At 71.4% G+C, this 57252-nt stretch carries 57 protein-coding genes (2 of these 57 running past the window's edge); 51 read left to right on the top strand and 6 right to left on the bottom strand.

Annotation, left to right across the window (positions count from 1 at the left end; genetic code table 11):
• A protein-coding gene (locus AOM09_RS08750; RefSeq protein ID WP_062386930.1) for an MMPL family transporter crosses the window boundary here: on the bottom strand, positions 1-527 show its 5' end (the start). It extends 1681 nt beyond the left edge of the window; only the first 527 of its 2208 coding nucleotides appear in the window; the start codon lies at positions 525-527; the stop codon falls past the left edge of the window.
• Positions 528-700: 173 nt separating this feature from the next.
• Between AOM09_RS08750 and AOM09_RS08745 the strand changes: the two genes are divergently transcribed.
• Positions 701-1762, top strand: coding sequence for an SH3 domain-containing protein (locus AOM09_RS08745; RefSeq protein WP_062386927.1), 1062 nt, complete (start codon positions 701-703; stop codon positions 1760-1762).
• 22 nt (positions 1763-1784) lie between these two features.
• Complete coding sequence (locus AOM09_RS08740; protein ID WP_062386924.1) at positions 1785-3113, top strand: replication-associated recombination protein A; 1329 nt, start codon at positions 1785-1787, stop codon at positions 3111-3113.
• Here AOM09_RS08740 and AOM09_RS08735 read toward each other — a convergent pair.
• On the bottom strand, positions 3107-3400 hold the full coding sequence (locus tag AOM09_RS08735) for a DUF4287 domain-containing protein (protein WP_062386922.1): 294 nt from the start codon (positions 3398-3400) through the stop codon (positions 3107-3109). The two genes, AOM09_RS08740 and AOM09_RS08735, sit on opposite strands and share 7 nt — an antisense overlap.
• Positions 3401-3562: 162 nt before the next feature.
• Here AOM09_RS08735 and rpsD point away from each other — a divergent pair, with 162 nt between their 5' ends.
• The 19 genes from rpsD (at position 3563) to aroB (ending at position 25452) form a co-directional block, all read left to right on the top strand.
• Entirely contained in the window at positions 3563-4189 is a 627-nt protein-coding gene (rpsD, locus tag AOM09_RS08730; RefSeq protein ID WP_042212070.1) for a 30S ribosomal protein S4, read from the top strand.
• 148 nt (positions 4190-4337) lie between these two features.
• Positions 4338-7010: an alanine--tRNA ligase gene (gene alaS / locus AOM09_RS08725; protein ID WP_062386916.1), complete on the top strand. Its 2673-nt coding sequence runs from the start codon at positions 4338-4340 to the stop codon at positions 7008-7010.
• A complete protein-coding gene (gene ruvX / locus AOM09_RS08720; protein WP_062386913.1) occupies positions 7003-7470 on the top strand; it encodes a Holliday junction resolvase RuvX in 468 nt (155 codons plus the stop codon). The genes alaS and ruvX overlap by 8 nt, the downstream gene beginning before the upstream one ends.
• Positions 7463-8593 carry an endolytic transglycosylase MltG gene (mltG, locus tag AOM09_RS08715; RefSeq protein WP_062386911.1) on the top strand — a complete coding sequence of 377 codons (1131 nt, stop codon included), beginning with the start codon at positions 7463-7465 and terminating at the stop codon, positions 8591-8593. Before ruvX ends, mltG begins: the two co-directional genes overlap by 8 nt.
• A complete protein-coding gene (locus AOM09_RS08710; protein WP_062386909.1) occupies positions 8590-9429 on the top strand; it encodes a shikimate dehydrogenase in 840 nt (279 codons plus the stop codon). The genes mltG and AOM09_RS08710 overlap by 4 nt, the downstream gene beginning before the upstream one ends.
• A gap of 68 nt (positions 9430-9497) precedes the next feature.
• The gene (locus AOM09_RS08705; protein WP_062386906.1) at positions 9498-11156 is read left to right on the top strand and encodes a GspE/PulE family protein; all 1659 of its coding nucleotides are present in this window, start codon (positions 9498-9500) and stop codon (positions 11154-11156) included.
• Positions 11157-11278: 122 nt separating this feature from the next.
• On the top strand, positions 11279-12850 hold the full coding sequence (locus AOM09_RS08700; protein WP_082098986.1) for a type IV pilus twitching motility protein PilT: 1572 nt from the start codon (positions 11279-11281) through the stop codon (positions 12848-12850).
• A complete protein-coding gene (locus AOM09_RS08695) occupies positions 12850-14079 on the top strand; it encodes a type II secretion system F family protein (RefSeq protein WP_062386903.1) in 1230 nt (409 codons plus the stop codon). Before AOM09_RS08700 ends, AOM09_RS08695 begins: the two co-directional genes overlap by 1 nt.
• A 106-nt stretch (positions 14080-14185) precedes the next feature.
• Positions 14186-14575: a type II secretion system protein gene (locus AOM09_RS15550; protein WP_082098975.1), complete on the top strand. Its 390-nt coding sequence runs from the start codon at positions 14186-14188 to the stop codon at positions 14573-14575.
• Between the two features lie 107 nt (positions 14576-14682).
• Positions 14683-16890, top strand: a complete 2208-nt coding sequence (locus AOM09_RS08685) for a type II secretion system protein (RefSeq protein ID WP_062386901.1) — start codon at positions 14683-14685, stop codon at positions 16888-16890.
• A 7-nt stretch (positions 16891-16897) separates the two neighbouring features.
• Complete coding sequence (locus AOM09_RS08680; RefSeq protein ID WP_062386898.1) at positions 16898-17563, top strand: PulJ/GspJ family protein; 666 nt, start codon at positions 16898-16900, stop codon at positions 17561-17563.
• Entirely contained in the window at positions 17560-19143 is a 1584-nt protein-coding gene (locus AOM09_RS08675) for a hypothetical protein (protein WP_062386895.1), read from the top strand. The genes AOM09_RS08680 and AOM09_RS08675 overlap by 4 nt, the downstream gene beginning before the upstream one ends.
• Entirely contained in the window at positions 19128-19919 is a 792-nt protein-coding gene (locus tag AOM09_RS08670; protein WP_228375096.1) for a prepilin peptidase, read from the top strand. The genes AOM09_RS08675 and AOM09_RS08670 overlap by 16 nt, the downstream gene beginning before the upstream one ends.
• Before the next feature lie 94 nt (positions 19920-20013).
• Entirely contained in the window at positions 20014-21060 is a 1047-nt protein-coding gene (pilM, locus tag AOM09_RS08665) for a type IV pilus assembly protein PilM (protein ID WP_062386892.1), read from the top strand.
• Complete coding sequence (locus AOM09_RS08660; protein WP_062386889.1) at positions 21057-21746, top strand: PilN family protein; 690 nt, start codon at positions 21057-21059, stop codon at positions 21744-21746. The genes pilM and AOM09_RS08660 overlap by 4 nt, the downstream gene beginning before the upstream one ends.
• Complete coding sequence (locus tag AOM09_RS08655; RefSeq protein ID WP_062386886.1) at positions 21746-22549, top strand: hypothetical protein; 804 nt, start codon at positions 21746-21748, stop codon at positions 22547-22549. The genes AOM09_RS08660 and AOM09_RS08655 overlap by 1 nt, the downstream gene beginning before the upstream one ends.
• Before the next feature lie 106 nt (positions 22550-22655).
• Positions 22656-23840 carry a chorismate synthase gene (gene aroC / locus AOM09_RS08650; RefSeq protein WP_062387044.1) on the top strand — a complete coding sequence of 395 codons (1185 nt, stop codon included), beginning with the start codon at positions 22656-22658 and terminating at the stop codon, positions 23838-23840.
• Positions 23840-24364 (top strand): shikimate kinase, encoded by a 525-nt coding sequence (locus AOM09_RS08645; protein WP_062386882.1) that lies wholly within the window; start codon positions 23840-23842, stop codon positions 24362-24364. Before aroC ends, AOM09_RS08645 begins: the two co-directional genes overlap by 1 nt.
• Positions 24361-25452: a 3-dehydroquinate synthase gene (gene aroB, locus AOM09_RS08640; protein ID WP_062386880.1), complete on the top strand. Its 1092-nt coding sequence runs from the start codon at positions 24361-24363 to the stop codon at positions 25450-25452. The genes AOM09_RS08645 and aroB overlap by 4 nt, the downstream gene beginning before the upstream one ends.
• 24 nt (positions 25453-25476) lie before the next feature.
• Here aroB and AOM09_RS08635 read toward each other — a convergent pair whose 3' ends face one another.
• The gene (locus AOM09_RS08635) at positions 25477-27348 is read right to left on the bottom strand and encodes a hypothetical protein (protein ID WP_156162307.1); all 1872 of its coding nucleotides are present in this window, start codon (positions 27346-27348) and stop codon (positions 25477-25479) included.
• 96 nt (positions 27349-27444) lie between these two features.
• On the opposite strand from AOM09_RS08635, the gene aroQ reads away from it, so the two are divergent.
• The 18 genes from aroQ to AOM09_RS08545 all read left to right on the top strand — a co-directional run bounded on the left by aroQ (position 27445) and on the right by AOM09_RS08545 (position 46534).
• On the top strand, positions 27445-27885 hold the full coding sequence (gene aroQ / locus AOM09_RS08630; RefSeq protein ID WP_062386875.1) for a type II 3-dehydroquinate dehydratase: 441 nt from the start codon (positions 27445-27447) through the stop codon (positions 27883-27885).
• Between the two features lie 45 nt (positions 27886-27930).
• Positions 27931-28494 (top strand): elongation factor P, encoded by a 564-nt coding sequence (efp, locus tag AOM09_RS08625; RefSeq protein WP_062386872.1) that lies wholly within the window; start codon positions 27931-27933, stop codon positions 28492-28494.
• The gene (nusB, locus tag AOM09_RS08620) at positions 28494-28913 is read left to right on the top strand and encodes a transcription antitermination factor NusB (RefSeq protein ID WP_062386870.1); all 420 of its coding nucleotides are present in this window, start codon (positions 28494-28496) and stop codon (positions 28911-28913) included. Before efp ends, nusB begins: the two co-directional genes overlap by 1 nt.
• A gap of 425 nt (positions 28914-29338) precedes the next feature.
• Entirely contained in the window at positions 29339-30412 is a 1074-nt protein-coding gene (locus tag AOM09_RS08615) for an HNH endonuclease signature motif containing protein (protein WP_062386867.1), read from the top strand.
• Between the two features lie 98 nt (positions 30413-30510).
• On the top strand, positions 30511-31038 hold the full coding sequence (pyrR, locus tag AOM09_RS08610) for a bifunctional pyr operon transcriptional regulator/uracil phosphoribosyltransferase PyrR (RefSeq protein ID WP_062386864.1): 528 nt from the start codon (positions 30511-30513) through the stop codon (positions 31036-31038).
• Positions 31039-31040: 2 nt separating this feature from the next.
• Positions 31041-32000, top strand: coding sequence for an aspartate carbamoyltransferase catalytic subunit (locus AOM09_RS08605; RefSeq protein WP_062386862.1), 960 nt, complete (start codon positions 31041-31043; stop codon positions 31998-32000).
• An 8-nt stretch (positions 32001-32008) separates the two neighbouring features.
• Positions 32009-33304: a dihydroorotase gene (locus AOM09_RS08600; protein WP_062387039.1), complete on the top strand. Its 1296-nt coding sequence runs from the start codon at positions 32009-32011 to the stop codon at positions 33302-33304.
• A complete protein-coding gene (gene carA, locus AOM09_RS08595) occupies positions 33301-34419 on the top strand; it encodes a glutamine-hydrolyzing carbamoyl-phosphate synthase small subunit (protein ID WP_228375094.1) in 1119 nt (372 codons plus the stop codon). Before AOM09_RS08600 ends, carA begins: the two co-directional genes overlap by 4 nt.
• Positions 34412-37708, top strand: a complete 3297-nt coding sequence (gene carB / locus AOM09_RS08590; RefSeq protein ID WP_062386859.1) for a carbamoyl-phosphate synthase large subunit — start codon at positions 34412-34414, stop codon at positions 37706-37708. Before carA ends, carB begins: the two co-directional genes overlap by 8 nt.
• Before the next feature lie 95 nt (positions 37709-37803).
• Positions 37804-38643 (top strand): orotidine-5'-phosphate decarboxylase, encoded by an 840-nt coding sequence (gene pyrF / locus AOM09_RS08585; protein WP_062386857.1) that lies wholly within the window; start codon positions 37804-37806, stop codon positions 38641-38643.
• A 27-nt stretch (positions 38644-38670) separates the two neighbouring features.
• On the top strand, positions 38671-38985 hold the full coding sequence (mihF, locus tag AOM09_RS08580; protein ID WP_042212116.1) for an integration host factor, actinobacterial type: 315 nt from the start codon (positions 38671-38673) through the stop codon (positions 38983-38985).
• A complete protein-coding gene (gene gmk / locus AOM09_RS08575) occupies positions 38982-39536 on the top strand; it encodes a guanylate kinase (RefSeq protein ID WP_062386855.1) in 555 nt (184 codons plus the stop codon). Before mihF ends, gmk begins: the two co-directional genes overlap by 4 nt.
• Positions 39537-39575: 39 nt before the next feature.
• Positions 39576-39848, top strand: a complete 273-nt coding sequence (gene rpoZ, locus AOM09_RS08570) for a DNA-directed RNA polymerase subunit omega (RefSeq protein WP_062386852.1) — start codon at positions 39576-39578, stop codon at positions 39846-39848.
• A gap of 8 nt (positions 39849-39856) precedes the next feature.
• Positions 39857-41080, top strand: a complete 1224-nt coding sequence (gene coaBC / locus AOM09_RS08565) for a bifunctional phosphopantothenoylcysteine decarboxylase/phosphopantothenate--cysteine ligase CoaBC (protein ID WP_062386849.1) — start codon at positions 39857-39859, stop codon at positions 41078-41080.
• A gap of 10 nt (positions 41081-41090) precedes the next feature.
• On the top strand, positions 41091-42260 hold the full coding sequence (gene metK, locus AOM09_RS08560; protein WP_156162306.1) for a methionine adenosyltransferase: 1170 nt from the start codon (positions 41091-41093) through the stop codon (positions 42258-42260).
• 29 nt (positions 42261-42289) lie between these two features.
• Complete coding sequence (locus AOM09_RS08555) at positions 42290-44233, top strand: primosomal protein N' family DNA-binding protein (protein ID WP_156162305.1); 1944 nt, start codon at positions 42290-42292, stop codon at positions 44231-44233.
• 22 nt (positions 44234-44255) lie between these two features.
• Positions 44256-45191 carry a methionyl-tRNA formyltransferase gene (fmt, locus tag AOM09_RS08550; RefSeq protein WP_062386840.1) on the top strand — a complete coding sequence of 312 codons (936 nt, stop codon included), beginning with the start codon at positions 44256-44258 and terminating at the stop codon, positions 45189-45191.
• On the top strand, positions 45188-46534 hold the full coding sequence (locus AOM09_RS08545; RefSeq protein WP_062386837.1) for an RsmB/NOP family class I SAM-dependent RNA methyltransferase: 1347 nt from the start codon (positions 45188-45190) through the stop codon (positions 46532-46534). Before fmt ends, AOM09_RS08545 begins: the two co-directional genes overlap by 4 nt.
• Here AOM09_RS08545 and AOM09_RS08540 read toward each other — a convergent pair whose 3' ends face one another.
• The 3 genes from AOM09_RS08540 to AOM09_RS08530 are packed head-to-tail and all read right to left on the bottom strand — an operon-like array spanning position 46535 to position 47802.
• Positions 46535-46963 carry a hypothetical protein gene (locus AOM09_RS08540; protein ID WP_062386833.1) on the bottom strand — a complete coding sequence of 143 codons (429 nt, stop codon included), beginning with the start codon at positions 46961-46963 and terminating at the stop codon, positions 46535-46537.
• Positions 46956-47372 (bottom strand): VOC family protein, encoded by a 417-nt coding sequence (locus AOM09_RS08535; protein ID WP_062387032.1) that lies wholly within the window; start codon positions 47370-47372, stop codon positions 46956-46958. The genes AOM09_RS08540 and AOM09_RS08535 overlap by 8 nt, the downstream gene beginning before the upstream one ends.
• Before the next feature lie 10 nt (positions 47373-47382).
• Entirely contained in the window at positions 47383-47802 is a 420-nt protein-coding gene (locus AOM09_RS08530) for a helix-turn-helix transcriptional regulator (protein ID WP_062386830.1), read from the bottom strand.
• A 73-nt stretch (positions 47803-47875) separates the two neighbouring features.
• On the opposite strand from AOM09_RS08530, the gene AOM09_RS08525 reads away from it, so the two are divergent.
• The 12 genes in view from AOM09_RS08525 to tatA are tightly spaced (at most 36 nt apart) and all read left to right on the top strand, a layout consistent with a single transcriptional unit that may run on beyond the window.
• Positions 47876-48853 (top strand): acetylxylan esterase, encoded by a 978-nt coding sequence (locus AOM09_RS08525; RefSeq protein WP_062386827.1) that lies wholly within the window; start codon positions 47876-47878, stop codon positions 48851-48853.
• Between the two features lies 1 nt (position 48854).
• Positions 48855-50117 (top strand): AGE family epimerase/isomerase, encoded by a 1263-nt coding sequence (locus AOM09_RS08520; protein WP_062386825.1) that lies wholly within the window; start codon positions 48855-48857, stop codon positions 50115-50117.
• Between the two features lie 9 nt (positions 50118-50126).
• Positions 50127-50792, top strand: a complete 666-nt coding sequence (rpe, locus tag AOM09_RS08515) for a ribulose-phosphate 3-epimerase (protein WP_062386820.1) — start codon at positions 50127-50129, stop codon at positions 50790-50792.
• 4 nt (positions 50793-50796) lie between these two features.
• Positions 50797-51789 carry a bifunctional diaminohydroxyphosphoribosylaminopyrimidine deaminase/5-amino-6-(5-phosphoribosylamino)uracil reductase RibD gene (ribD, locus tag AOM09_RS08510; RefSeq protein ID WP_062386818.1) on the top strand — a complete coding sequence of 331 codons (993 nt, stop codon included), beginning with the start codon at positions 50797-50799 and terminating at the stop codon, positions 51787-51789.
• Positions 51790-52380: a riboflavin synthase gene (locus AOM09_RS08505; protein ID WP_062386816.1), complete on the top strand. Its 591-nt coding sequence runs from the start codon at positions 51790-51792 to the stop codon at positions 52378-52380.
• Positions 52377-53618: a GTP cyclohydrolase II gene (gene ribA, locus AOM09_RS08500; protein WP_174452918.1), complete on the top strand. Its 1242-nt coding sequence runs from the start codon at positions 52377-52379 to the stop codon at positions 53616-53618. The genes AOM09_RS08505 and ribA overlap by 4 nt, the downstream gene beginning before the upstream one ends.
• On the top strand, positions 53615-54079 hold the full coding sequence (gene ribH, locus AOM09_RS08495; RefSeq protein WP_062386813.1) for a 6,7-dimethyl-8-ribityllumazine synthase: 465 nt from the start codon (positions 53615-53617) through the stop codon (positions 54077-54079). The genes ribA and ribH overlap by 4 nt, the downstream gene beginning before the upstream one ends.
• 36 nt (positions 54080-54115) lie before the next feature.
• Positions 54116-54379, top strand: coding sequence for a phosphoribosyl-ATP diphosphatase (locus AOM09_RS08490; protein ID WP_062386811.1), 264 nt, complete (start codon positions 54116-54118; stop codon positions 54377-54379).
• An 8-nt stretch (positions 54380-54387) separates the two neighbouring features.
• Positions 54388-55230 (top strand): ATP phosphoribosyltransferase, encoded by an 843-nt coding sequence (hisG, locus tag AOM09_RS08485; RefSeq protein ID WP_062386808.1) that lies wholly within the window; start codon positions 54388-54390, stop codon positions 55228-55230.
• On the top strand, positions 55230-56207 hold the full coding sequence (locus tag AOM09_RS08480; protein WP_062386806.1) for a helix-turn-helix transcriptional regulator: 978 nt from the start codon (positions 55230-55232) through the stop codon (positions 56205-56207). The genes hisG and AOM09_RS08480 overlap by 1 nt, the downstream gene beginning before the upstream one ends.
• The gene (locus AOM09_RS08475; protein ID WP_062386804.1) at positions 56200-57108 is read left to right on the top strand and encodes a helix-turn-helix transcriptional regulator; all 909 of its coding nucleotides are present in this window, start codon (positions 56200-56202) and stop codon (positions 57106-57108) included. Before AOM09_RS08480 ends, AOM09_RS08475 begins: the two co-directional genes overlap by 8 nt.
• 36 nt (positions 57109-57144) lie before the next feature.
• Positions 57145-57252 carry the 5' portion of a twin-arginine translocase TatA/TatE family subunit gene (tatA, locus tag AOM09_RS08470; RefSeq protein WP_062386802.1) on the top strand. The gene runs 99 nt beyond the window's last position, so 108 of the gene's 207 nt are visible here — the first part of the coding sequence; it begins with the start codon at positions 57145-57147; its stop codon lies off the right edge, out of view.

Below are 57252 nucleotides of genomic sequence, written 5' to 3'. Positions count from 1 at the left end.
ACGTGCGCCTCCGCTTGGCTGGTGCGCAGCCCGGCGATCGCATCCTCGACGATGCGCGCGACCTCCTCGTGCGTCGCGAGCGGGTCCTCGTCGCCGAAGGACTCGAAGCGCGTCTCGATGAGGAATCCGGTCCCGGTCGCGTCGACGAGAGCGGCGGCGAGATCCTCGTCGGTACCGGCGCCGAAGGGCGTGACCACCGCCGTCACGTGGGGCAGCGCGGCGATGTCCTCCGCGGCCTCGTCGGCCGCGCGGGCGACGTCCGGCGACGCCACGTCGACCCCCTGGACGTAGGACGTGACCGAGGCCCCCGCCGAGTCGTCGCCGGTCCGGTCGAAGGCCTGGTAGACCTGCCAGGAGTCCGAACCCTGGACCAGCGGCGGGCCCGTGGTGACGCGCGCGAACAGGCCCTCGCCGCCGACGCCGACGGTGGCCAGCGCGTAGAAGGCGAGCGTCCCGAGGACGGCGAGCAGCACCACCATGCGTGGGGCCCGGGCGATGAGGCCCCCCACCCGTGCGAACGGACCCATGCGCTCAGGCTACGGGCGCCGACGACGCTTCGGCCTTTCGAAAACGTTTGTTACTCTGCTCGCGTTCGCGGCAGGCGCGGCGCGGCGAGGGGTCGCGCCGATCACGTCTCGCGGACCGACCGAGACCGAGTCGACCACCTTCTGAGGGCCAACCCGACGATCGGAGATCCCCGATGACCATCACCACCACCCGCGCCCGATCGGCGCGCGCCATCGCCGCCGTGCTCGCCACGGCCGCCGCGGTGGCCGTGACCGTGCCCGCCGGCGCCGCCACGACCGCCACCACCGCATCGTCCACCGCCGCCGCGGTGTCGACGGTGCAGACCGCCGTGCCCACGGCCCTCCAGCCGTCCGACGTCCGCGGCGGCACCAAGCTCTGGGTGACCGGCAAGCGCCTCAAGCTGCGCGAGCGTGCGACCAACGACAGCGCGATCGCCGTCGTGGGCTACACGGGAGCGCGCGCCGTCGCCACCGGCAAGAAGAAGGGCGGCTGGGTCCAGGTGAAGATGGCGGGCATCACCGCCTGGGCGCCCGCGCGCTTCTTCGCGACGTCGAAGCCGAGCGTCGACACCATCGTCGTGGGGACCACCGGCAAGAACCTTGGCGTCCGCAAGGGCGACTCCAACTCCACGGCCGTCGTGACGTACGCCAAGCGCGGCACCACCGGCACGTTCACGGGCGTCGAGGCGCATGGCTGGTGGCAGGTCAAGATCAACGGCGTCTACGGCTGGACCCCGGAGCGGTTCCTCAACGTGGGCGGCTACTACGATCGCGAGAAGCTCCTCAAGCTCGAGCACTCGCAGGTGGGTTACCGCGAGCCGTCCTGGCGCACCAACAAGTTCAACGCGTGGATCGACGGCCACTACGCCTGGTGCCACGTGTTCGTCGAGTGGTCGTTCGCGCATGCCGGCTACGCCTCGGGCGTGCCCTACCGCAAGCACTTCGACAAGTACGTCGAGGACCTGCGCCGCGCGGGCGTGCTCGACACCACGCCCACGGCCTCCGACCTCAAGCGCGGCGACGTGGTGCTCGTCGACTGGTACCCGTACGACGGCCCGACCCACACCGGCACCATCGATCACGTCGACGGCAACACCGTGTGGCTGGTCGAAGGCAACACCGTCTCCGGCACGGGCTCGCTCACGCGCGGCGTCTGGTACCGCCAGCGTGCGCTGGCCGACATCTACGCGGTCTACGACCCGACGGACTACGCCCGGGCGACCATGCAGTGGTAAGCGACCGCCTACGCTGACCTGCATGGATCTGTTCGACGCGGCGCGCACCGATGCCTCGGGGGTGCCCGAGACGCTCGGCAACGCCCCGCTCGCCGTCCGCATGCGGCCGCGGGCCCTCGAGGAGGTGGTGGGCCAGTCCCACCTCCTCACCGAGGGCTCGCCGCTGCGTCGGCTCATCGGCGAGGACGCCGCGGCCACCTCGGTGGTGCTGTGGGGACCGCCCGGCACGGGCAAGACCACGCTCGCGTACCTGGTCGCGGGCAACCGCCGCTTCGTCGAGCTCTCGGCGGTCACGGCCGGCGTCAAGGACGTGCGGGCTGTGGTCGACGACTCGAAGCGGCGCATCGCGACGGGGGAGCGGGAGACCGTCCTCTTCATCGACGAGATCCACCGTTTCACGCGCAGCCAGCAGGACGCCCTGCTGCCCGCGGTCGAGAACCGCTGGGTGACTCTGATCGGCGCGACCACCGAGAACCCGTCGTTCTCCGTGGTCGGCCCGCTGCTGTCGCGGTCGCTGCTGCTGGTGCTCCAGCCGCTCGCGTCGGCCGACATCGCCGCGCTCCTGGCGAGGGCGGTGGACGATGCGCGGGGGCTCGGCGGGCGCGTGACGCTCGAGGCGCAAGCCCGGGACCACATCCTGCGGGTCGCGGGGGCGGACGCCCGCAAGGCGCTCACGCTGCTCGAGTCGATCGCCGACTCGGCCGGCCCGGGCGGGGTCATCACCGCCGAGCTCGCCGAGGCGACCATGGACGCCGCGCTGGTCGCGTACGACAAGTCGGGGGACCAGCACTACGACGTCATCAGCGCGTTCATCAAGTCGGTCCGCGGCTCGGATGTGGACGCCGCGCTTCACTATCTGGCGCGCATGGTGGTGGCGGGGGAGGACCCTCGCTTCATCGCGCGCCGGTTGGTGATCCTCGCGGCCGAGGACATCGGCATGGCGGATCCGCAGGGACTCGTGATCGCCCAGGCCGCCGCAGAGGCGGTGAGCTTCATCGGGATGCCCGAGGGGCGCATCGTCCTGGCGGAGGCCACCACGTATCTCGCGAGCGCGCCCAAGTCGAACCGCTCGTACCGCGCGATCGACGCCGCGATCGCGGACGTCCGCGCGGGTAAGGCGGGCGTGGTGCCCGAGCACCTGCGCGACGCGCACTACGCGGGGGCCGAGCGCATCGGCCACGGCCAGGACTACATCTACGCCCACGACGCGCCGCACGGGGTCGCCGCGCAGGAGTACCTCCCGGAGACCCTGCGAGGCGCGCGCTACTACTCGCCGACCGAGCACGGCTACGAGCGCACGCTCACGGAGCGCCTGCGGACCATCCGCGGGATGCTCGGCAGGGATCAGTAGCCCTCGGGCTTGGAGTCCTTGCCGTCGAGCCACAGGTGGTCCTTCGGGTCGGCATGAGTGCCGCCGGAGCCCACGTGCTTGTCGGAGATCTGGGGCCCCTTGGTGATGACGTGCACCATGGCCATCCCGTGCCCCCGACCGAGGCCGTAGTCCGCCTGGAGCCACTCGAGGATGGGCGTCGCCTTGGTGCCGGGGCCGAACCCTCGCTCGGTGGCGAGGTCGATCAGCTGGCGCGGGGTGAGGCCGGTCTTGGTCTCGACAGCGTCGAGGTACGCCTGGAAGGACATGGGACGATTGTAGGGACGCGTGTCGCGTTCTGCCGGGAACGGCTCCGCCCTGGTATAGTTGTTCAGCCCTCGCGGACGGTTGGCTGCTGTCGCCGCGAACTCAGCACACATCGATCATTTCCTGATGCGCATCCGCGCGCGTCTGGAGCTGTGAAGGAAATCATGACCTCTGTTCAGAAGGCACGTCGCCAGGTCCGCCTGTCGCGCAGCCTCGGGATCGCCCTGACCCCGAAGGCCGTCAAGCACTTCGAGAAGCGCCCGTACCCCCCGGGCGAGCACGGCCGCACCGCCCGCCGCAAGGAGAGCGACTACGCCGTGCGTCTGCGCGAGAAGCAGCGTCTTCGCGCGCAGTACGGCCTTCGCGAGAAGCAGATGACCTCGACCTACGCCGAGGCCAAGAAGGAGACCGGTCTGACCGGTGAGAACTTCGTCGAGCTTCTCGAGATGCGTCTCGACGCCCTGGTGCTCCGTGCCGGCTTCGCCCGCACGATCCTCCAGGCCCGTCAGTCGGTCCTGCACCGCCACATCCTCGTGGACGGCAAGATCGTCGACCGTCCCTCGTTCCGCGTGAAGCCGGGCCAGACCATCCAGGTCAAGCCCAAGGCCGTCACCATGGAGCCCTACATGGCCGCCGCCGCCGGTGCTCACCGCGACGTGCTGCCCCAGGTGCCCGAGTACCTCAACGTCACGCTTGAGAAGCTCACCGCGACGCTGGTCCGCCGCCCGAAGCGCGCCGAGGTCCCCGTGACCTGCGACGTGCAGCTGGTCGTCGAGTACTACGCTCGCTAAAGCGCACCGGTGAGGCCCTCGCGGGCCCGCCAGCAGCGGCCGCGGTGCGCCGCCCCTCGCGGGTGGTGCACCGCGGCCTTTCTGCACGATGCAGGGGAGGCCGGGCCGTCGAGGTCCCGGTCCATCAGGAGAAGGACTAGAACCACGCATGCAGACCTCTGAGATCGCCACCCGGTGGGTCGACTACTTCGCGAAGAACGACCACCACATCGCGCCGAGCGCGTCGCTCGTGTCGCCCGATCCGTCGCTGCTGTTCACGGTCGCCGGCATGGTGCCGTTCATCCCGTACATCATCGGGACCGACACCTCGCCGCACCCCCGCATCGCCTCGGTCCAGAAGTGCATCCGCACCAAGGACATCGAGGAGGTCGGCAAGACCACCCGCCACGGCACGTTCTTCCAGATGCTCGGCAACTTCTCCTTCGGCGACTACTTCAAGGAAGGCGCCATCAACTACGCCTACGAGTTCCTCACGGGACCCGAGGCGGAGGGCAACCTCGGCTTCGACGCCGAGCGCTTCTGGGTGACCATCTGGAACGAGGACGAGGAGGCGTTCAGCCACCTCACCAACATCGGCGTGGCGCCCGAGCGCATCGTCAAGCTCACGCGCGAGGAGAACTTCTGGGACACGGGCCAGCCCGGCCCCGCGGGCCCCTGCGCGGAGTGGCACTACGACCGCGGCCCCGAGTTCGGCCCCGAGGCCGTCGGCGGCACCGTCGACCCGGGCGGCGACCGCTACCTCGAGGTGTGGAACCTCGTGTTCGACCAGTTCCTGCGCGGCGAAGGCGCCGGCAAGGACTACCCGCTCATCCGCGAGCTCGACCAGAAGGCCATCGACACCGGCGCCGGCCTCGAGCGTCTCGCGTACCTCAAGCAGGGCGTCGCGAACATGTACGAGATCGACGAGGTGTACCCCGTCATCGCGAGGGCCCAGGCGCTCTCCGGCAAGACGTACGGCGCGGACGAGGCCGATGACGTGCGCATGCGCGTGGTCGCCGACCACGTGCGCTCGGCGCTCATGCTCATCGGCGACGGCGTCACGCCGGGCAACGAGGGCCGCGGCTTCGTGCTGCGCCGCCTCATCCGCCGCTCGGTGCGCGCCATGAAGCTCATGGGCGTGGACGAGCGCACGATGCCCGAGCTGCTGCCCGCGTCGATCGACGCGATGAGCGCGACCTACCCGGAGCTCGCGGCGAACCGCGCGAAGATCGAGGCGATCGCCTACAACGAGGAGGACGCGTTCCGTCGCACCCTCGTGGCGGGCACGACCATCTTCGACACGGCCGTGGCCGAGGTGAAGAGGAGCGGCTCGAAGGCGCTGTCCGGCGCCGACGCGTTCACGCTGCACGACACGTACGGCTTCCCGATCGACATCACGCTCGAGATGGCGTCCGAGCAGGGCATCCAGGTCGACGAGGCGAAGTTCCGCGAGCTCATGAAGGAGCAGAAGGACCGCGCCCGCGCCGATGCGAAGGCCAAGAAGGGCGGCCACGCCGACGTGGGCGTCTACTTGGGGCTCAAGGAGGCCGAGGGACTCACCGAGTTCCGTGCCTACCAGGAGCTCACCACCGCGACCGAGATCACCGCGCTGCTCAAGGACGGCGTCACCGTCCCCGTCGCGTCGGAGGGCGAGACCGTCGAGGTGGTGCTCCCGCAGACCCCGTTCTACGCGGAGTCCGGCGGCCAGGAGGCCGATTCGGGCGTGATCCGCTCGGCGCACGGCACGCTCGAGGTCATCGACGTCCAGCGCCCGGTCAAGGGGCTCGTGGTCCACACCTGCACCGTGGTCGAGGGTCAGGTCGCCCAGGGCGACCAGGTCTCCGCCGAGGTCGACCCGGAGTGGCGCCGCGGCGCCCGCCAGGCACACTCGGGCACCCACATCCTGCACGCCGCGCTGCGAGAGGTGCTCGGCCCGGACGCGCTCCAGTCGGGCTCGTACAACAAGCCCGGCTACCTCCGCCTCGACTTCTCGTGGCCCTCGGCGCTGTCCGTCGAGACGCGCTCCGAGATCGAGGAGGTCACCAACCGGGCCATCCGCGCGGACCACGCCGTCACGGCGCAGCACATGTCGCTGCCCGAGGCCAAGGAGTGGGGCGCGGTCGCGCTGTTCGGCGAGACGTACGACGAGACGGTGCGGGTCATCGAGATCGGCGGCCCCTGGTCACGCGAGCTCTGCGGCGGCACGCACGTCGACCACTCGAGCCAGGTGGGCCTGGTCGCGCTGTCGACCGAGTCCTCCGTGGGCTCGGGCTCGCGCCGCATCGAGGCCTTCGTGGGCATCGAGGCGTTCCAGAAGCTCGCCGCCGAGCGCGCGCTGGTCTCCGAGCTGACCTCGACGCTCAAGGTGCAGCCGGGCGAGCTCAAGGGACGTGTCGAGAAGGTGCTCGAGCGCCTCGCGGAGGCCGAGAAGCAGCTCGCGGGCTACCGCCAGCAGGCGATGCAGCAGGTCGCGGCCGGGCTCGTGGACAAGGCCGTCGACGTCGCGGGCATCCGCGTGGTCACGCACGTGTCCGAGAACGCCGCCGACGCGGACGACCTTCGCAGCGTGGTCACCGACGTGCGCGCCCGCCTGGGCGAGTCCGCCCCGTCGGTGGTCGCCATCGCGGCGGACGTCAACGGCCGCCCGCAGATCGTGATCGCCACCAACCAGGGCGCGCGCGACGCGGGTCTCAAGGCGGGCGACCTGGTCAAGGCCGCATCGTCCATCCTGGGCGGCGGAGGCGGCGGCAAGCCGGACCTCGCGCAGGGCGGCGGCCAGGACGTGGAGCAGATCCCGGCGGCCCTCGCGGCCGTCGCCTCGACCGTGGCGGCGCGTGCGTAAGGGCGCGCGCCTCGGGGTCGACGTCGGCACCGTCCGCATCGGCGTGGCGGCGTCCGACCCCGACGGCCTCATGGCGTTCCCCGTCGACACCGTGCAGCGGGGCGTCGGGGACGTGCAGGCCGTGGCTGGGCTAGCCGAGGAGCGCGGTGCGATCACCGTGTTCGTCGGCCTGCCGCGCAAGCTCTCCGGCCAGGAGGGCACCAGCGCCGAGGACGCACGCGCGTTCGCGGCGGGGCTCGCGGAACTGACCTCCGCGAGCGTTCGTTTGATCGACGAGCGATTCTCGACGGCCACCGCGGCGCAGGCCATGCGCAGCGCGGGCCGGAACGCCAAGAAGCAGCGCCAGGTCATCGACCAGGCCGCCGCCGTGGTGATCCTCGAGAACGCCTTGGATGTTGACAGGAACGGTAATCTCGAGTCGGTGACGATCGAGGTTCCGCGCAAGGGGAATGATGACTGACCTTTTCGAGGCCGAGGCGACGACGACGACGTCGCTGGACCTGCGACGGCTGCAGCGCAGCAAGCGCCGCGCCGCCCGGCGGCGGTTCACGCTCATCGCGACCGCGGTGGGCCTCGTGGTGCTCGCGCTCGGCGCGTCGACCGCGATGAACTTCCTGCAGGGCTTCGAGTCCACCACCAACGAGGTGCAGGACTACGACGGCCCCGGCCAGGGCAACGTCCAGGTGGTCATCGAGGAGGGCGCCGTGGGCGCCGACATCGCCGCGACGCTGCACGATGCGGGCGTGGTGGCCTCCGAGCAGGCCTTCATCGCGGCGTGGTACGACAACCCGGACTCGAACTCGATCAAGCCGGGCTACTACTTCATGCACAAGGAGATGAAGGCCTCGTACGCGCTCGAGGCGCTGCTCGACCCCGCGAACCGCGACGTCAAGTCCATCACCATCCCCGAGGGCAAGTCGCTCGAGTACTACAAGCAGTCGATCGCCAACCTCACGGGCGCGTCCGTGGAGGACGTGCAGGCCGCCATGGACAACACTGACGCGCTCGGCCTGCCCGAGGAGGCGAACGGCAGCCTCGAGGGCTGGCTGTTCCCGTCGACGTACCAGTTCGACCCGGGCGTCACCCCGCAGGAGATCCTCACGCGCATGGTCGAGCAGACCATCACGGTGCTCGACAGCTACGACGTGGCGCCCGAGGACCGCCAGCAGGTGCTCACGGTGGCGTCGCTCATCGAGCGCGAGGCCAAGCTCGACGAGGACCGTCCCAAGATCGCCTCGGTCATCTACAACCGCCTCGCGATCGACATGAAGCTCGAGCTCGACTCGACGGTCAAGTACGTGACGCAGTCCGAGGGCGCGTTCGCCTCGAAGGACGAGCTCGCGGTCGACAGCCCGTACAACACGTACGCCAACACGGGCCTGCCCCCGACCCCGATCGCGGGTCCGGGCGAGGCGTCGATCGCGGCGGCGGTCAACCCGGCCGACACGGAGTACCTGTTCTTCGTCACGGTCAACCTGGAGACGGGCGAGACGAAGTACGCGACCGAGTACGCCGACCACCTGGCGAACTCGGCCGAGCTCGACGCGTGGGTCGAGGCCAACCAGTCCTCCGACTCCGAGTGAGCGCGGGCAGCCGGCGCGCCGGCGTCCTGGGCCACCCGATCGGGCACTCGCTGTCCCCGGTGCTGCATCGGGCGGCCTACCGTGAGCTCGGCCTCGACTGGGAGTACGACGCGTTCGACGTCCCCGAGGGCGGGCTCGCCGGCTTCCTCGACGGCCTGGACGATGCGTGGGCCGGGTTGTCGCTCACGATGCCGCTCAAGGTCGAGGCGCTGCCGCTCATGGACTTCGTCGAGTCCATGGCCAAGCTCGTGGGCGCGATCAACACGGTGCTGATCCAGGACCTGGGCGGCGTGCGCCAGCTCACCGGCGCCAACACCGACGTGTGGGGCATCCAGGCCGCGTTCCGGGAGGCCGGCGTGGCCCGCGCATCGTCCGGGCTGATCATCGGCGGGGGAGCGACCGCGACCTCCGCGATGGCCGCGCTAGGCGGGATGGGCGTCGAGGCGCCGCTCGTCGCGGTGCGCAACCGCGGGCGGGCGGGCGGGCTGCTGCGCGCGGCGACCAAGATGGGCGTGCGGCCGCGCTTCATCGGCCTCGACGAGGTGAGCGCCATCGCCCGCGACGTCGACACCGTCGTCTCGACCGTCCCGGCAGCCGCCGGCGCCGAGCTGGGCGGCACACTCACCTCGGTGCGCGCGGGCTCCGCGCTGCTCGATGCGGTGTACGACCCGCCGGTGACGCCTCTCGGTGCGGCGTGGGCCGCGCTCGGCGGCACCCGCATCGGCGGCGAGCGGATGCTCCTGCATCAGGCGGGGGAGCAGGTGCGACTCATGACGGGCCGCCCCGCGCCGCTCGACGCGATGGGCGCCGCGCTCTCCTCCGTGTGGAATAGGTAACACTCAACTTTCCCCGGCGCGTGCCGATGGTACGTTCGCACGACTATTTCTGCGCTGAGGGAGCACGGGTGAAGCAACTGGGGAGCATCCTGCTCGAGGACGGCGTGCTCACGGAGGACCAGCTGGTCGAGGCCATCGACGCCCAGCAGCAGCGGGGGCAGTCGCTCGGCCGCACGCTGGTCGAGCTGGGCTTCATCTCCGAGGGCCAGCTGGTCCGCGCCCTGGCCGCGCAGGTCGGCATGGAGTTCGTCGAGCTCGCCGACTACCCCGTGGACCGTGCCGCGGTCGCGCTCGTGCCCGAGGCCGTCTGCCGTCGCCACCATGCTCTGCCGCTCGCCGTCGGCGACGGGATGATCAAGGTCGCGATGTCGAACCCCGGCAACGTGGTCGCGGTCGACGACATCGGCGCGATCACGCGCCTGCGCGTGGTCCCCGTCGTCGCCTCGCACGACGACCTGCTCACGGCGATCGACCGCTACTGCCGCTCGGACGCCGAGCTCCAGAACCTCCAGGGCGAGATCACCGACGAGCCCGACGGCGTGGACCTGTCGGACATGGGCGCGGTCATCGAGGACGACGCCCCCATCGTGCGGTTCGTCAACCTGCTCATCACGCAGGCGATCCAGGACCGCGCGTCGGACATCCACATCGAGCCCGCGGAGAAGGACGTGCGCGTCCGGTACCGCATCGACGGCGTGCTCCACGAGATGCAGCGCGCGCCCAAGGCGACGCAGAACGGCATGATCTCGCGCATCAAGATCATGGCCGACATGGACATCGCCGAGCGGCGCAAGCCGCAGGACGGCCGTCTGTCCGTCACCCACCAGGGCCGCAAGGTCGACCTCCGCGTCGCGTGCCTGCCCACGGTGTGGGGCGAGAAGATCGTCATGCGTATCCTCGACAACTCGACCGCGACCATGGCGCTCGAGGACCTGGGCCTGCGCGAGTCGAACCAGGACCTGTACCGCGAGTCGTACACCAAGCCCTACGGCATGATCCTGGTGACCGGGCCGACCGGTTCCGGCAAGTCGACCACGCTCTACGCGACCCTCAACCAGGTGTCCCGTCCGGAGATCAACGTCATCACGGTCGAAGACCCGGTCGAGTACCGCATCCCCGGCATCAACCAGGTCCAGGTCAACCCCAAGGCCGGCCTCACGTTCTCGGGCGCGCTGCGCTCGATCCTGCGTGCCGACCCGGACGTGGTGCTGCTCGGCGAGATCCGTGACGGCGAGACCGCGCAGATCGCCATCGAGGCGGCCCTCACCGGTCACCTGGTGCTGTCGACGCTGCACACCAACGACGCGCCCTCGGCCATCACCCGTCTGACGGAGATGGACATCGAGCCGTTCCTGGTGGGCTCGGCCGTCGACTGCGTGGTCGCGCAGCGACTCGCGCGCCGCCTGTGCCCGAAGTGCAAGGAGGAGTACGCGCCCTCGGAGGCGGAGCTCGAGCGCTTCCGGTGGGACGGCTCGGACATGCCGACGCTCATGCGCCCCGTGGGGTGCTCGAGCTGCTCGCAGACGGGCTACCGCGGGCGCCTCGCGCTGCACGAGATCATGCCGGTCAACGAGGACATCGAGCGGCTCGCGGTCGCCCGTGCCTCGTCCGCGGAGATCCTCGTGGCGGCCCGCGAGGCCGGCATGGAGACGCTCATCGAGGACGGCTGGGCCAAGGCGATGGAGGGCCTGACGTCCGTCGAGGAGCTGCTGAGAGTTGTGAAATAACTCACAGACTGAACGGGCGTCTCGCGGAATGAGATTAAAGCACTTGGTGCATTTGGTCGATAACGAGGGACAAGACCGTATGTTGTGGAGCGATCAAGGGGGAGGGCCCGATGGAGGGATCGATGCAGGACCGTGAGTCCTGGGCGACGCCGCAGCAGCCGGCTGCGCAGCAGGCACCTGGACAGGTGTCGCTGCACGGCGCCGCGCAGCAGCCCGCGCGGGCCCCGTTCCTCGCCGAGCGCCGCGGCCTCGGGATCCCCGGGGCGCAGCCCGCGCCGCCCACCGGCCAGCCCGTCCCCGGCGCGGCCCCCGCGCCCTACCAGGCTCCCGCCGCGTCCGCCTCCCCGGCCGCCGCGCAGCGCATGTCCGCGGCCCAGGCCTTCGAGCAGGCGCGCCAGGCCCAGCTGGGGCAGCCGGCCGCACCCGTCGCCCCGGCGGTCCCGCGCACCGTGACGCCGCAGTCCTTCGAGCCCGTGGCCGAGGCGCCGGCCAACGAGATCTCGGCGCCTGCGCCCGCGCAGCCGGCCCCCGTCAAGCGGCCCGTCGCGCAGCCGGCCCAGCCGGGTGCCGCGCCCGGCGCCCGCGTCGGCATGTCGCAGAGCCGCGAGGAGGGCGACCTCGACCTCCAGGGCGCGCTCCGGTACATGCTCTCGCAGGGAGCCTCCGACCTCCACGTGACGTCGGGCGCACCGCCGATGATCCGCATCGACGGCGGGCTCAAGCCCATCCCGGACATGCCGCGCATGACGCCCGAGGGCCTGCAGCGCTCGCTCTACGCGATCCTCACCCTCAAGCAGCGCGAGCAGTTCGAGGAGGTGCTCGAGCTCGACCTGTCGTACTCGCTGGTGGGGGAGTCCCGCTTCCGCGTCAACATGTTCCAGCAGCGCGACTCGGTGGGTGCGGTCTTCCGCATGATCCCCTACGAGATCAAGCCGCTCGAGGCGCTCGGCATCCCCGAGGGCGTGAGCAGCTTCGCGGCGCTCCCGCGCGGCCTCGTCCTGGTCACCGGGCCCACGGGATCGGGCAAGTCGACCACGCTCGCCTCGCTCATCGATCTCGCGAACCGCACGCGCTCGGCGCACATCATGACGGTCGAGGACCCGATCGAGTTCCTGCACCGCCACAAGCGCTCGCTCATCAACCAGCGCGAGGTGGGTGCGGACACTCGCTCCTTCAAGAACGCGCTCAAGCATGTGCTGCGTCAGGACCCCGACATCATCCTCGTGGGTGAGATGCGTGACCTCGAGACCATCTCCGTCGCGCTCACCGCGGCCGAGACCGGTCACCTGGTGTTCGCGACCCTGCACACGCAGGACGCCGCGCAGACCATCGACCGCATCATCGACGTGTTCCCGGCCGAGCAGCAGGGCCAGGTCCGCACGCAGCTCGCGACCGCCATCCAGGGCGTCGTCTGCCAGACGCTCGTCAAGCGCTCCGACGGCCCGGGCCGCGCGGTCGCCACCGAGATCATGTTCGCGACGCCGGCCATCCGGAACCTCATCCGTGAGGGCAAGACGCACCAGATCTACACGTCGCTGCAGGCCGGCGCCTCGCTGGGCATGCAGACCATGGACCAGGCCCTCGCGGACCTGGTGAAGCGCTCGATGATCTCGTACGAGACCGGCGTCGAGCTGTGCCACTCGGTGGACGAGTTCAGCCGTCTCGCCGGCAAGTCCATGGGGGCGCGTCTGTAATGGCCACCGCGGTGAAGAGGTTCGAGTACGCGGTCCGCGACCCGCAGGGCAACATCCAGAAGGGCGTCATCGACGCGCCCTCGAAGGATGCGGTCGCCACGCGCCTGCGCGACATGCGCCTCGCGGCGCTGTCGATCGAGGAGGTGCAGACCGGCGGCCTCAAGACCGAGATCAAGATCCCGGGCTTCACCGACAAGATCGGTCTCAAGGACATCGCGATCATGTCGCGCCAGCTCGCGACCATGATCTCCTCGGGACTCTCGCTGCTGAGGTCGCTCACCATCCTCGCCGAGCAGACGGAGAACCCCGCGCTCCAGCGCGTCATCTACGAGTGCCGCGCCGACATCGAGGCCGGCCGCTCCTTCTCGCAGGCGCTCGGCCGCCACGAGAAGGTGTTCCCGCCGCTCATGATCAACATGGTGCGCGCGGGTGAGGTCGGCGGCTTCCTCGAGTCGGTGCTGCTCTCGATCGCCACCAACTTCGAGGACGAGGTCAAGCTCCGCGCGAAGATCAAGTCCGCGATGACCTACCCCGTGGTGGTGTTCTGCATCGCGATCCTCGCGGTGGTGGGCATGCTGCTCTTCATCGTGCCGGTGTTCCAGGACATGTTCGAGAGCCTCGGCGGGGAGCTGCCGTTCCTCACCCAGGTCCTCGTGACGATGTCGGCGATGCTCAAGATCGGCATCGTGCCGCTCATCATCGCGATCATCGTCGGCGTGACGTTGTGGAACCGCAATAAGCACCGCAAGGGCTTCCGTCAGCGCGTCGAGCCGCTGTACCTCAAGGCGCCCGTCTTCGGCACGCTGGTGCAGAAGGTGGCGCTCGCGCGCTTCACGCGCAACCTCGGCGCGATGCTCCGCTCGGGCGTCCCCATACTCCAGTCCCTGGAGATCGTGGGCGAGGCGAGTGGCAACATCGTCATCGAGAACGCGACCAAGGACGTGCGCGACTCGGTGCGCACGGGAAACTCCCTGGCGAAGCCGCTCGCGCAGCACCCGGTCTTCCCGCCCATGGTGGTCCAGATGATGGCCGTGGGTGAGGACACCGGAGCGCTCGACGACATGCTCGACAAGATCGCCGACTTCTACGACGACGAGGTCGAGGCGACCACCGAGCAGCTCACCAGCCTCATCGAGCCGATCATGATCGGCGTCCTCGGCGGGATCATCGGCTTCATGGTGATCGGCCTGTACATGCCCATCTTCAGCGTCTTCGAGCTGGTCAAGTAGCACAACTCAACACAGACTTCGGTGCCTCTTGAGGGCGGCACCGACGGGGCCGGTCCGCCGGCCTGCTTCACCCATGAAAATGCAGTTCTGTCTCAAGGAGAAAACGATGCTTGCTCGCATCCGCAAGTCCATCGAGGAGAAGGACCAGGGCTTCACCCTGATCGAGCTCCTCGTCGTCATGATCATCATCGGCATCCTCGCCGCGATCGCGATCCCGATCTTCCTCAACCAGCGCAAGTCGGCGCACGACTCGGCGATCAAGTCGGACCTCCGCGGTGCTGCCACCGAGGTCGAGTCCTACTACGTCGCCAACCAGAAGTACCCGGCGGCCTACGGCGACTTCTCGGCGAACGTCAAGACCTCGCCCGGCGTCTCGATCACGTACACGACCGCTTCTGGCGCGTACTGCCTCAAGGGCACCAACACCGACGCCAGCCAGGACTGGTACTACGACTCGGACAACGGCGGCCTGCTCTCGGGCACCGCGACCTGCTAAGTCGGTCAACGGCGTCTTTTGGACGCTAGCTGGTGGGTGGGCCGCATCGCACGATGCGGCCCACCCACCGCACCACATCCCCGCAGTTCCCGGAGGGAGGAACCACCATGACGCACGCCGCAACGCAGCGGGACGAGGGCTTCAGCCTCGTCGAGGTGCTCGTCGCGCTCGTGATCATCGGCATCGTCGCCGCAGGGTCGCTGTGGTTCTTCATCAACGGCATGCAGACCTCCTCCAACCTGGACCGCCAGCAGTCCGCGGTCGCCATCGTCAACGCCGCGATGGAGGAGTCCTTCAACTACGACCCGCGCTCGATCGCGACGGTCGTGCCCGGCCTGGTGGTCGGGCGCACGCAGAGCTCGGTGAACGCCTCGTTCACCCAGGGCGCGACCCTCGGTGTCGAGGGCATCTCCGACACCTACCCGCTGTGGGACACCACCGGCGCGACCACGCCCGCCCTCCCCATCAGCGACACCGTCACCGAGAGCGGCGTGGACTACGACGTCTACACGCTCGTCGGTTCCTGCTTCCGCTCGAAGGCCAACGCCGGCGCGAACGCCGACTGCGCCAAGGTGAGCGGCTACACCGCGACCGAGCCGACCGGCACGAACGTGCCGACGGGCTACGCGCGCCTGCTCCGCGTCATCGTCATCGTCACGTGGGAGCCCATCGGCGAGGAGTGCAACGGCCTCTGCGTCTACTCGACCGCGTCGCTCATCGACGGGTCCACCGACCTCGAGTGGAACGATGCGGTCGAGCCGCTCGCGATCCAGGACGACGCCTTCTTCTCGGTCACGGACGCCGGCGTCACCCAGAGCCTCGACGTGGTGCACAACGACACCATCGGCACGTACGGCTACCCGCCGCTCAGCGTGGCGACCTCGTCGAACCCCGGAACGCTGGTGGTGGACACCTCGAACTGGATCGTCAAGTACACGCCGCCCGCGCTCGCCTCGTGGCGTTCGGGCATCTTCGATTACACGTACACCATCAAGGACGCGCGCAACCGCACGTCGAGCTCGATCCTGCGGGTGCAGCTCAACCCCGCCTCGGTCGACGACAGCTTCACGGTGGACTACGGCACGGCGACCGCGATCAACGTCATCGCCAACGACCCGGGCTCGCCGGCCAAGGTGGTCATCGTCTCCCCGCCGGTGCTCGGCACCGCGACCGTGTCGAACACCAGCACCGACAAGACGACGATCACATACACCTCGAGCACGCTCGGCAACGACGTGCTGCAGTACAAGTACATCGACGGCTCCGGCCTCGAGAGCCCCGTCGCGACGGTCACTCTCCGCACCGCGGTCACGCCGCGCGACGTCACCATCGTCGTGCCGTTCCGCGCGACCTCGACGCAGGCGGCGACGACGATCACGTCCAACCTGCGTGGCGCCTTCACCACCTCGAGCGTGGTGCTCTCGACGCAGCCGACAGGCTCGCCGTCCGGCGCGGCGTGGGCGATGAGCGGCTCCGACGTGCAGTTCCAGCCGCCCGTGGGCGTCGTGGGGGAGTGGACCTTCCCGTTCAAGCTCCAGCAGGGCGCCACCGTGAGCGACAACTCCGCCACCGCGACCGTGCGCGTGGAGCCGGTGGCCGTCAACGACGGCACCAGCAGCGCTCCAGGCGCCGCCGTCACGCGCGGCGGCTCCGCGGTCACGATCACCGCAGGCGCCAACGACACGCCGACCACGTGGACGGCGAAGGGGGTCACCGCGGTGACGCTCGGCACGCCGACGAACCTGTCGACCTCGGGAGCGGATGCTCGCTGCGGCTCGGTGAGCTCGACCACGGCGCAGAAGAACGCTGGGCAGATCGTGATCACGCCGCCCGCGTCGAACGTGAGATGGGGATCGTCGAGCAATCAGGTTTGCTCCTTCACCTACAAGCTCACCGGCGGCGGCACCGATTCCACGGCGACGGTGTACTACACGGCGAGCACCAACGTGACACCCTTCGCGGCGACGGACGGCTCCAGCACCAGCCCCGTGGCGACCGTCACGGCGGCGAAGTCGAGCACCACCGCCAGCTACTGGGCGGGTGAGAACGACACCCCGTCCAACTGGACCGGCGACTTCGTCGACAGCGTGACGTTCGGCACCCCGACGAACCTGTCTGGCACCAACCTGAACTCGCGATGCGGCACGGTGAGTACCACGACAGCCCTGTCGGACGCGGGCAAGGTCTCGATCGCTCCGCCGACGAGCACGTGGACCACCAACACCTCCTCGTACATGTGCAGCGTGACCTACACGCTCAAGGTGGGCACCGTCACCTCGACCGGCACCATCTGGTACCGGGTGAACAAGAGCTGATCGCGCCATGGCACCCGTGACGTCCCTCATCACCCGCCTCCGCGAACGCGCGGACCGCGACTCCGGCATGACCATCGTCGAGCTCGTCGTGTCGATGTCGATCTTCACCATCGTCATCACCATCTTCATGGGCGCGCTCATCTCGATGGCACACACCACGTCCGAGGCGCAGCGGCGCGTCGACGCGGCGAACTCGCTGCGCGCGAGCTTCAGCGCGATGGATCGCCAGGTGCGCTACGCATCGTCCATCAACCGTCCCGTGCGCGGGCCCTCGGGTGACTGGTACGTCGAGTTCGAGCTCACCGACCTGCCCGCCGGCCAGGCGCCGCTGTGCTACCAGTGGCGCCTCGACGACGACGCGGAGACGGTCGCGTACCGGACCTGGCGCCGCGACGGCACCAGCAGCGCGTCGAACTGGGTGACCATCGCCTGGAACGTCGCGCGGGTGGGGTCCGGCTCGCCGTTCACCTTCGCCTCGGCGGACGACTCGCGCATGCGCCAGTCGCTCACCCTCGAGCTCGCCGCGACCCAGACGGAGCCGTCCGCGGCGGTCGATCTGTCGACCACGTTCGTCGCGCGCAACAGCTCCACCGCCTCGACCACCAACGCGGACGCCAACAGCGACGGCGTGAGCGACAACCAGGTGTGCATCGCCGGATTGGGCAGGCCATGACCAGGTTCTTCACCCGCAGCGTCCCGACCCGTCGCCCGGCGGCGTCCGACGAGGGCGCGGCGCTCATCACGGCGATGCTCCTCATCATGGTCGTCACCACGTTCTCCCTGGTGATGCTCGGCGTGATCCTGTCGCAGATCAAGCCGACGCAGGTGCTCCAGGCCTCGACCAAGACGGTGTTCGCCGCGGAGTCCGGCATCAACGCCGTTGTGGGCCAGATCCGCAACGCGCGCGGCACGGCCGATGCGCTCGGCAACATCTACGGCGACCGCACCAAGCTCCCGTGCACGGCCACCGGTACGGTCGAGGACGCGGGCGGCGAGGTCGCGTACGAGGTCCAGGTCTCCTACTTCAACTCCGACCCCACGGGGCAGTCGGATGCGTGGCGCGCGGCCAACAAGCTGTCGTGCACCTCCGGGAGCGGACCCTCGCAGGAGCCGGGCTTCGCGCTCCTGTCCTCCTCGGGCAAGGGCCTCACCATCGAGTCCAACCCGGGCGACATCTCCCGCACGCTCGAAGTCGTCTACGCCTTCAACCTCACCAACGTGAACATCCCGGGCGGCTACATCTACTCGTGGTCGGCGTCCTACGTGCCTGACCGGTTCTGCCTCGAGGCCACGTCGCAGGTGAGCGGCGCCAACGTCAAGTACGTGCCCACCGCGGAGTGCGGCGACCGCGACCCGCTGCAGCTGTGGATCTACGACACGGACTACCGGATCAAGCTCGCCACGACCACCATCGACGGCTACACCGGCGACGTGCTGTGCATCACGCGCACCAACACCGCCGGGCAGAACGTCGAGCTCAAGCCCTGCGAGAGCTCCTCCAGCAGCACCCGCTACCTCCAGCTGTGGAGCTGGACCGGTGACGCGACGTGGCGCGGTGAGACGAGCGCGCTGGCCTATGCGAACTACTACCTGGGCGGCGGCTCGGGCAACGTCACCTCGGGTCAGCTGCTCAAGTCGAACAGCAGCGTGGGCTCGGGTGAGGCGGCCGCCTTCGACCCGCTCCCGAGCGTGGGCGCCGGTGCCGCCGGAAAGACCACCAACCAGATCGTCAACTACCTCGAGTTCGGACGATGCGCGGACGTCACCTGGACGCACTGGTACGAGAGCCAGATGATCGTCTACCCGTGCAAGCAGGACCCGAACCCGAGCCAGTCCTCGCTGCTGTGGAACCACAAGTGGTACTACACGGAGCCTGCGCTGAGCGTCGGCTCGTACGGCCCCCAGACCATCCGGGTCAACACGAACTCCAACGGCACGAGCGGCACCAACTACTGCCTCAAGTCGGCGGGCACCGAGGGCGGCTGGGTGACGTTCTCGACCGACTGCTCGAGCACGTCGACCAAGTGGACCCGCTACGCCGACACCGGTAACTACCAGACGTCGTACCTGTTCAAGGACTCGTCGGGTCGCTGCCTCGACCTCGGTCCCGCGCTGTACAACGGCCAGGAGCCGTGGTCGACCATGGTGACCAAGACCTGCAACACGAGCCTGTCCCAGAAGTGGAACGCCCCGCCCGACGTGGTGACCGCCGACCTCAGCGGGTACTGGGAGTACGCGTGGGTCCCGAATTGATCCTCGCCCTGCTCGCGGGTCTGTTCGGCCTGCTCATCGGCTCGTTCCTCAACGTCGTCATCTGGCGCGTGCCTCGCGGGGAGTCGCTGGTGAGCCCCGGCAGCGCGTGCCCGAGCTGCGGCGCGCCGGTGCGCCCTCGCGACAACATCCCGCTGGTGTCGTGGCTGGTGCTGAGGGGACGATGCCGTGACTGCGCCGCACCGATCTCGTCGCGGTACCCGCTGGTCGAGCTGGCGACGGGGCTCGCGTTCGCCGGCGTCGTCCTGGTGTTCCAGGACGATCCGTGGGCGTGGCCGGCCTGGTGGTATCTCGCGGCGATCGGGATCGCGCTGGCGCTCATCGACCTCGACGTGCAGCGGCTGCCCGACCCGATCGTGCTGCCCTCGTACATCGTCGGCATCGTCCTGCTCGGCGTCGCCACCGTGTTCGGCCCCTCCGACTGGCACGATGCGCTGCGGGGCGGCATCGGCATGGTGGTCCTGTTCGTGCTCTACGCGGCGCTGGCGATCGCCAAGCCGGGCGGCATGGGTTGGGGCGACGTGAAGCTCGCGGGCGTGCTCGGCGGCTACCTGGGCTGGCTCGGCGTCGGGCCGCTCGTGGTCGGATCGTTCGCGGCCTTCCTGCTCGGAGGGCTGTGGGGCATCGGCGTCATGCTGCTCGGCGGCAAGTCCCGAAAGAGCCGGATCCCGTTCGGGCCGTGGATGCTCGCGGGCGCCGTGGTCGGCGTGGTCGCCGGCGAGGCGCTCTGGAATGCCTACATGGGGGTGATCTCGTGACGAATCCCTTGAGTTTCACGCGGTCGCTGTCGATGGACCTGTCGATGGTCGTATGCGGAGTACGGCGGTCGACCGAAGCAAAGAAGGATGGACCATGGCAAAGTCACGGTTGATTGGGCTCGACATCGGCACCTCGATGGTGCGGGCCGCGGAGCTCGAGCGGAACGGCCGCTCGGGTCGGATGACGCTCGTCAAGTACGCCGAGCGCGCGCTGCCGCCGGGCGCCGTCGTGGACGCGGCCGTCGTGGCCGAGTCCACGGTCACGGACGCCATCAAGGAGATGTGGAAAGAGGCGAAGTTCTCGAGCAAGGACGTCGTCATGGGCGTCGGCTCGAGCCGCACCGCGGTGCGTGAGGTCGAGCTCCCGCTGCTGCCGATGGACGAGCTTCGCCAGTCGCTCCCGTACCAGGTGCAGGACATGCTGCCGATGCCCGTCGACGAGGCGCTCCTCGACTTCGTGCCCGGCACGACCGTCGCGGGGGAGGTCGGCACCCAGGTGCGCGGCCTCCTGGTCGCCGCCACCAAGGCCGGCGTCAACGCGAACGTCGACGCCGCGGAGAAGGCGGGTCTGCGTCCGACGGTCGTCGACCTCAACGCGCTCGTGCTGCTGAGGGCCGCGCGCGGCGTCGACCCCTCCACCAAGATCGTGGGATGCGTCGACATCGGCGGCGGCATGACCACCGTGACCGTGACCGAGCGCGGCGTGCCGCGCGTGGTGCGCGTGATCCCGACCGGCGGCCAGGACGTCACCAACGCGATCGCCAAGCGCCTGAAGATCCCCGTCTCGGAGGCGGAGGCGCTCAAGCGCCGCCCCGCCAGCGAGCACGCCGCCGTCCCGGGCGGCGAGATGGTGAAGGAGGCGATCGACGAGGTCATCAGCACGCTGGTCGACGCCGTGCGCAACACCTTCGTCTACTACCAGTCGAGCAACCCGGGCACCGCGATCGAGATGGTCGTGCTCACCGGGGGCGGGGCGCTCCTCACCGGCTTCGCGCAGACCCTCGCGAACCGTTCGCGCCTCTCGGTGACGTTCGGCAACCCGCTTGACGGCATCACGGTCGACCCGAAGGCGGAGGGTCGCATCACGGCGCCCGTCGCGATGGCGGTCGTCGTGGGCCTCGCCCAGGAGGTGGCGGCATGAGCGACACCATGACCCGAGAGTTCATCAAGGCCGAGGTCCCCGGCGCCCCGCTGGTGCCGTCGGTCAACCTCTTGCCGCCGCAGGTGAAGGCGCGTCGCCGCCTCAACGCCGTGCGGCTGTGGGTGGTGCTCGGCATGCTGCTGGTGGTGCTCGGCGTCGCGCTCGTCGCCGTCTGGGCCGTCATGCAGAAGCAGAGCGCGGAGCAGGACCTGGTGAACATCCAGGACACCAACCAGGCGCTCCTGACCCAGCAGGGCCAGTACGCCGAGGTCACACGCGTCATCGCCGACCTCGGCGCGGTGACGGAGGCGCGCGACAGCGCGATGCGCACCGAGGTGCTGTGGTCGCCCTACCTCGCGGCGATCTCCTCCGCGACCCCGCTCGAGGCGTCGATCGAGACGTTCAGCGTCACGCAGGACACGCTGTGGACCGGCTCGAGCACGGCCGCCGCGGGCCCCCTCGCGACGCCGGGCACGGTCGGGGCGGCGAGCCTCATCGGTCGGGCCGACACGCTCGCGACGGTCTCCGACTGGGAGGACGCGCTCAACGCGCTCACCGGGGTGGTCGACGTGGACGTGAGCAGCGTGGCGGTCGCCGATGAGGACGGCACCACGTACTTCACGGTCAACGCGACCTTCAGCTTCACGAGCGACGCCTTCGCCGGCCAGTTCACCACGGAGGAATGATGCAGGTTCAGACACTCAAGGTATGGATCGGCGCCACCGTCGCCATCGCGCTCCTCGTCGTGGTGGCGGGCTGGTTCCTGGTGATCAGCCCGACCCTCACGGAGACCGCCGACACCAAGGCGTCCATCGAGTACGAGCAGGACCGCACGCTCCAGCTCACGCAGACTCTCGAGACGCTCAAGGCCCAGTTCGCCGAGATCGACACGTACAAGGCCGAGCTGGCCGCCGCGCGGGCGCAGGTCCCCACGGCCGCGGAGTCGGCGGAGTTCCGCCGCACGCTTGAGAAGCGCGCCTCCGACGCGGGTGTGACCATCATGACGGTCACCGCCGGTGCGTCCGCGGTCGCCCCGACGCCCGCCGCCACCGAGGCGCCCGCGACGACGGAGGAGTCCACCGACGCCGAGTCCGAGGACGCGGCCGCCGAGGAGTCCACGGACGAGGCGACGGCGGAGCCGGAGCCGCAGGCGACCGCGGTCACCACCGCGTCGGGTCAGACCCTCGTGGGCCTTCCTCAGAACATCACCATCGTCGGCACGTACGATGCGGCGCGCGAGTTCATCGCGTCGATGCAGAAGGTGAAGGGTCGCCTGTTCCTCATCGACTCGGTGGCCCTGCTGTCGCAGAGCGACACCCCGGGCGGCAGCGGTCGCCCCGCGACCGTCGAGGGTGACGTCGAGGTGAACATCGGCGGCTCGCTGCTCGTTCTCACCGCCGCGGATGCCGCGGTGGCGGACGATGAGGCGCCTGTGGAGCTCGCTCCGCTGCCGAAGACCAGCAGGAACCCGTTCGTCCCGGTTCCCTGACCTCAGGACCACACGCCGCGGGCGGGGCAGCACCCTTCGGGGAGCCGTCCCGCCCGCGGCGTCTCAGCATCCGGACCGACCGTCCGTTCGTGGAAGAATGACGCCCATGCTTCGATGGCTCACCGCAGGAGAATCGCACGGCCCCGCGCTGGTCGGCACGCTCGAGGGCCTCCCGGCCGGCGTCCAGATCACCAGCACCGAGATCCAGGACGCGCTCGCGCGCCGGCGCCTCGGTGCGGGACGCGGCGCGCGCATGCAGTTCGAGCAGGACCAGGTGACCATCCTCGGCGGCGTCCGTCACGGCGTCTCCCAGGGCGGGCCCGTCGCCGTCATGGTGGGCAACACCGAGTGGCCCAAGTGGGAGACCGTCATGTCCGCCGACCCGGTCCCCGCCGAGGAGCTCACGGGTGCGCGCGCCGCCGCGCTCACCCGTCCCCGCCCGGGGCACGCGGACCTGGTGGGCATGACCAAGTACGGCTTCGACGATGCCCGCCCCGTGCTGGAGCGCGCCTCCGCCCGCGAGACCGCCGCGCGCGTGGCGCTCGGCCAGGTGGCCGAGAATTTCCTGGAGCAGGCCGCCGGCATCCGCCTGGTGGCGCACACCGTCCAGGTGGGCCCGGTCGGGGTGCCGGACGATGCGCCGCTCCCGCCGGCCGACGCGACGCCCGCGCTCGACGCCGACCCCATCCGCTGCTTCCACGCCGAGACCTCGCGCGCGATGCTCGAGGAGATCGACGACTGCCAGAAGGCCGGCGACACGCTCGGCGGCGTGGTCGAGGTGGTCGTGTACGGCGTTCCCGTCGGGCTCGGCAGCCACGTCCACTGGGACCGTCGCCTCGACGCGCGTCTCGCGGCGGCGCTCATGGGCATCCAGGCCATCAAGGGCGTCGAGGTCGGCGACGGCTTCCGCACCGCGGCCCGACGCGGCTCCCAGGCGCACGACGAGATCGAGTACGGCGAGGACGGCGTCGCGCGGCGCACCAACCGTGCCGGCGGCGTCGAGGGCGGCATGACCAACGGCGAGCCGCTGCGCGTGCGCGCGGCGATGAAGCCCATCAGCACGGTGCCGCGCGCGCTCGACACGATCGACACCGCGACCGGCGAGGCCGCCAAGGCCATCCACCAGCGCTCCGACGTGTGCGCGGTGGCGCCTGCGGCCGTGGTCGCTCAGGCCATGGTCGCGCTCACGCTCGCCGACTCGCTGCTCGAGAAGTTCGGCGGCGACTCCGTCGCGGAGGTCCGCCGCAACATCGAGTCCTACGTGGCCGCGATCCCGGAGCACCTGCGCTGATGGGTCCGCGCGCCGTCCTCATCGGCCCGCCCGGCTCGGGCAAGTCGACGATCGCGGCCAAGCTCGCGACGCTCTGGGGCGTCGACAAGCGGGACACGGACGCCGACATCGAGGAGCGCGCCGGGAAGCCGATCCCCGACATCTTCCTCGAAGACGGCGAGGCCCGCTTCCGCGAGATCGAGCGCGACGCGGTGGCCTCTGCGCTGGCCGAGCACGCGGGCGTGCTCGCCCTGGGCGGGGGTGCGATCCTCGCACCCGAGTCGCAGGAGCTGCTCGCCGCGTACGCGGCGGACGGCGGAACGGTCGTCTTCCTCGACGTGTCGCTCGCGGCAGCCGCGCCCCGCGTCGGGCTCAACGCCTCGCGGCCCCTGCTGGTCGGCAATCCCCGCGCACGCTGGGTCGCGCTCATGGACGAGCGCCGGCCCGTCTACGAGCGGCTCGCGACCGTCACCGTGCTCACCGACAAGACGACGCCCGCACAGGTGGCGGCGCGCATCGACGAGGCCGTCAAGGAGCTGTCATGACCGTGTCCCGGACCATCGAGGTCGCGACCGCGGCGCCCTACGTGGTGACGGTGGGCGAGAACCTCCTCGAGGACGTCGCAGCCTCCGTGCCCGCAGCGGCCGCTCGCGTGCTCGTGGTCACCGCGGCGCCGCTGCGCAGGCACGTCGACAACCTCAAGGCGCTCCTGGATGCCAGGGGCCTCACCGTGGTGATCGCCGAGGTGCCCGACGCGGAGGAGGGCAAGACCGCCGAGGTCCTGGCCTTCTGCTGGCAGGTGCTCGGCAAGTCCGACTTCACCCGTAGCGACGTGGTCATCGGCTTCGGCGGGGGAGCGGTGACCGATCTCGCGGGGTTCGTGGCCGCCACGTGGCTGCGCGGCGTCGCCGTGATCCAGGTGCCGACCACGCTCCTGTCGATGGTCGACGCCGCCGTGGGGGGCAAGACGGGCATCAACACCGCCGAGGGCAAGAACCTCGTGGGCGCGTTCCACGAGCCGCTCTCGGTGTGGTGCGACGTCCGCGCGCTCGACACGCTGCCGCGCCACGACCTGGTCGCGGGGCTCGCCGAGGTGGTGAAGTGCGGCTTCATCCGTGACGGCGAGATCTTGGGGCTCGTCGAGGAGCACCTCGACGCGCTGCGCGAGGCGGACCTCGACACCGTGCGCCCGGTGCTGACGGAGCTCATCGGCCGGGCGATCAAGGTCAAGGCGGACGTGGTCGCGGCGGATCTCAAGGAGTCCTTCCTGCGTGAGATCCTCAACTACGGGCACACCTTCGGCCACGCGATCGAGTACACGGAGCGCTACCAGTGGCGTCACGGTGCCGCCGTCTCCGTCGGCATGGTGTTCGCGGCGGAGCTCGCGCACCTCGCGGGCAGGCTCACCGAGGCCGAGGTGGAGCGTCACCGCGCGATCCTCGCGGGCCTCGGCCTGCCGGTGAGCTACCCCGGCCACCGCTGGGACGCGCTGCTCACCGCGATGCGCCGCGACAAGAAGACCCGCGGCGACCTGCTGCGCTTCGTCATCCTCGCCGGGATCGGGAACCCCATCCGGCTCGAGGGGCCGGACCCGGCGCTCGTCCAGGGGGCCTACGCCGCGATCGCGGACTGAAGCCCCGCATCGTCCCCGCGCCCGCTACTGCAGCGGGGTGTCGAGCAGCACGTACTCGATGTTGTCGAGGACGCTCGGGTCCTCGCACGAGTCCGCGACCTTCGTCGCGAGGTCGGGGTCCCGCGTGTCCACGTACACCGTTCCCTCGGTCACGACGCCGATCGCGCAGATCGCCGCGACATCGTCGGAGTTGACACGCAGCGCCTCGGACAGCCAATAGGGCCCGTCGGTCGCCTCACGCGGCCGCAGCGCCTCCGCCATCATGTAGCGCACCGGGTGGTCCCACGGGATCGCGGCGTTCATGGGGACGTGGAGCTCGCTGCGTCCCAGGTAGTCCTCGAAGCGGTCGTAGACCTGCGAGTCCGGGCCGTAGTAGTTGCCGGCGACCAGGAGCACGGGAGCGGGGCGCCACTTCTGGACCCACCAGTCGACGGGCGCGATCGCCGCGAGCACGAGCAGACCGGCGGCGGACAGCCCGGCCAGCGCCCGGCGCCACGCCGGCGCGGTGCTCAGCGCGCCGGCGATGAGCCCGATCGCGAGCGGCGCGAGCACGATGGTGGACATGTGGAGGTACCGCGAGGGGTAGTAGCCCAGGTCCTCGACGAAGCCGCCGACCGCGGCGAACAGCGGCGCCGCGCCGATCGCGAGCCCCGCCACCAGGCCCGCCACGGTGGCCGCCTGCCGGGTGCGCCATCCGAGCGCGAGCTGCAGGCCGAGCGCGACCGCCACGAGCGCCGAGACGAGCGGGTAGCTGTACGGCATCGGCGCGGTCGCCTCGACGTTGGTGGTGACCATCGCGTGGACCTCGTCGCCCGTCTTCTCGGCGAGGCCGAGGAACGTGCCCGCCGTGAACAGCACGGCCGAGAGCACGAACACGACGGCCGAGCCTCCCAGCGCGGTCCATTCGCGACGCGAGGCCGCGCGGAGGTCGCGCCGGGAGAGCCATGCGACGGCGATGCCGAGCACGCCGGGCACGGCCGCGAAGGGCGTCCACGTGAGCATCAGCGCCGTCATCGCCAGCCCGAGCACTGCGAGTGCGACCACGGGGGAGCGGCGCGAGCGGAGCGCGACCAACACGGCGGCGAGCACGAACAGGACCACCACCGACGCGTTGATCTGACCGCGCCACAGGTAGGCGCCCGCGGCGGGCCCGGCGAGGACCACGAGCGAGCCGAGCGCGGCGGCCGAGGGCGCCGCCCAGCGCGGGGCGTGCGCGGGGACCACCGCGGCGGCGAGGGCGCCCGCGAGGTACGCACCCACCGCGATCGCGATCGCCCAGTGGTAGCGGTGCGCGGTGAGCTCCGCCAGGAACTCGGCCGACGAGTTGTCGATCGCCTGCGTGGGCGACACGAAGCTCAGTGTGAGCGCGTGCTCGAAGGGACGCTGGTTGTAGCCGAAGCCCGTGGTGACCACGCCGTTGTTCCACGCGAAGGGCATGACGGTCTTCATGTCGAAGGCCGAGTCGTCCCACATCGCCCACGAGCGGAACGAGGACCCCTCGCGCACCGCCGCGACCAGCAGTCCGCCGAGCCAGAACAACGGCCCCGCGCCCGCCGCGAGGATCACCGAGAGCCGGCCCGCCCCCTCGCCGGCGCGCGGCGCGGCCTCGGGCCATGTCGCGAGGGCCGCGATGAGCAGGACCGCCTCGAGCGCGGTCACCAGGTATTGGAACGGCACGGGCTGGAGCGGAGCGATCAGCAGCACTCCGTAGATGGCCGCCGCCCCGACGATGGACGCGACCGCGAGGGCGGCGCCCGCGCCCCAGCGCGGGGCCAGCCGCACGGTCCACGCGAGCAGCGCCGCGACCGCGAGCACCCAGGTGGGCAGGCCCATGACGGTCGCGACGGCGAGCGCCACGGCGCCCATGATCAGGTAGGCGCGGACGCGACTGCTCACTTGTACCCCCAGGCTTGACTGCCGCGATGCTAGCGGCACCCGGGCCGCGCATCGTCCCTCCCACGCCGCGCATCGTCCCGCCGCTACGCTGGCGGCATGAACGTCCTGGTCGTCAACGGTCCCAACCTCCGCAGGCTCGGCACCCGGGAGCCGGAGAAGTACGGCACCACCACGCACGAGGAGCTGTCGGTGCTGGTGACCCAGTGGGGCGCGGACCTGCAGCTCGAGGTCGAGGTGCGGCAGTCTGACGACGAGGCGGACCTGGTGCACTGGATGCACGAGGCCGTCGACGCGGGCTGGCACGTGGTGCTCAACCCGGCGGCCTTCACGCACTACTCGTACGCGCTGCGCGATGCGTGCGCGCTCGTGTCCTCGGCGGGGCTGGCGTTGGTCGAGGTGCATCTCACGAACCCGCACACGCGGGAGGAGTTCCGGCACACCAGCGTCATCAGCGGCGTCGCGAGCGGGACCATCGCGGGCTTCGGCGTGGACTCCTACCGATTGGCCCTCGAGGCCGTCGCGCGGCGCGTCGGCTAGAATCGTCTGCGGACTAATCCCAGAACCTTCTGTAAGGACACCCCTGTGGCGACTTCGAACGACATCAAGAACGGCTCCGTGCTCAACATCGACGGCAACCTCTGGTCCGTCATCGAGTTCCAGCACGTGAAGCCCGGCAAGGGCGGCGCATTCGTCCGCACCAAGCTGAAGAACGTGCTCACGGGCAAGGTGGTCGACAAGACCTTCAACGCCGGCGCGAAGGTCGAGTTCGAGACCGTCGACCGCCGCGACATGCAGTACCTGTACTTCGACGGCACGTCGTACATCTTCATGGACCCGCAGACCTTCGACCAGATCCCCGTCTCGGAGGCGGTCATGGGCGACGCGACCGATTACCTGCTCGAGAACGAGTCGGCGGTCATCGGCTCCAACAACGGCAACCCGATCTTCCTCGAGCTCCCGGGCTCCGTGGTCCTCGAGGTCACGTACACCGAGCCGGGCCTGCAGGGCGACCGCTCCTCGGGCGGCACCAAGCCCGCGACGCTCCAGACCGGCAAGGAGATCCAGGTCCCGCTGTTCCTCGAGCAGGGCACCAAGGTCAAGGTCAACACCTCGACCGGCGAGTACCAGTCGCGCGTCAACGACTAGTGGCCGCCCGTACCAAGGCGCGCAAGCGCGCCCTCGACATCCTCTTCGAGGCGGACCAGAAGGGCGCCAACGTCCTGGCCCTGCTGGACACGCGCCTGCGGGAGTCGGGCCGCGAGATGCCGCTTCCGCCGTACGCGGAGGAGATCGTCCGCGGCGTGGTCCAGTGGTGGGTCGAGCTCAACACGATCATCCAGGACGCCTCTCCCGAGTGGCAGCTCACGCGCATGCCCGCGGTCGACCGCGCGCTCCTGCGGATCGGCGCGTGGGAGATCCTGTGCAACGACGAGGTCGAGACGCCCGTCGCGATCGACGAGGCCGTTTCGCTTGCCGCCGACCTGTCGACGGACGACTCGCCGTCGTTCGTCAACGGCGTGCTCGGGACCATCGCGCGGGAGGCGCCGGCGCTGCGTCGGGACTGAGCCTGCATCGTGGGGAGGGGCCCGCGCCTTCGGGCGCGGGTCCTTTCTCGTTCCCCTGGGGATAACTGTCGGCTTTGTCCGGTTCGTTGTCGGTGGTGGGTGGTGGACTGGTTCCATGGCCCAGACCGCAGTCGTCGAACCCCTCGTGGAGATTCGCGAGCGCCTCGCGGTGTGCGGCTCGGCCGAGGACTGGGAGATCGACAACCTGGTCCGCGAGCTGGTCGACGTCCGTCGCGCCGCAGACCTGATGCTCGCCGAAGCCGCGGGAAGGGCGGGTGCCCGGTCGGGACCGGGCAGGGGCGGGTTGGCGCGCCGTCAGGGCCACCGCAGCATCGACCACTACCTCGCGAGCCGGACCGGCGGTACGGTCGCGGAGGCCGAGCGCCTGCGACTCCTCGGAACCGCTCTGCTCGCAGAGGGGGACGATGCGGGGGTTCGGCGCCTCCGTCCTCCCTCACCTGACGTGGGTGGCGCGGGAGCGCGAGATCAGCGCCGACGCGTTCTTCCTCCTCAGGGAGGTGCTCATGCGTCACCCCGACGCGTTGGAGGCGGTCGGCGTGGCCGTGGACGATGCGCTGCGCGAGACCCCGCTGGCAGCGGTTCCCCTCGCGCGGCTCGAGCAGGTGACGGTCGACAAGGCGCGGGGCGCCGCCCTCAGCTCGGTTCGCACCCTGGTCGCGCAGGTCGAGGCGGGACTCACCCCCTCACCCGACGCAGAAGCGCAGGACGAGGCTCTGCGCCGGCTTCGCGTGGCGTCCTTCTGTGAGGAGCGCAGCGGCATGATCCGAGTGAGCGCGCTGCTCGATCCTGTGACTGCCGCGCACCTGATGGCTGCCACGGACGGCTACCTCAAGAAGGCGTTCCTCGCCCGCAAGGACGGGGGAGCGGGGGAGGACTGCCGCACCCCCGCGCAGATGCGTGCGGACGCGCTCGGATGGCTCGGCCGCCACGCCACCGCATGCGAGCAGCCGCACGAGTCGGTGACCACGGTGGTCAACGTGAGGATGTCCCTCGAGACCTTGAATTCGCTGGACGGGCGGGCGCGCATCGACGGAATCCGACGTGAGGTCGCGGTCGGCGCCTTGCGACGCGAGCTCACCGAGGCGGGCTACATCCCGACCGTCCTGGGCGGCGAGTCCGAGGTGCTGGACCAGGGTCGGATGGAACGGCTGTTCACGGTGCCGCAGCGCCGCGCGATCGCCGCGCGGGACCGCGGCTGCGGCAAGTGCGGGCTCCAGCCGAGCATGTGCCACACCCATCACGTCATCAATTGGCGGCACGGGGGAGCGACGGACCTCGAGAACGGGCTCATGCTGTGCGCCTACCACCATCACTGGCTGCACGAGGAGCAGTGGCAGGTGGAGAGGCGTGGCGGCCAGCCCTGGTTCGTGCCGCCCGCGTCGGTGGACCCGAAACGTCGGCCGCAACCCGGCCACCTTGCCCAGAGCACGCTCACCGACGCCGACCTGCGCGCGATGAGCAGGCAGGGTCCGTGGTGAGAGCGACCGTCGGGTAGGCTGGCCAGCGCAAACCCAGACATCCTTTAAGGACCGTCCTGCGAGGCGGGGAAGGAGGTCGCCAGGTGACTGGCACCATCATGGGCGCGGCGGATGTGTCGCGCGTCCTCACACGCATCGCCCACGAGATCGTGGAGCGCAACGACGGAGCGCTCGACGTGGTGCTCCTCGGGATCCCGTCCCGGGGCCTCCCGCTCGCGCATCGTCTCGCGCAGCGCATCGCCGAGATCGAGCCCGGCTTCGACGCCGACGCCGCCACCGGCGCGCTCGACATCACGATGTACCGCGACGACCTCTTCAAGAACCCGACGCGCGCCATCGGCACCACCACCGTCCCCGATGCCGGGATCGACGACGCGGTGGTGGTCCTGGTGGACGACGTCTTCCACACCGGCCGCACCATCCGCGCCGCGCTCGACGCGATCCGCGACCTGGGCCGCCCGCGCGCGGTGCAGCTCGCGACGCTCGTGGATCGCGGCCACCGGGAGCTGCCCATCCGCGCCGACTACGTGGGCAAGAACATCCCCACCGCCCGCTCCGAGCGAGTCGACGTCCACGTCGAGGAGCTCGACGGCGAGGACGCCGTGATCCTGCGGAAGGGGGAGTGACGATGCGCCACCTCCTCAGCGCGAAGGACCTGTCGCGCGACGACGCGATCCTCATCCTCGACACCGCCGCGCAGATGGCGGCGACCCAGGAGCGCGAGGTCCGCAAGCTCCCGACTCTGCGCGGCAAGACCGTGGTCAACCTCTTCTTCGAGGACTCGACCCGTACCCGCATCTCCTTCGAGGCCGCCGCCAAGCGCCTCAGCGCGGACGTCATCAACTTCTCGGCCAAGGGCAGCTCGGTGAGCAAGGGCGAGTCGCTCAAGGACACCGCCCTCACGCTCCAGGCGATGGGCGCCGACGCCGTGGTGGTCCGCCACTGGGCCTCCGGAGCCGCCTCGCGCCTCGCGACCTCCGGCTGGATGCACGGCAGCGTCCTCAACGCGGGCGACGGCACGCATCAGCACCCCACGCAGGCGCTGCTCGACGCGTTCACGATGCGCAAGCACCTGGTGACGGACCCGCTGGGCAACGACCTCGCGGGCCTCACCGTCGCGATCGTGGGCGATGTGCTCCACAGCCGGGTCGCGCGCTCGAACGTCCAGCTGCTGCATACGCTCGGTGCCACGGTGGTGCTCGTGGCGCCGCCCACGCTGGTGCCCATCGGCATCGACCCGTGGCCGTGCGACGTGGTGCACACGCTCGACCAGGCGCTCGACGCGTACGACATCGACGCGCTCATGATGCTGCGCGTGCAGCGCGAGCGCATGACCGGGGGAGGGGCCGCCTTCTTCCCCAGCCCCGAGGAGTACTCGCGGATCTACGGCCTCGACGGGGCGCGCATGCGCCGCCTCCCGGACCACGCGATCATCATGCATCCTGGCCCCATGAACCGGGGGCTCGAGATCTCGGCCGAGGCCGCCGACTCGCCCCGCTCCGTCATCGTGGAGCAGGTCGCGAACGGTGTCGCCGTCCGCATGGCCGCCCTGTACCTGCTGCTTGCCGGAGAGGAGGGCGCCGCGTGAGCCGCCCGATCGTCATCGAGAACGCGTCCCTGTACGGGGACACCACCGCCACGATCCTGGTCGAGGACGGCGTCATCACGGCCGTCGGCGCCACGGTCGACGCGCCGGACGATGCGGTGGTGGTCGACGCGACCGGCCTCATCGCGCTTCCGGGCCTGGTGGACATCCACACGCACCTGCGCGAGCCCGGTCGCGAGGACGCCGAGACCATCGAGACCGGCTCGCGTTCCGCCGCGATCGGCGGGTTCACCGCCGTCCACGCGATGGCCAACACCACGCCGGTCGCCGACACCGCGGGCGTGGTCGAGCAGGTGTGGAGCCGCGGCAAGGAGATCGGCCTCGTGGACGTGTACCCCGTGGGTGCCGTCACCGTCGGCCTGGACGGCACGCAGCTGTCCGAGATGGGCGCGATGGCCCACTCGAAGGCCCGCGTCCGCATCTTCTCCGACGACGGCAAGTGCGTGCACGACCCGGTCATCATGCGCCGCGCCCTCGAGTACGCGAAGACGTTCGACGGCGTGATCTCCCAGCACGCGCAGGACCCGCGCCTCACCGAGGGCTCGCAGATGCACGAGGGCGAGGTGTCCGCCGAGCTCGGGCTCGCGGGCTGGCCCGCCGTCGCCGAGGAGTCGATCATCGCGCGCGACGTGCTGCTCGCCGGTCACGTCGGCTCTCGCCTCAACGTGTGCCACCTGTCGACCGCCGGCTCCGTCGAGATCGTCCGCTGGGCGAAGTCCCGCGGTGTCGACGTCACCGCCGAGGTGATGCCGCACCACCTGCTGCTGACCGACGAGTCGGTGCGCGGCTACAACGCGCGCTTCAAGGTCAACCCGCCCCTGCGCACCCAGGCCGATGTCGACGCGGTTCGTGCCGGCCTCGCGGACGGCACCATCGACGTGGTCGCCACCGACCACGCGCCGCACCCCGACGAGGACAAGGACTGCGAGTGGGCAGCCGCGGCCATGGGCATGATCGGCCTCGAGACCGCGGTCGGCATCGTGCAGAAGACGATGGTCGACACCGGCGCCCTGACGTGGCGCGACGTCGCGCGGGTGATGTCCGAGGCGCCCGCCCGCATCGGCCGCGTCGAGGACGAGCACGGCCGCCCGATCGCCGTCGGCGAGCCCGCGCACCTCACGCTGATCGACCCGGCCGACCCGTGGACGGTCGACCCGTCCGCGAGCGCGAGCCGCTCCAACAACTCCCCGTTCGGCGGCATCGAGCTGCCGGGCCGCGCGGTCGCCACGTTCCTGCGCGGCGTCCCCACCCATCTGAGCCCCCGATTCGAAGGAGCGTTCGCGTGAAGGCGGTTCTAGTACTCGAGGACGGCCAGACGTTCGAGGGCCGCGCCTACGGCGCTGTCGGCGAGACGCTCGGCGAGATCGTCTTCAACACCGGCATGACCGGCTACCAGGAGACGCTCACCGACCCGAGCTACCACAAGCAGATCGTCGTGATGACGGCGCCGCACATCGGCAACACCGGCGTCAACGACGAGGACGACGAGTCGCGGCAGTACTGGGTCGCCGGCTACGTGGTGCGCGACCCCGCACGCCGGCCGTCGAACTGGCGTGCGCAGCGCAGCCTCGACGAGGACCTGGTCGCCCAGGGCGTCGTCGGCATCTCCGGCATCGACACCCGCCAGCTGACGCGGGTGCTGCGCACCGCGGGCGTGATGCGCGCCGGCATCTTCTCGGGCGATGCCCTCGCGGCGGACGATGCGCTGCTCGAGCGGGTGCGGAACGCCGCGCCGATGAAGGGCGCGCACCTCGCGGACGAGGTCTCCACCTCGGAGCCCTACGTGGTCGAGCCGGTGGGGGAGCAGACCGCCCACGTGGTGGCCGTCGACCTGGGCATCAAGGCGATGACCCCGCAGCAGATGGCCCAGCGCGGCATCAAGGTGACCGTGGTGCCCTCGACCACCCCCGCATCGTCCATCCTCGCCATGCAGCCGGACGGCGTGTTCTTCTCGAACGGCCCCGGCGACCCGGGCGCCGCCGACGGCACGGTCGCGACCCTGCGCGAGATCCTCGACGCCAAGGTGCCGTTCTTCGGCATCTGCTTCGGCAACCAGATCCTGGGCCGCGCGCTCGGCTACGGCACGTACAAGCTGGCCTTCGGTCACCGCGGCATCAACCAGCCCGTGATGGATCGCACCACCGGCAAGGTCGAGGTCACCGCCCACAACCACGGCTTCGCGGTCGACGCGCCGCTCGACGGCGAGAGCGACAGCCCGCACGGCTACGGCAAGGTGCTCGTCAGCCACGTGTGCCTCAACGACGACGTGGTCGAGGGCCTCGAGTGCCGCGACATCCCGGCCTTCTCGGTCCAGTACCACCCCGAGGCCGCGGCGGGTCCGCACGACGCCTCGTACCTCTTCGACCGCTTTCTCGACCTCATGAAGGGCCAGCATGCCTAAGCGCGACGACATCCAGAGCGTCCTCGTCATCGGCTCCGGGCCGATCGTCATCGGCCAGGCCTGCGAGTTCGACTACTCCGGCACCCAGGCGTGCCGCGTCCTCAAGTCCGAGGGCATCCGGGTCATCCTCATCAACTCCAACCCGGCCACGATCATGACCGACCCGGAGTTCGCCGACGCGACCTACGTCGAGCCCATCACCACCGAGGTGATCGAGCGCGTGATCGCCAAGGAGCGGCCCGACGCGCTCCTGCCCACCCTGGGCGGCCAGACCGCGCTGAACGCGGCCATCGCCGCGGCCGAGGCCGGCATCCTCGACAGGTACGACGTCGAGCTCATCGGCGCCAACCTCGAGGCCATCCACCTGGGCGAGAACCGCGAGCTGTTCAAGGGCGTCGTCGAGCGCTGCGGCGCGGACTCCGCCGCCTCGGTCATCTGCCACACCATGGACGAGTGCCTCGCCGCCGCGGAGCAGCTCCACTACCCGGTGGTGGTGCGCCCGTCGTTCACCATGGGCGGCCTGGGCTCCGGTTTCGCGTACAACGAGGAGGACCTGCGCAGGATCGCCGGCGCCGGGCTCCACTATTCGCCGACCACCGAGGTCCTCCTCGAGGAGTCCATCCTCGGCTGGAAGGAGTTCGAGCTCGAGCTCATGCGCGACAAGCACGACAACGTCGTGGTCGTCTGCTCGATCGAGAACGTCGACCCCGTGGGCGTCCACACCGGCGACTCGGTCACGGTGGCCCCCGCGCTCACGCTGACGGACCGCGAGTACCAGCGCATGCGCGACATCGGGATCGCGATCATCCGCGAGGTCGGCGTCGACACGGGCGGCTGCAACGTCCAGTTCGCGATCGAGCCGAACACCGGCCGCATCATCGTCATCGAGATGAACCCGCGCGTGTCGCGCTCCTCGGCGCTGGCGTCGAAGGCCACGGGCTTCCCGATCGCGAAGATCGCCGCCCGCCTCGCCATCGGCTACTCGCTCGACGAGATCCCCAACGACATCACGGGCTCCACGCCCGCGAGCTTCGAGCCCACGCTCGACTACATCGTGGTCAAGGTGCCCCGCTTCGCGTTCGAGAAGTTCCCGGCCGCGGACCCCGTCCTCACCACCACCATGAAGTCAGTGGGCGAGGCCATGAGCCTGGGCCGCTCCTTCACCGAGGCGCTCGGCAAGGCGCTGCGCTCGATCGACAAGAAGGGCGCGAACTTCCACTGGGACGGCCCGGTGCCCTCCGGCGCCTCGCTCGACGAGCTGCTCGCGGCCATCGAGATCCCGACGGAGAAGCGCTTCATCCAGGTGCAGCAGGTGCTCCGCGCCGTCGAGGCGGGCACCATCACCCTCGAGCGCGTGTTCGACGCGTGCAAGATCGACCCGTGGTTCCTCGACCAGATGCTTCTCATGAACGAGGTCGCCTCGAAGGTCGCGGGCGCCGCGACGCTCGACGCGGACCTGCTGCGCGAGGCCAAGGGACACGGTCTCGCGGACCAGCAGATCGCGGACCTCCGCGGGCTCAAAGTCAACGAGGTGTTCCAGATCCGCAAGGCGATGGGTGTCATCCCGGTCTACAAGACCGTCGACACGTGCGCCGCCGAGTTCGAGGCGCGCACGCCGTACCACTACAGCTCGTACGACGCCGAGACCGAGATCATGCCGCGCGACCGCGAGGCCGTCATCATCCTCGGCTCCGGTCCCAACCGCATCGGCCAGGGCATCGAGTTCGACTACTCGTGCGTGCACGCGGCGCTGACGCTCAAGGACCGCTACGAGACCATCATGGTCAACTGCAACCCCGAGACCGTCTCGACCGACTACGACACCGCGAACAGGCTCTACTTCGAGCCGCTCACGTTCGAGGACGTCATGGCCGTCTACGAGGCGGAGAAGGCGGCGGGCCCGGTCAAGGGCATGTTCGTCCAGCTGGGCGGCCAGACCCCGCTGTCGCTCGCACAGCGCCTCGCCGATGCGGGCGTGCCCATTCTGGGCACCAGCCCCGAGGCGATCGACAACGCCGAGGACCGCGCCGCGTTCGGCCGCGTCCTCGACGCCGCGCAGCTCCCGGCCCCGGCGTACGGCACCGCGCACGGCATCGACCAGGCCATCGCGATCGCCGAGTCGATCGGCTACCCGGTCCTGGTCCGGCCGTCGTACGTGCTCGGCGGCCGCGGCATGGAGATCGTCTACGACCGCGCGCAGCTCGAGGACTACGGCACCCGCATGGACTCGGTGGGCGACCACGCCACCGACGCGCCGCTGCTGGTCGACCGCTTCCTCGACGACGCGATCGAGATCGACGTCGACGCGCTGTTCGACGGCGAGGAGATGTTCCTCGGCGGCGTCATGGAGCACATCGAGGAGGCGGGCATCCACTCCGGCGACTCGGCGTGCGTCCTGCCCCCGTTCTCGCTGTCCAAGGCCGAGCTCGAGCGCATCCGGACCTCGACCGAGGCCCTCGCGCGCGGCATCGGCGTGCGCGGCCTCATGAACGTCCAGTACGCGCTCGTCTCCGACGTGCTCTACGTGCTCGAGGCGAACCCGCGCGCGTCGCGCACCGTCCCGTTCGTCGCCAAGGCCACCGGCATCCCGCTCGCCAAGGCGGCGTCCGAGGTCATGGCGGGCGCGACCATCGCGGAGCTCAAGGCGAGCGGCATGCTCCCCGAGCACGATGCGGCCACGGTCGACATGAGCCAGCGCGTCGCGGTCAAGGAGGCGGTGCTGCCGTTCAAGCGCTTCCGCACGCATGAGGGCATCGCGGTCGACTCGGTCCTCGGCCCGGAGATGCGTTCGACGGGCGAGGTCATGGGCTTCGACGCGACCTTCCCGCTCGCGTTCGCGAAGTCGCAGACCGCGGCTTTCGGCGGGCTCCCGACGGGCGGCAAGGTCTTCGTCTCCACCGCCGACCGCGACAAGCGCTCGATCACGTTCCCGGTGGCGCGCCTGCGCCAGCTCGGATTCGAGATCCTCGCGACCGAGGGCACCGCGCAGGTGCTCCAGCGCATGGGGATCCCGTCGACCGTGGTGCGCAAGCACTCGGAGGGGCGCGGGCCGCACGGCGAGCCGACGATCGTGGACGTGATCCACGAGGGCGGCGTGGACCTCATCATCAACACGCCGTCCGGTCAGGGCGCTCGTGCGGACGGCTACGAGATCCGCGCGGCGGCCACCGCGGCCGACATCGCGATCGTCACGACCACGCAGCAGCTCTCCGCCGCGGTGCTCGCGATCGAGGCGCTCCAGGCCGGGCCGTTCGACGTGCTCAGCCTTCAGGACGCCGCGCGCGCCTGACGGGATCAGCACCTGGGCGCGCCCGCGCGCGCGCCCAACATCGCAGGTAGTGTGTCAATGGCTGCACATTTGGGGCAGCTCTCAAGGAGGTAGGGATGGCGTTCGGCGCCCGTCTCGCGGCCGCGATGGACCAGCACGGTCCGCTCTGTGTGGGGATCGATCCTCACCCGGGTCTGCTCGCGGCGTGGGGCATGGAGGACACGGCGCGTTCGCTCGCCGAATTCGGCGACGCGGTGCTCGAGGCGAGCGCCGGCACGGCCGCGGCGGTGAAGCCCAACGCGGCGTTCTTCGAGCGTCACGGCTCCGCCGGGGTCGCGGCCCTCGAGCACGTGCTCGGCAGGGCCCGCGAGCTGGGCATCCTCACGGTGCTCGACGCCAAGCGGGGCGACATCGGCTCGACGATGCAGGGCTACGCGGACTCGTACCTGCGGCCCGGCGCACCGCTCGAGGCGGACTCGCTCACGGTCTCGCCCTACCTCGGCTTCGGCTCGCTGAAGCCTGCACTCGACCTCGCCAAGGAGCACGGCAAGGGCATCTTCGTCCTCGCGCTCACCTCCAACCCCGAGGGTCCCGGCGTCCAGCACGCCATCGCGCCGGACGGCCGAGCCGTCGCGGCCGTGGTCGCCGAGGAGGCGGCCGCGCTCAACCTCGGTGCCAGTCCCATGGGAGATGTCGGCCTCGTGGTCGGCGCGACCGTGGGAGACGCTGTTCAGCGCCTCGGCATCGATCTCGACCGGGTCAATGGTCCCCTTCTGAGCCCCGGAGTGGGTGCTCAGGGTGCCGGACCAGCGGAATTGTCCCTGGTCTTCGGGAACGCGCGGGGTCGCGTGCTCGTCAATCAGTCGAGGGGCGTGCTGCAGGCGGGCCCCGTCGTCGAGAAGCTGCGCGAGGCCGTCATCGAGGCCTCGACCGCGGCGAAGAGCATCCTGCGCTAGACGCAGCCGACTTTGGAGGGAGAGGCCATGGCCACCCCGGAACTTACCGATGAGCAGCGCGCGGCAGCGCTGGTGAAGGCGACCGCCGTGCGGTCCGCGCGCCGAGTGTTCAAGGAGGAGCTGACGCGTGGCGAGATGTCGCTGGCCGAGGCGATCCGCCGTGCGAAGGCCGACGAGGCCCTCGCGGGCATCCGCGTGCGCGACCTGCTGCAGTGCCTTCCCGGCATCGGCCCCAAGCGCGCGCAGCTCGTGATGGAGGAGATCGGGATCTCGCTCGCCCGCCGCATCCGCGGCCTCGGGCAGCACCAGGTGGATGCGCTCGTCGAACGCGAGCGTCGATGAGTCGACTCGTCGTCCTTGCCGGCCCGACGGCGGTCGGCAAGGGCACCGTCGTGCGCGCGTTGCGCGACATGGCACCCGAGGTCTACATCTCCGTCTCCGCCACCACGCGAGACCCGCGCCCGGGCGAGGTGGACGGCGTCCACTACCACTTCATCTCGCACGAGGACTTCGACGGCCGCGTCGCGGCGGGGGAGTTCCTCGAGCACGCGATCGTGCACGGGCAGAACAGCTACGGCACGTTGCGCGGACCGGTGGACGCCCGCCTCGCGGAGGGCGAGCCGGTCCTGCTCGAGATCGACCTGCAGGGCGCCCGCCAGGTCAAGCGGACCATGCCGGACGCGCACTTCGTGTTCCTCTCGCCGCCGTCGTGGGAGGAGTTGGTCAACCGGCTCGTCGGCCGCGGCACCGAGGGCGAGGAGGAGCGCGAGCGGCGCCTCGCGACCGCGCGGGACGAGATGGCGGCCGTGTCGGAGTTCGACCAGGTGATCGTCAACGACACCGTCGAGCGCGCCGCGGCGGAGCTCCTGTCGGTGGTGCGTGGGACCGGGTAGAATGCCGGGAGTCTTTTTGTCAGAACTGAGGAGTGAATCGTGGCCGGAACCGTCGCCAACCCCATCGGGATCACCAACCCGCCCATCGACGAGCTGCTCGAGAAGGTGGACTCGAAGTACGCGCTGGTGATCTACGCGTCCAAGCGCGCCCGCCAGATCAACTCGTACTACGAGGCTCTCGGCGAGGGCCACTTCGAGAACGTGGGCCCGCTCGTCGAGGCCGACACCACCGACAAGCCGCTGTCGGTCGCGCTGCGCGAGGTCAACCACGGCGGGCTCCTCGAGCTCGGCGACTCCGGCGAGCAGCAGTAGCACCACCCGTGCGCGTCCTCCTGGGCGTCACCGGCGGGGTGGCGGCGTACAAGGCCGCCATCGTGCTGCGGCGTCTCAAGGAGGACGGTCACACCGTCCGCGTGGTCCCCACGGCTGCTTCGCTGCAGTTCGTGGGGCGCGCGACGTGGGAGGCGCTCTCGGGCCTCCCCGCCACGGCGGACACGTTCGACAACGTCCCCGCGGTCGAGCACGTGAGGCTCGGCCAGCAGGCGGACCTGGTGCTGGTCGCCCCCGCGACCGCCGACTTCCTCGGGCAGCTCGCCCACGGCGAGGCGCGCGACCTCCTGGGCAACGCCCTGCTCGCGACGCGCGCGCCGGTGGTCGTCGCGCCCGCGATGCACACCGAGATGTGGGAGAAGGCGTCGACGCAGGCCAACGTGGCCACGCTCCGCGAGCGTGGCATCACGGTCATCGAGCCCGCGGTCGGCCGGCTCACCGGCCCCGACAGCGGCCCGGGACGCCTTCCCGAGCCCGAGGACATCGTCGCCGCCGCCTACGCGGTCGTGGACGGCGGGCCGTTGCCGCCCGGCGCATCGTCCGTCCCCTGGGGCGACCTCGTCGGGCTGCGCATCGTCATCTCGGCGGGCGGGACGCGCGAGCCCATCGACGCCGTGCGCTTCCTCGGAAACCGGTCCTCCGGCCACCAGGGCTTCGCCCTCGCGGAGGCCGCACGCGAGCGGGGCGCCGACGTCGCGGTGATCGCGGCGAACGTCGCGCTGCCGCTCGGCGAGGGCATCGCGCGCGTCGACGTCGAGACCAGCGCGCAGCTGGCCGATGCGGTGCGTGCCGCCGCCGCCGACGCCGACGTGGTCGTCATGGCCGCCGCCGTCGCCGACTTCCGCCCGCGCGAGGTCGCGGCGACCAAGATCAAGAAGGACGGCACGGGCGCGCTCTCGCTCGAGCTCGTCGAGACCGAGGACGTCCTGCGCGCGCTGGTCGAGGAGGCCGTGCCCGGCCGCACCGTCGTCGGCTTCGCCGCCGAGACGGGGGACGATGCGGCGTCGGCGCTCGAGCACGCGCGGGCCAAGGCGCGGCGCAAGGGCGCGCACCTGCTCGTGTTCAACCCGGTGGGGGAGGGGCGCGGCTTCGGCGACGTGCCCAACCGGGTGACGATGCTCGACGCCGCGGGCGACGAGGTCGCACGTGGCGCGGGCACCAAGCTCGCGGTGGCGCATGCGGTGCTCGACGCCGTTGTCGGCGGTCGCCACTAGGCTGACCGCCATGACCTCCCTCCGCCTGTTCACGTCCGAGTCGGTGACCGAAGGGCACCCCGACAAGATCTGCGACCAGGTGTCCGACGCGATCCTCGACGAGATGCTGCGTCAGGACCCCGCCTCCCGCGTCGCAGTCGAGACCATGGTGACCACAGGGCTCGTGCACGTCGCCGGCGAGGTGAGCACCGAGGCGTACGTTGACATCCCGGGCACCATCCGCGCGGTGGTGAACCGGATCGGCTACACGTCGTCCCATGCCGGCTTCGACGGGGACTCGTGCGGCGTGTCCGTCTCGATCGGCGAGCAGTCGCCCGACATCTGGATGGGCGTCGGCAACGCCACCGACTCGGACGCCCAGGAGCTCGGCGCGGGCGACCAGGGCCTGATGTTCGGCTATGCGTGCACCGACACGCCTGAGCTCATGCCGTTGCCGATCCACATGGCGCACGCCCTCACGGCCCGGCTGGCCGAGGTGCGCCGCTCCGGCGAGGTCGACGGCCTGCGCCCCGACGGCAAGGCCCAGGTGACCGTCGGGTACGACGGCGACCGCGCGGTGAGCGTCGACACCGTCGTGGTCTCGACGCAGCACGCCGAGCGCATCGCGACGGATGATCTTCGCGCCGCGGTCGAGGAGCTGGTGATCGCGCCGGTGCTCGCCCGCTACGCGCTCGACGCCTCCGCGCATCGTTCCCTCATCAACCCCACGGGCCGCTTCGAGATCGGCGGGCCCAAGGGTGACGCCGGCCTGACGGGCCGCAAGATCATCGTCGACACGTACGGCGGCATGGCCCGCCACGGCGGCGGTGCGTTCTCGGGCAAGGACCCGTCCAAGGTCGACCGGTCGGCCGCGTACGCGATGCGCTGGGTGGCCAAGAACGTGGTGGCCGCCGGGTTCGCCGCGCGCTGCGAGGTCCAGGTCGCCTACGCGATCGGCACGGCGCACCCCGTGGGCCTGTACGTCGAGACCTTCGGGACCGCCACGGTGGCCGAGGACATCATCGTCGACGCCATCCGCGAGGTCTTCGACCTCCGCCCGGGCGCGATCATCGACGCGCTGGACCTGCGTCGCCCCATCTACCTGCCCACGGCCGCCTACGGCCACTTCGGCCGCGAGCTCCCCGACTTCACGTGGGAGAGGACGGACCGCGCCGGCGATCTCGCGAGCGCCGCGCGATAGCCGCGCTGCTGCCCCGCACTGTCGCGCACGTGTGCGTCGATAGCGACCTGCCGCACCTCGACAGGCCCTTCGACTACGCGGTGCCCGACACGCTCCGGGACGTGGTCCGGGTGGGATCGCGCGTCCGGGTGCGCTTCAGCGGGCGGCTGCTCGACGGGGTGGTGATCGGGCTCGGCGAGGGCAGCGGCTTCGAGGGCCGGCTCCTCGAGATCCGCTCGTCGTCGGCGCTGCCGTCCTACACGCCGGCGTCGATCGCGTTCGCCGAGCAGGTCGCCCGCCGCTACGGCGGCGCGCTGTGGGACGTGCTGCGGCTCATGGCGCCGCCGCGGGTCGCCTCCGTCGAGAAGCGGGACTGGGGCACCGTCGAGCATGACGCGCCGTCCTACCGCGAGGCGGCGGCGACCCTCGCTCCCTTCGCCGCGGCGGTGTCGCTTCCCGCGGACGCCGTCGCGGGAGGCGCCCGGGTGGTGTGGGAGGCGGTCCCGGATCCGAGCAGGCGGCACGGGCTGCCCGTCGAGGCGCTGCTCGCCCCCGCGGCCGAGGTCGCCGCGCGCGGCCTCACCGCGCTGGTGATCCTGCCGGACGCGCGCGCGCTCGCCGCAGCCTCGGCCGCGCTCACCCGTGCGGGGCTCGCGCGGTGGACCGCGCGCAGCGGCGGCCACTTCACCGTGCTGCACGCGGAGGACGGTGCCGCCGTGCGCTTCGGCTCCTACCTCGCGGCGCTCCAGGGCCACGCGCGCATCGTGCTCGGCACGCGGCCCGCCGCGCTCCAGCCGGTGCCGGGGCTCGGCCTGGTGGTGATGTGGGACGAGTCCTCGAGCGTCTACGAGGAGCCGCACGCTCCGTACCCGCATGCGCGCACCCTGGTGGCCATGCGCGCGGACGAGGCGGGCGCGGGCGTGCTGCTCGCCTCCTACGCCCCGAGCGTCGAGGCGATGTCGCTGGTCGCGCACGGCTGGGCCGAGCGCGCGGGCGTGCCCCGCGCGGACGTGAGGACGGCGACGCCGCTGGTCACGCCGGTCGACGATGCGCGCCGCGAGACCGAAGGCGCCACCGGCTGGCACTGGATGCCGGGCTCGGTGTGGCGCCGCGCCCGCGCCGCGCTCGAGCGGGGACCGGTGGGCGTGGTGGTCCCGCGAGCGGGGTATGTGCGAGCGACCGCGTGCGCGCGCTGCGGCGAATGGGCGGCCTGCACGGCGTGCGGCGGACCCCTGAGACGCGAGTCCGCGACCGCGCCGCTGCAGTGCGGCGAGTGCGGTGCGCAGCATCCGGATTGGCACTGCGCGGAGTGCAACGGCGCGGCGACCAAGCAGCTGCGCCAGGGCGTGGAGCGCATCGCCGAGCAGATGAGGGCCATGGCCGGGGGAGTCCCGGTGACCCTCTCCGCGGGCGCGGTCGGCACCGTGCCGGACGGCGAGGTGTCCGCGGGCTTCGTCGTGGCGACCCCCGCCGCGCTACCCGCCGTCGACGGCGGGTACGCGTGCATCGTCATCGTGGGCGCAGAGGTGCCCGCGGGCGGCGGGCTCGGAGCCGAGCTGCAGGCCATGCGCTGGTGGCTCACGGTCGCCGCGCTCGCGCGGCCGCGTGGCGACGGCGGCGAGGTCATCGCGGTCGGCGAGCTCCCACCCGCCGTGCGCGAGGCCCTGGTGGGCTGGAGCGCGGGCGACGCCGCGTGGGACGCGTACGCCGAGCGCGCGGACCTCGCGCTCCCGCCCTCCCGGCGCGCGATCCGGCTGTGGGGCGAGCGACCCGTGATCACGCTGGCGCTCTCGGAGACGCTCGAGGGCGAGCGCCTCGAGCGCCATCGCGACGTCGCGATCGTCCCGGCGAAGGGCGGGGTGAGCCTGCTCGTCACCCGCCGTGCCACGCAGGGCGTCGTCGACGTGCTGCGCCGGCGTCAGCAGGCGTTCTCGAAGGCCGGCGACGGCGAGCTGAGGATGCGCGTGGACGCCCCGCTCGACCCGGTGTCCTGACGGCGGACCCTAGACTGGTCCGATGCGCCTGATCTTCGCCGGAACGCCCGAGATCGCCGTCCCGACGCTGGCCGCCCTGGAGGGCGCGGGCCACGACATCGTGGCCGTGATGACCCAGCCCGACGCGCCCGGCAAGCGGGGCCGGACCCTGCACCCGTCGCCCGTGAAGGCGTACGCGCTCGAGCGCGGCCTCGACGTGTGGACGCCCGAGAAGGCGTCGGCGCCCGAGGTGGTCGCCCGGGTGCGGGACCTCGAGGTCGATGCCGCCGCGGTGGTCGCCTACGGGCAGATCCTGCGCCCGCGGCTGCTCGAGGCGGTGCGGCTCGCGTGGGTCAACCTGCACTTCTCGGTCCTGCCCACGTGGCGCGGCGCGGCGCCCGTGCAGCGCGCGATCATGGCGGGCGACGAGGTCACGGGCGCGTCCACCTTCGTGATCGAGAGGGGCCTCGACACCGGCCCCGTCATCGGCACGTTGACCGAGCGCATCCGCGCGACCGACACCGCGGGCGACCTGCTCGAGCGTCTCGCGCACCTGGGCGCGCCGCTCATGGTGCAGTCGCTCGAGGCGCTGGACTCGGGGGTCGCCCGCCCGTCCGCGCAGAGCACCGACGACGTCAGCTACGCCGAGAAGCTCAGCCGGGACGACGCCTATGTGCGCTGGGAGCTCGCGGCGCACCTCGTCGACCGGCGGATCCGGGGCTGCACGCCCGCGCCCGGGGCGTGGACGACGATGCCCGACGGCAGCGTGGCGAAGCTGGGACCCGTGTCGCCCCGACCGCAGCGCGCCGGCACGGTGCCGGGTCAGCTGCGCGAGGAGGCCGGCGAGGTCCTCGTGGGCACGGGCACCGACCCGGTCGCGCTCGGCTGGATCGCGCCCGCGGGCAAGAAGCCGATGGACGCGGCCGCCTGGTGGCGGGGCGCGCGCCTGGGCGAGGGCGCCCAGCTGGGAGAGGCATGAGCACCGCGCGCGACGTCGCCTACGACTGCGTCATGGCGGTCTCGACCGAGGGCGCCTACGCGAACCTCCTGCTGCCGTCGCTGCTCGAGAAGGCGGGGCTGCACGGTCGGGATGCGGGCTTCACCACGGAGCTCGCCTACGGCGCCTTGCGGATGCGCGGGCTCTACGACGCGATCATCGGCAAGGCGGCCGGCCGCGACGCGCGCGACCTCGATGCCGAGGTGAGGGTCGCGCTGTGGCTGGGCACGCACCAGGCCCTCGCGATGCGCGTGCCCGCGCATGCCGCCGTCAACGAGACCGTGGACCAGGTCCGTCGCGAGCGCGGCGTCGGCGCGTCGAAGTTCGCGAACGCCATCATGCGCCGCGTGACGGAGCGCGATGCCGAGGCGTGGTTCGCGATCGTCGCGCCGGGCGACTCGCGCGGCGCGATCGCGACGCGGCACTCCCACCCCGCGTGGGTGGTCGCGGAGCTCGAACGCGCGCTGGCCGAGGACGGCCGCGCGGGCGAGGTGGTGCCGCTGCTCGAGTCCGACAACTCCCCGGCCAGGGTGACGCTCGTCGCGCGTCCGGGGCTCATCGACCGCGAGGCGCTCATCCAGCAGGCCGGGGGAGAGGCGGGCGAGTACTCGCCCTACGCCGTCGTGCTGCCGGGCGGGCGGCCCGGCGACCTCGAGTCCGTCGCCGAGGCGACCGCTGCGGTGCAGGACGAAGGCAGCCAGGTGGTCGCCGCCGCGCTCGTCGCCGCCCAACCCGTGGAGCCGGGCGAACGGTGGCTCGACCTGTGCTCCGGTCCTGGGGGCAAGGCCGCGCTGTTGGGCGCCCTCGCCGCCGACGGCGCGGCGACCCTCGACGCCGTGGAGCTGCACCCGCATCGTGCCGACCTGGTCCGTCGGTCCACGCGCGCCGTGCCCGAGGGCGTGGTGACGGTGCATACCGGCGACGGGACCACGTGGGGCGAGGACGGGGCGTACGACCGCATCGTCCTCGACGCCCCATGCTCCGGGCTGGGCGCCCTGCGGCGCCGGCCCGAGTCCCGGTGGCGCCGCCAGCCCGAGGACCTCCCCCATCTGATCGAGCTGCAGCGGGCGCTCCTGGCCAACGCCGAGCGGCTGCTCGCTCCCGGCGGGCTGCTCGCCTACATCACGTGCTCGCCCGTGGTCGCGGAGACCCGCGAGATCGTCGCGGGCTCGAGCCTGCGTCAGCTCGACGCGCGCGAGGCGGTCGCGGCCGTCACCGGCACCGCAGCACGGCTGTGGGGCCCCGGCCCGCACGTCCAGCTGTGGACCCACGTCCACGGCACGGACGCGATGTTCCTCGCGCTGCTGGAGAAGCCCGCGGCCTGATCAGCCGGCGGCCTTGCGCACCAGGGCGCGCAGCGCATCGTCCACCTGGTCGTTCATCTCGATGATCGCGAAGGCGGTCGCCCACATGGGGCCGTCGTCGAGGCGGGCGTCCTCGTTGAAGCCGACGTGGCCGTAGCGCGTGCCGAACTTCGACGCGGGCTGGTAGAACACGACCACCTTGCCGTCGCGCGCATACGAGGGGAAGCCGTACCAGGTCTTCGGGGCGAGCTCGGGGGCCTCCTCGGCGACGATCAGGTGCAGCCGCGCCGCGACGTCCCGGTCGACGCCGTCGAGCGCCTCGATGGCCTCGACGCAGGCCTCGAGCTCCTTGGCGAGCCGTGCGGCGCCCTTGAGCCCCTTCGACGCGCGCAGCTCCTCGGCTCGCTGCTGCATCGCGGCGCGCTCGGCGGCGGAGAATGCGCTAGCCATGGTCGACCTCCTGGAGGCGGATGAGGTTGCCCGCGGGATCGCGGAAAGCGGCGTCGCGGACGCCGTACTCCTGGGCGATCGGCTCCTGCACCACGTCGACGCCCGCGGCCTCGAGGCGTGCGAACTCGCCGTCGAGGTCCCCGGTCGCGAGGTTGATGCCGAAGTAGGAGCCCTTCGCGATGACCTCGAGCAGCATGTCGCGCTCCGCGTCGCTGAACTCGTGGCCCACGGCGGGCGGGTGGAGTACCACCGCGGTGTCGGGCTGCCCGACCGGTCCGACGGTGATCCAGCGCATGGCGCCGTGGCCGACGTCGAGGCGGACCTCGAAGCCGAGCACGTCGCGGTAGAACGCGAGGGACGCCTCGGGATCGAGGTGAGGCAGGAAGCTCGAATGGATGCTGATGCTCATGCCCACCAGGCTACGGAGCCGTCGCCGCTCCCGCTTCTCGATTCCTGACCGGTCGCGTGATCCGGCGCGCGATGCACGGGGCCATGCCCGGCAGCACCTCGGCGCCGGCGGCGCGATACGCGCTCGGCGACACGCCGACGAGCTCGGCGAAGCGCGTGCTGAACGTGCCGAGCGACTGGCAGCCGACCGCGAGGCTCACCTCGGTGACCGTGAGGTCGCCGCGTCGCAGCAGCGTCATCGCACGCTCGATGCGGCGGGTCATGAGGTACTGGTAGGGCGTCTCGCCGTACGCGCGCCTGAACTGGCGGCTGAGGTGGCCGCTCGACACGTGGACGCCGCGCGCGAGCGACTCCAGGTCGAGCGGCCGCGCGTACTCGCGGTCGATCCGGTCACGCACGCGCCGCATGAGGACGAGCGTCTCGAGGTCCATACCCGCGATCCTGCCACCGCGCGCTACGCTCGCGATGCGCGGCGGGCGGCCGCGCCCGGCGAAGGAGCATGCGATGCCGTACCAGGACATGGGCCCGCAGGAGCTCGCCTCGTACCGGTCGGCGGCGGTCGAGCCCGCCGACTTCGACGCGCGCTGGGCGGACACGCTCGCGCAGGCCCGGGCGCACGACCTCGCGCTCGACGTCGCACCGGTCGCCCACCCCCTCGCCGCGATCGACGTGAGGGACGTGACGTTCGCCGGCTTCGGGGGCGACCCCATCAAGGCGTGGCTGTTGACGCCGCGCGGCGCCACGGGCGACCTGCCCGTGGTGGTCCAGTACAACGGCTACGGCGGCGGGCGCGGGCTTCCCCACGAGCGGCTGTTCTGGTCGGCCGCCGGCTACGCGCACCTGGTGATGGACACGCGCGGGCAGGGCTCCGCGTGGGGATCAGGCGGCCATACGGCCGACGCGTCGGGCGGCGGTGACGCCGCCGGTCCCGCGCACCCGGGCTACATGACGCGAGGCATCCTCGACTTCGACTCGTACTACTACCGCAGGGTCATCACCGACGCCGTCCGCGCGGTGGACGCGACGCGCCTGCTGCCGGGCGTCGACCCGGCGCGCATCGTGGTGGCCGGCGCGAGCCAGGGAGGCGGCCTCGCGATCGCGGCGGCGGGCCTGACCCCGGTGGCGGCGGCGCTGGTCGACGTGCCGTTCCTGTGCGACATCGAGCGGGGCATGGACGTGGCTGACGAGGACCCCTACCAGGAGGTCTGCCGCTACCTCGCCGTCCACCGCGAGCATGAGGAGCGCGCCCTCGCGACGCTGCGGTACGTCGACGGCGTCCACCATGCGCGTCGCGCGAGCGCACCCGCGCTGTTCTCCGCCGCGCTGCGCGACCCGATCACCCCGGCATCGACGGTGTACGCGGCCTATCACGCGTGGGGAGGCGATGCGGAGATCGCGACGTACCGCTTCAATGGACACGAGGGCGGCGAGCTCTACCAGCAGCGCCGCCAGGCCGCCTTCCTCGCCGACCTCTGGAGCTGAGATGACCGTCCCCGCGGTGACCGTGCCGGGCTCCGGCGACCACCTCGCCGCCCAGCGCGCGGACCTGCTCCGCTTCGCCGCCGGCGCCGCGCGCCCCGAGGGCTTCGGCTGGCTCGACGACGACGGCCGGGTGGATGCCTCGCGGCCCGTCGAGCTGTGGATCACGTGCCGCATGACGCACGTCGCGGCGCTCGGCGCCCTGGCCGCCGAGCCGCCCGCGCTGGGCGGTCCCTCGCGCGACGCGCTGCTCGCCTCGGCCGCGCACGGCGTCGCGGCGCTCACGGACGGCCCGCTGCACGATGCGGCCCATGGGGGCTGGTTCGCGGCGGCCGACGGCGGCGTCCCGACCGACACCGCGAAGCAGGCCTACGGCCACGCCTTCGTGGTCCTCGCCGCATCGTCCGCCGTCGCGGCGGGCGTGCCGGGCGCCGATGCGCTGCTGGAGGACGCGCTCGCGGTGTCGCTCGCGCGCTTCTGGGACGAGGCGGAGGGCCTGTCGGTCGAGGAATGGGACGCCTCGTGGTCCGTCCTCGACGGCTACCGCGGCGTCAACGCCAACATGCACACGGTCGAGGCCTACCTGGCCGCCGGCGATGCGACGGGGGACGATGCGTGGCATCGGCGCGCGGCGCGCATCGCCGCCCGGGTGGTGGGCTGGGCCGCGCACAACGGCTGGCGCATCCCCGAGCACTTCGACGCGGAGTGGACGCCGATGCTCGAGCATCACCGCGACGAGCCCGCGCATCCGTTCCGTCCCTACGGCGCCACCGTCGGTCACGGCCTCGAGTGGGCCCGGCTGCTGCTCAGCGTCGAGGCCACGCTGGGGGAGGCGGCCCCGGGCGGGCTCCGTGACGCCGCGCTAGCGCTGTACGACCGAGCGGTCGCCGACGGCTGGGATGCCGACGGCGCGCTCGGGTTCGTCTACACGACCGACTGGGACGGACGGCCGGTGGTGCGGGAGCGCATGCACTGGGTGCTGGCCGAGGCGGTCAACGCCGCCGAGGCCCTTCGCCAGGCGACCGGACAGGCGGTCTACGCCGAGGACGCCGCCCGTTGGTGGGCCTACGCCGACGCCCACCTCATCGACCATCATCGGGGCTCATGGCATCACGAGCTCGACCCCCACAACCGGCCCGCGGGCTTCGTGTGGCCCGGCAAGCCCGACGTCTACCACGCGTACCAGGCGGCGCTGCTCCCCGAGCTGCCCATCGCGCCGTCGTTCGCGACCGCGCTCCGTGATCGGGGCGGCCTGACGCGCGGCTAGGCTCTCCGCATGGGCATCCAGATCGCGCCGAGCATCCTCTCCGCGGACTTCGCCAACCTCGAGCGCGACATCCTCGCGGTCGCCGACGCGGACTGGCTCCACGTCGACGTCATGGACGGGCACTTCGTGCCCAACCTCACGCTGGGCCTGCCCGTGGTGCAGCGCATCGCGGAGGTCTCGCCGCTGCCCATCGACGCGCACCTCATGATCGAGGATCCCGATCGCTGGGCGCCGCGCTACGCCGAGGCCGGGGCGGCCTCGGTGACGTTCCACCTCGAGGCCGCCGCCGACCCGCGCGCCATCGCCGCGGATCTCCGCTCGCTGGGCGCCCGCGCCTCGTGCGCGATCAAGCCCGGCACCCCGGTGGAGGACGTCCTGCCGCTCCTCGACACGCTCGACATGGTGCTCGTCATGACGGTCGAGCCGGGCTTCGGCGGCCAGGAGTTCATGGAGGGCATGATGCCCAAGCTGCGCGCGCTGCGGGCGGCCTCCGACGCCGCGGGACGGGACCTGTGGATCCAGACGGACGGCGGCATCGCGCGTGCCACCATCGCGACCGTGGTCGAGGCGGGCTGCGACATCGTGGTCGCCGGCTCCGCGATCTACGGCGCCGCCGACCGGGCCGCCGAGATCGCCTCGCTGCGCGACCTCGCCCAGGCGGTGGACCATCGCTGACCCCATGATGCGAGCCGTCGAGCTCGCCGCGAACGGTCCGGCCTGGGGCCCGAACCCGCGGGTCGGCTGCGTGATCGTGGGCGCCGACGGCGCGGTGCTGGGCGAGGGCTGGCACCGCGGCGCCGGCACGCCGCACGCCGAGCCCGCCGCGCTGACCGATGCGCGTGAGCGGGGCAACGACGTCGCCGGCGCGACGGCCTACGTGACGCTCGAGCCGTGCTCCCACACGGGCCGCACCGGGCCGTGCACCGAGGCGCTCGCCGCCGCCCGCATCGGCGCGGTGCGCTACGCGGTCGCCGATCCCAACCCTCAGGCCGCCGGCGGGGGAGAGGTCCTCCGGGCCCGCGGCATCGACGCGGCCCACGCCCCGCTCGACGCCGCGGCGGCGCTCAACCGACGCTGGCTCGGCGCGGTCGAGCGCGGACGTCCGTGGGTGATCGCCAAGTGGGCTCAGACGCTCGACGGGCGCACCGCGGCCGCGGACGGCACCAGCTTCTGGGTCACCGGCGAGGAGGCCCGCGCGCACGCGCATGGCGTCCGCGCCGAGGTCGACGCGATCCTGGTCGGCACCGGCACCGTCCTGACCGACGACCCGTCGCTGTCGGCGCGTCCGCCGCACGTCGAGGACCCGCATCAGCCGCTGCGTGCCGTCATGGGCCTGCGCGACACCTTCGGCGCGAAGGTGTGGCGGGACGAGGACGCGATCGCCGTGCGCTCCCACGATCCCCGCGACGCCCTCGCCGCGCTCGCCGCGCGCGAGGTGCGTACCGTGGTGGTCGAGGGGGGCGGCACCATCACCAGCGCGTTCCTGCGTGCGGGGCTCGTCGACGAGGTCCACGCGTACATCGCACCCGCGATCCTGGGCTCCGGCACGAACGCCGTGGGAGACCTGGGAATCGCCACGATGAGCGGGGCGTTGAGGGGGCGGGACGTGACGGCGACCGCCCTGGGCGTCGATACGCTTGTCACCGCCTTCTTCCAGAGAGGACCGCAGTAGATGTTCACCGGCATCGTCGAGTCCCTCGGCACCGTCACCTCCGTGACCGGCACCGAGGCGACCTCACGGCTCACCATCGAGGCCCCCGGCCTCACCGATCTTGTCCACGGCGAGTCCATCGCCGTCCAGGGCGTGTGCCTCACCGTCGCCTCCCACGAGGGCAGCACGTGGACCGCGGACGTCATGCGCGTCACGCTCGAGACCACGGCGCTGGGCGACCTGACCGCGGGTGACCGCGTCAACCTCGAGCGCGCCACGCCCGCGGGCGGTCGCCTGGGCGGCCACATCATGCAGGGCCACGTGGACGGCGTCGCGACGCTCGTCGCGCGCGACTCCCAGCCCGAGTGGACCGACCTCACGTTCGAGATCCCGGCCGAGCTCACCCGCTACGTGGTCCGCAAGGGCTCGATCGCGCTCGGCGGCGTGTCGCTCACCGTCGCGGAGATCGACGAGGCGCGGGTCACCGTCTCGCTCATCCCGACGACGCTCGCGGAGACCACCTTCGGCGCGATCGCCGTGGGCGACCGCGCGAACGTCGAGGTCGACGTGGTCGCCAAGTACGTCGAGAAGCTCGTGGCGGCGCACGCATGAGCGTCGACGTGATCGCGCTGGTCGAGCGCGCCCTCGCCGACATGCGCGACGGCAAGCCCGTGCTCGTGTCGGACTCGCGCGACCGCGAGGACGAGGCCGACTTCATCATGGCCGCGCAGACCGCGACCGTGGACTGGATCGCGTGGGGCATCCGCCACTCGAGCGGCTACCTGTGCGCGCCGATGCCGACCGAGCGGGCGGACGCGCTCAACCTGCCGCTCATGGTGCCGTCGAGCCAAGACCCGCGCCGCACCGCGTACACGGTCTCCGTGGACGCGGCCGTTGGCGTCACCACCGGCATCTCGGCCGCGGACCGCACCGCGACGCTCACGGTGCTTGCGAACCCCGACGCGACCCCCGAGGACCTCATCCGTCCCGGCCACGTGCTTCCGCTGCGCGCCGTGCCCGGGGGCGTCCTGCATCGTCCCGGCCACACCGAGGCGTGCGTCGACCTCGCCCGCCTGGCGGGCCTCGAGCCCGTCGGCGTCATCGGCGAGATGGTGAACGACGACGGCACGATGATGCGCCAGGGCGATGCGTCCGCGCTCGCCGAGCGCGAGGGGCTGACGTTCCTCACCATCCAGGACCTCATCGAGTACCGGCGCGCGGTGGGCGACCTCGCGCCGCCGATCGCGCCGCGCCCCGAGCGCGTGCTGCACCAGGGCGAGGCGCGCCTGCCCACCCGGCACGGCGAGGTGACGGTCCACGCGTACCGCGACGCCCGCACCGGCGACGAGCACGTCGCGCTCGTGGTGCCGGCGAAGGACGGCACCGTGCCGTACGTGCGGATCCACTCGGAGTGCCTCACCGGCGACGCGTTCGGCTCGCTGCGCTGCGACTGCGGCCCGCAGCTGGACGCCGCGATCGCGCGCATCGTCGAGGACGGCGGCGCGGTGGTGTACCTGCGCGGCCACGAGGGCCGCGGCATCGGCATCGCGGCGAAGGTGCAGGCGTACGCGCTCCAGGACCAGGGCTTCGACACGGTCGACGCCAACACCCACCTGGGCCTGCCCGTGGACCGTCGGGAGTACGGCGCCGCCGCGTCGATCCTGCATGATCTGGGCCTGACGCGGATCCGCCTGCTGACCAACAACCCGGCCAAGGTCGAGGGCCTGCGCGCGTCCGGCATCGACTGCATCGAGCGCATCCCGCACCGCGTGGGGGCGCATCCGGAGAACGAGACCTACATCCGCACCAAGATCGAGCGGATGGGACACCTGTGGGGAGACAACGCATGAGCGGAGCAGGAGCACCGACCGTCGCGGTCGACGCGAGCGGGATGACCGTCGAGATCGTCGCGAGCCAGTGGCACACCGCGGTCATGGACGGGCTGGTCGCCGGCGCGATCCGCGCCGCGGAGGCCGCCGGCGCGTCCTACCGCGTGACCCGCGTTCCGGGCGCGTTCGAGCTGCCTGTGGTCGCGGAGGCGCTGGCCCGCACGGGCGTAGACGCCATCGCGTGCCTCGGCGTCGTGATCCGCGGCGGCACGCCGCACTTCGAGTACGTGTGCGACGCCGTCACGCGCGGGCTCACCGACGTGGCGCGCGTCCACGCGACGCCCGTCGGGTTCGGGATCCTCACCACGGATGACGACGCGCAGGCGCTCGACCGCGCCGGCCTGCCGGGCTCGAGCGAGGACAAGGGCGCCGAGGCCGTCGAGGCGGCCCTCGCGACCGCGCTGGTGATCCGCGGCCTCTGACCTGCTGGTGCCACGCGAGCCGATAGGCTGGCTCGCGTGAAGACGTTCGACAGCCTGTTCGAGGAGTTGCAGCGCCGCGCCGTGGAGCGCCCCGAGGGTTCGAGCACCGTCGCGATGCTCGACAAGGGCGTCCATGCGATCGGCAAGAAGCTGGTTGAGGAGGCCGCGGAGTCCTGGATGGCGTGCGAGCACCAGACGCCCGAGGAGGCCGCGGAGGAGATCTCGCAGCTGCTGTACTGGGCCCAGGTGATGATGGTCGCCAAGGGCCTCTCGCTCGACGACGTCTACAAGAACCTCTAGGGAGAGAAGTGCTCCGCATCGCCGTGCCCAACAAGGGCTCCCTGTCCGAGCCCGCCGTGCAGCTCCTCAAGGAGGCCGGGTACCAGCAGCGCCGCGACCCCCGCGAGCTGGTGCTCGTGGACGAGCGCAACAACGTCGAGTTCTTCTTCCTGCGCCCCCGCGACGTCGCGGTGTACGTCGGCGCCGGCACGGTCCACGCCGGCATCACCGGCCGCGACCTGCTCATCGACTCGGGGGCGGACGCGGTCGAGCACCTCGAGCTCGGCTTCGGCGGCTCGACCTTCCGCTACGCGGCCGAGCCCGGGGTCGCCGCGTCGATCGCGGACGTCGACGGCAAGCGCGTCGCGACGTCGTATCCGCGCCTCGTGGACGAGCACCTGCGCTCGCACGGCGTCACGGCGAGCGTCGTCCGCCTCGACGGCGCCGTCGAGTCCTCGGTGCGCCTCGGCGTCGCCGATGTGGTCGCGGACGTCGTGTCGACGGGCACCACGCTGCGGGCCGCGGGCCTCGAGATCTTCGGCGAGCCGATCCTCAGCTCCGAGGCGATCCTCGTCCGTGCCCAGGACGCGCCCGTCGATGACATCGCGATCCTCACGGGCCGCCTGCGCGGCGTGCTGACGGCGCGCAAGTTCGTGCTCGTGGACTACGACGTGCCGGCGGACAGGCTGGACCAGGCCATCGCCGTGAGCCCCGGCTTCGAGGCGCCGACCGTGACGCCCCTGCACGGGTCGGATTGGCACGCCGTCCGCGTGATGATCCCGCGCAAGGAGATGAACCACATCATGGACGCGCTGTACGCCGTGGGCGCGCGCGCGATCCTCACCACCGAGCTGCTCGCGGTCAGGGTCTGATGGCGGGCGTCGGGAAGTCCCAGCGCCTGCTCAACCTCATCATCGGCCTGTCCAGCACCCGGCACCGCCTCACGCGCGACCAGATCCGCGACACCATCGAGGGCTACGACCCGCTGCCGTACGGCGCTTCCGACGAGGACCGCGCCAAGGCCGAGGCGAGCTTCGAGCGGATGTTCGAGCGTGACAAGAAGGAGCTGCGCGAGCTCGGCGTGCCCATCGAGACCGTCGAGGATCCCGTCCACGGCGATGAGATCGGCTACCGCATCCGTCCCGCCGAGGCGGCGATGCCCGCCCTGGACCTCACGGCCGCGGAGCTCGCGGTCGTGTCGATCGCGGCGGACTACTGGCGCGGCGCCGTGCTGGGCGGCGACGCCCACCAGGCCGTCATGAAGCTCGCGTCCTCGGCCGAGCACGGTCCGCGCGTCGAGCTGCCCTTCGCGGCCCTGCCCGCGGTGTCCAGCGAGGCCTTCGGCGTGCTGGTCGAGGCGGTCGCGGACCGCCAGACGGTGCGCTTCGAGTACTCGTCGGTGAGCTCCGGCGCCGGCACGCGCACCGTCGACCCGTGGCGCGTGGTGCTCCGCGCGGGGGTCGCCTACGTCATCGGCTTCGACCGCGACCGCGAGGCGCCGCGCACCTTCCGGGTCCAGCGCATCGGCGGCGCGGTGCGCACCGTCGGCGCCCCGGGCGCGTTCACCGTGCCCGCGGACATCCCGCTCGGCGCGCTCGCCGAGAGCGAGGACCTGCACGAGGCTCGTGTGGCGCTGCGCCCCGAGTCCGGGCACGCCCTGCGTCGGCGCGGCGACGCCGCCGGGGTCGACGACGGCTGGGAGCTGTACGACGTCACGTACGCCCACGGCGACGCGCTGGTCGCCGAGGTGCTGGCACTCGCAGGCGGGGCGCGCATCGTCGCCCCCAAGGCGCTGGCCGATGCGGTGGTGAAGGCCGCGAGCGCGGCGCTGGAGGTGGAGAGTGCCTGAGCAGGCGACGGACCGGCTGGTGCGGATGCTCGGCATCCTCACGTACGTCGAGCGCCACGGCGATACGCCGTTCGCCGAGCTGGCCGAGCACTTCGGGGTGTCGGTCGCGCAGGTGCGCGGCGACATCAACGCGCTGTGGGTGGCCTCGGAGCCGGGCGACTCGTGGGCGCCCATCGACTTCTCGCCCGAGCTGTACGACGAGGACATCGCGTCGCTCACCCTCAACGACGCCCTCACCCAGGTGCGGCTCTCGCCGCGCGAGGCGGTCGCCGTGGTGGGCGCGCTGTCGACGATGGGCGCCGCCGGAGCGCTGCCCGAGGCGGGCGCCCAGGTGCTGGCGAAGCTGAGGGAGGCGCTCGAGGAGCCGGTCACCGTGGTCGGTGAGGATCACATCGGAGACGAGATCCGCGAGCCCCTGCTGGAAGCGATCCGTCGCTACCGGCGCGTCGAGCTTGAGTACGTCGACGCGCTCGACCGCAGGTCGACGCGCGTGGTGGACCCGCACCGGCTCGTGGTGATCGACGGTCACGCGTACCTCGAGTGCTTCTGCAGGCGCGCGCAGGACTACCGGGTGCTGCGGCTCGACCGCATCGCGACGGCGACGGTGCTCGAGGGTGCGATCGAGCACCCGCCCACCGACACGGCGGGCTTCTCGCTCACGCCCGCGTTCCGCGCGACCGTCGTGGTCGGCCGTGCCGGTCGCTTCGCGATCGAGGACATGCCGGGGGTCGCGATCGAGGACGCGGACGATGCGGTGGTGGCGACGTTCGACGTGGTCGACCCGGCCTGGGCGGCCGGTCGGCTGCTCTCGGTCGCGCCTCACCTGCGCTCGGTGGAGCCGCGTCGGCTCGCCGACGCGCTGCGGCGTCAGGCGACGGCCGTGCTCGACGTCCAGCGCTAGACTGACCGTCAGTCATCCCCGAAGGAGCCCGCGCGCATGCGTTACCAAGAGATCCTGATCATCCTGCTGATCGTGCTGCTGCTCTTCGGCGCGCCCAAGCTCCCGCAGCTCGCGCGCTCGCTCGGCCAGTCGATGAGGATCCTC

This window comes from Demequina iriomotensis, from assembly GCF_000971395.1.
Taxonomy (GTDB): Bacteria; Actinomycetota; Actinomycetes; order Actinomycetales; family Demequinaceae; genus Demequina; species Demequina iriomotensis.
This window is presented reverse-complemented; position numbering and strand designations above follow the sequence as displayed.

Coding starts and splice junctions, on each gene's coding strand:
- AOM09_RS08745 (WP_062386927.1), top strand. CDS start 701: ATGACCATCACCACCACCCGCGCCCGATCGGCGCGCGCCATCGCCGCC.
- AOM09_RS08740 (WP_062386924.1), top strand. CDS start 1,785: ATGGATCTGTTCGACGCGGCGCGCACCGATGCCTCGGGGGTGCCCGAG.
- AOM09_RS08735 (WP_062386922.1), bottom strand. CDS start 3,400: ATGTCCTTCCAGGCGTACCTCGACGCTGTCGAGACCAAGACCGGCCTC.
- rpsD (WP_042212070.1), top strand. CDS start 3,563: ATGACCTCTGTTCAGAAGGCACGTCGCCAGGTCCGCCTGTCGCGCAGC.
- alaS (WP_062386916.1), top strand. CDS start 4,338: ATGCAGACCTCTGAGATCGCCACCCGGTGGGTCGACTACTTCGCGAAG.
- mltG (WP_062386911.1), top strand. CDS start 7,463: ATGACTGACCTTTTCGAGGCCGAGGCGACGACGACGACGTCGCTGGAC.
- AOM09_RS08700 (WP_082098986.1), top strand. CDS start 11,279: ATGCAGGACCGTGAGTCCTGGGCGACGCCGCAGCAGCCGGCTGCGCAG.
- AOM09_RS08695 (WP_062386903.1), top strand. CDS start 12,850: ATGGCCACCGCGGTGAAGAGGTTCGAGTACGCGGTCCGCGACCCGCAG.
- AOM09_RS15550 (WP_082098975.1), top strand. CDS start 14,186: ATGCTTGCTCGCATCCGCAAGTCCATCGAGGAGAAGGACCAGGGCTTC.
- AOM09_RS08685 (WP_062386901.1), top strand. CDS start 14,683: ATGACGCACGCCGCAACGCAGCGGGACGAGGGCTTCAGCCTCGTCGAG.
- AOM09_RS08680 (WP_062386898.1), top strand. CDS start 16,898: ATGGCACCCGTGACGTCCCTCATCACCCGCCTCCGCGAACGCGCGGAC.
- AOM09_RS08675 (WP_062386895.1), top strand. CDS start 17,560: ATGACCAGGTTCTTCACCCGCAGCGTCCCGACCCGTCGCCCGGCGGCG.
- pilM (WP_062386892.1), top strand. CDS start 20,014: ATGGCAAAGTCACGGTTGATTGGGCTCGACATCGGCACCTCGATGGTG.
- AOM09_RS08660 (WP_062386889.1), top strand. CDS start 21,057: ATGAGCGACACCATGACCCGAGAGTTCATCAAGGCCGAGGTCCCCGGC.
- AOM09_RS08655 (WP_062386886.1), top strand. CDS start 21,746: ATGCAGGTTCAGACACTCAAGGTATGGATCGGCGCCACCGTCGCCATC.
- aroC (WP_062387044.1), top strand. CDS start 22,656: ATGCTTCGATGGCTCACCGCAGGAGAATCGCACGGCCCCGCGCTGGTC.
- AOM09_RS08645 (WP_062386882.1), top strand. CDS start 23,840: ATGGGTCCGCGCGCCGTCCTCATCGGCCCGCCCGGCTCGGGCAAGTCG.
- aroB (WP_062386880.1), top strand. CDS start 24,361: ATGACCGTGTCCCGGACCATCGAGGTCGCGACCGCGGCGCCCTACGTG.
- aroQ (WP_062386875.1), top strand. CDS start 27,445: ATGAACGTCCTGGTCGTCAACGGTCCCAACCTCCGCAGGCTCGGCACC.
- AOM09_RS08615 (WP_062386867.1), top strand. CDS start 29,339: ATGCGGGGGTTCGGCGCCTCCGTCCTCCCTCACCTGACGTGGGTGGCG.
- pyrR (WP_062386864.1), top strand. CDS start 30,511: ATGGGCGCGGCGGATGTGTCGCGCGTCCTCACACGCATCGCCCACGAG.
- AOM09_RS08605 (WP_062386862.1), top strand. CDS start 31,041: ATGCGCCACCTCCTCAGCGCGAAGGACCTGTCGCGCGACGACGCGATC.
- carB (WP_062386859.1), top strand. CDS start 34,412: ATGCCTAAGCGCGACGACATCCAGAGCGTCCTCGTCATCGGCTCCGGG.
- pyrF (WP_062386857.1), top strand. CDS start 37,804: ATGGCGTTCGGCGCCCGTCTCGCGGCCGCGATGGACCAGCACGGTCCG.
- mihF (WP_042212116.1), top strand. CDS start 38,671: ATGGCCACCCCGGAACTTACCGATGAGCAGCGCGCGGCAGCGCTGGTG.
- gmk (WP_062386855.1), top strand. CDS start 38,982: ATGAGTCGACTCGTCGTCCTTGCCGGCCCGACGGCGGTCGGCAAGGGC.
- metK (WP_156162306.1), top strand. CDS start 41,091: ATGACCTCCCTCCGCCTGTTCACGTCCGAGTCGGTGACCGAAGGGCAC.
- fmt (WP_062386840.1), top strand. CDS start 44,256: ATGCGCCTGATCTTCGCCGGAACGCCCGAGATCGCCGTCCCGACGCTG.
- AOM09_RS08545 (WP_062386837.1), top strand. CDS start 45,188: ATGAGCACCGCGCGCGACGTCGCCTACGACTGCGTCATGGCGGTCTCG.
- AOM09_RS08540 (WP_062386833.1), bottom strand. CDS start 46,963: ATGGCTAGCGCATTCTCCGCCGCCGAGCGCGCCGCGATGCAGCAGCGA.
- AOM09_RS08535 (WP_062387032.1), bottom strand. CDS start 47,372: ATGAGCATCAGCATCCATTCGAGCTTCCTGCCTCACCTCGATCCCGAG.
- AOM09_RS08530 (WP_062386830.1), bottom strand. CDS start 47,802: ATGGACCTCGAGACGCTCGTCCTCATGCGGCGCGTGCGTGACCGGATC.
- AOM09_RS08525 (WP_062386827.1), top strand. CDS start 47,876: ATGCCGTACCAGGACATGGGCCCGCAGGAGCTCGCCTCGTACCGGTCG.
- AOM09_RS08520 (WP_062386825.1), top strand. CDS start 48,855: ATGACCGTCCCCGCGGTGACCGTGCCGGGCTCCGGCGACCACCTCGCC.
- rpe (WP_062386820.1), top strand. CDS start 50,127: ATGGGCATCCAGATCGCGCCGAGCATCCTCTCCGCGGACTTCGCCAAC.
- ribD (WP_062386818.1), top strand. CDS start 50,797: ATGATGCGAGCCGTCGAGCTCGCCGCGAACGGTCCGGCCTGGGGCCCG.
- AOM09_RS08505 (WP_062386816.1), top strand. CDS start 51,790: ATGTTCACCGGCATCGTCGAGTCCCTCGGCACCGTCACCTCCGTGACC.
- ribA (WP_174452918.1), top strand. CDS start 52,377: ATGAGCGTCGACGTGATCGCGCTGGTCGAGCGCGCCCTCGCCGACATG.
- ribH (WP_062386813.1), top strand. CDS start 53,615: ATGAGCGGAGCAGGAGCACCGACCGTCGCGGTCGACGCGAGCGGGATG.
- AOM09_RS08480 (WP_062386806.1), top strand. CDS start 55,230: ATGGCGGGCGTCGGGAAGTCCCAGCGCCTGCTCAACCTCATCATCGGC.